A 57671-nucleotide genomic window follows, 5' to 3' on the forward strand; every position below is an offset into this window, starting at 1 on the left:
TTTCTTTATCATTGAATATTTTCAATTATCTTCAAAGATATTCAATGAGGGAATAAAAATATATTTATAAAAATATTGTTGACTTTATTTATTTTTTTATTTATAATTAGAATTAAGAAAGGAGATGATAATAAAAAGTGGTTAGGAAAGCAGTTACAACAAGTATTGATGAAGAATTGCAAAAGAAATTTAAACAGAAGTGCAGCGAACAAGGATTGAAGCAAAATGATGTTTTAGAAGCTTTAATTCGCACGTATTTGGAAGAAGAGTTTGAAGTGGAGAAGGAAGTCATTTTTCGGCTTAAGAAAAAGTAAAAGGGAACCCGTGTCACTCTACCAAAGTTGACGGATTCCCAACACCACAAACCTATATAGAGGCTTGTTATTACATATTATAACATACTTCATTTCCTCCATATAGGTAAATCCAAGGAGGAAATAAAATGAACATTGTAAAAGCAATCGAGACAAAAAAAGGTAAGCTAGAGGCACACTTAGAGGTTAAATTAACTGTATCTATTGAAGATACAACTATGGTTGAGTTATTACAACAAGCCGATAAAATTAACAATGCGTTACCAGGTGCAGAGATTAAACTACTGGTGGATGTTAACGGAAAGATGAAGCCTTTGTATATTCATGACTCTAGCGCAACTGTCGAGCGTGTTTATAATAAAAATGATGAGTGTATATACAATGGATAGCGTTAAACTCAAATTGTCACATGGTGAGCTGAGAGAAGTAATTCATGCTATAGATAGCAGAGTTGATCAACTTTCCAATCGACTAGAAAGTTTTCTGAATCGTGATGATACTGACGAAAAAGACAATAAACGTGTTAAAGAAGTCATTGAGCGCTTGAGAAATGCAGTTACATTATCTAATGATTTTCTTATGGATTATAAAAGCAGGGTAGAGTATATAGATTCAAATGATGTTTGAGAGAGTATTTGAAGGATAAATAAATAGTATATGCTACATCTTCAAAATTAATACTTGTAAATTTGGATAACCATATGGTATATTTTTACTAACATACACTAGTGACCAACAAAGTATGGTTATCCAAGCCAACGAATAGAAGCGATTGTTAAAAATGAGAAAACCCATAAACCCTTGGTATTGCTGAAGTTATACTGTAAGTGTAACAAAGGCAAAACCTACTAATTCGGAATTTATTGCGATGGTTGCTGATAAACTGCGCATTGAACATAAAGTAAGTTAATGAATATTCATGTTTAAAAATCCTTCACTTGGTTAAAGTGTTCTGCATTAAGGACGTTTTAATTAGAGTGAGGGATTTTTTATTGTTGCTTCTTTTACCATTTTCCTCATTGTTTTTCCGTTTATTGTTCATACTAGCAAAGAAGTAGTTCTTCAAAGGGGCAGATTAAAATGGAGAAAAAAAGATTAGCTGGGAAAGCGTATTTTGGGGAAATAACAAAAAACCTTATTCACAACATTCCTTCAGGAGCAATTGTTATCCTGAAGCATGAAGATATTGATATTGTTGCTGCTGAAGATTTAGTAAGGAAAAAGGTAAAGGCAGTAATAAATACAAAAACATCTGTGACAGGCAATTTACCGAGAACTGGAGTTCTTTACTTATTACAACATGGAATTCCAGTTTTTGACTTAATAAATAATGAAAAAACTTTTTTAAAACAAGAAATAGAGATTTTCGTTGGAAGTAAAGTGTTGTTAGAAAAAGAAACAGGTAAAGGGTGGAAGCTGATAGGAGAAGTGAAGGAATACACGGAAAGAGATCTTCAGGAAAAAATAAAGCAAGGGCAAGAAAAGTTCTCCAATCTTTATTCTCAATTTGCAATTAACAGCTTTAATTATGCTAAGGAAGAAATGAATATTTTCCTTCAGGCAATTGAAAATCTCCCTTCCTATTGGGAATTAACAGGCAAACAAGTATTTGTAATTGCAAGGGGGGAAGGTGTTGCGAGGGATATTCGCCTTATACGGCCAATTCTAACAAATCCTCAAGCGAAGGTAATAGCAGTAGACGGTGCAGCATCATTATTATTTCAGTCAAATGTGAAGCCAGATTATATTATTGGTGACATGGATTCTATTCCAGATAACATTGTAAAATACCGAAGTAGATTTATTTCCCACTCTTATATGGATGGGAGGAGCCCTGGTAGGGATAGGTTAAGAGCGTTATCTGTTGATTCTGAATCGATTCCTTTCCCAGGTTTAAGTGAGGATTTGGCAATTATGCTTGCTTTTCGGTCAAAAGCAGAACACATTTATACGATGGGGTGTCGAGCTTCTGTTACGGAATTGGTTGAAAAGGGGAGAAAGGGAATGGGATCAACGTTACTGACTCGGATGTATGTTGGTGATCGCTTGTCAGACCTCAAAGGTATAAACAGACTAATGACTATTGGAGAAACACCATTGTTTTATGGTGAAAAGAGTTACTTGGGGGAGTATAAAATTGATGAAAGTTGATGTCATCATACCTGCATACAATGAAGAGAAAAGAATAGGTAAAACTCTATCTACACTTAATGGAGAGGACTGGGTTAATAACATACTAGTTGTCGATGATGGATCAATAGACAGGACATTTCAAATTGCACAAGGTTTAACTGACCAAGTTTTAAAGCTACCCAAAAATAAAGGTAAGGGTGCTGCTGTGATGAGTGGATTATCCAGAGTGAGTGGAGAATGGATCATGCTGTTAGATGCGGATTTAGGTTCGTCTGTCAAAGAAGCTAAAAAATTGATGGAGCCAGTACAAAGTGGAAAGGCTGATCTAGCAATAGCGGCTTTACCGGAACAAAGTAAAAAGGGGTTTGGTCTAGTTAAAAAGAGAGCGCAAGATATTGTTCTTCGTGAGACTGGAGTAGTGTTGGAATCGCCACTCTCTGGTCAAAGAATGTTTCATAAAAAATGGATTCCTACTATTTTATCGCAACAAAGCTTTGGTTTTGGACTCGAATTACAATTAAACTTAACCTTTTTGAAAAATGGTGGAAAAATAGAGGAAGTAGAAACGGAGATGTATCATCGTGCTACTGGAAAAAATTTGAGAGGATTCTACCATAGAGCAAAACAATGGTTTGAATTGGAGCGGACACTATGGAACTTTTAATTATTGTAGTCATAGCATTTTGGTTGATTACAACTTTATTTGTTCGATTTAACTGGTGTGTCAAAAATTATAAGAGTAAATTTGTTCCTTATAGTTTAGGGGCAGTTATAACATTTATGCTAATCATTGATCATCTGTATTTTACTTATTTCATCAGGAACTTCTTAGATTTAATATATATTGTTCTCATTTGGTTCCTTGGATTTATAGATGATCTATACGGAAGGGCTTATCCAAAAGGGATCAAGGGACATTTTAGTTATTTCTTTAAAAGGAGAGAAGTTACAACAGGGTTTATAAAAGCAATTGGTGTCATTGTTGTTTCCTTTACTTATTTTTTAATTGAACTAAGTATACCCGTTTTTTACTTGTTATGTCTTCTTATATTACTACCACATTCCATGAATCTTCTTGATACAAAACCTTTAAGGGTATGGAAGCTTTCCATATTTTTTTTATACGTTCCTATAATTATACTGACACAAGAGGTACTGGCAGTTTTAATTATTTCTGCAGCTTTTATTTTATGGGCTATATTTGAATCAAAAATGAAAGGGATGCTTGGTGATAATGGGGCAATGATCATGGGAGCATGGATGGCAATTGCGTCTATCCAACTAAATATTGTTAGTTATCAATTTGTCCTCCTTATGTTTAGTATTATCGTAACGTTAATTGCTGAACGTGTATCAATACAAGAATGGATTGAAAGAACACCAGGTATTAAGCGTATTGATCAATTAGGGAGGCTTGAATGAGAAAGGCGCAAACACCTCTATGTACCCAGGCGTTTGCGCTTTTCTTATTTCTTTTGGAATTTTGGTGCCACTTTATTGTTCTTCCTATCCCGATGCAAAATAAACCCTCCAATGAACCATACTCCAAATACAAAGGCGATTACTCCTACGAAAAACTGAAGCCATAGCCATTCGAAAGGCCAAATTTTAATTTGGAATAATGTATCTCGCATTAATTTAATCCCATATCCAGCAATAAACCCTGGAATTAATAAAAGGCATAAAGCCATAAAACGTTTTATCGTCATTTCGTCTAATCTCCTCTACAACACGTGGTTGTGTATATTTAGCACAACAGATGAGTTCCATTCTATTTTATCGAAAGAGGTTTATATGGGCAAATGATATTACAGACCCTTCCCTCACTTTCACCAAAATCCTTCAGGGGGGGAAGTGAGGTCGAACAAGGTATGTCTTTAGACATATCAATTGTTCGAATTTGTATATTGCGAATGTATGTTCCTGTTTGGTAAAATATAGTCAACAGGAGGTGAGTATGTTGGCTAAAGCTAAAACACCAAGTTATGTTTTAACATTGAGATTAAAAACTGAACTATATCAAGAAGATATATTATTTAAACGATTCGAACTAGCTAGAAATATCCACAATGCTTGTTTAGGTGAATTGTCCAAAAGATATGGTGCTTTGAAACAATCAAGGCGATATAGAACGGTTTATAAAATGGAAAAAGGCAAGGAACGAAATAGACTTTTTTCAGAACTGAACAACGAGTTTGGCTTAGCTGAGTATTCACTTCATGAGTTCGTAAAACCCATGCAACATCAATTTAAAAAGAATATAGATGCATTCACCAGTCAAAAGATTGCCACGAGAGCCTTCAATGCATTTGAAAAGCTAATGTTTAAGCAGGGTAAGAAAGTACATTTCAAAAAGCACGGGGAAATGTATTCTGTCGAAGGAAAGTCTAATGCAACAGGGATTAGATACATGGACGGCAATGTTTTGTGGAACGGTCTTGTTCTTCCAACAATCATTAAAAAGAATGACGTGTATGCTAAATTAGCCCTTAAAGATAAAATTAAATTTGTTAGGATTAAAAGAGAATGGACGAAGAATAAATTTGTATACTACGCACAACTGGTACTCGAAGGCGTGCCCCCGAAGAAATACAATGATAAAGGAATGAAAGACAAAAGTCCTGACCAAAAAAGAGTTGGTATCGATATAGGTACTTCTACAGTAGCAGTTTGTTCTGAAACCAAAGTCATCTTGACGGAGTTGGCCCCTAACGTTGCCCAACTGGATAAAAAGATAAGAAATATACAAAGAAGTTTAGATAGAAGCAAGAGAGCAACTAATCCATTGAAATATAAAGAAGACGGTACCATTAATAAGAGCAATAAAGATAAATGGATCTATTCTAAACGATACATGAAAAAGAAAGCTCAACTAAAAGAGCTACAAAGATTAAATAGAGTGAAGAGAAAACAGGATCACGAAACACTTTCTAATACCATCTTATCGTTAGGTAACATCATTTTTGTAGAAACCATGAGTTTCAAAGGACTTCAAAGAAGAGCAATAGAAACAACGGTCAATGAGAAAGGCAAATTCAATAAAAAGAAAAGGTTTGGGAGGACAATTGGTAATCGAGCGCCCTCGATGCTTTTAGAGATATTAGAGCGTAAACTCAAATACATAGATAGAAGTTTAAACAAGGTAAACACTGCTTTGATTAAAGCGAGTCAATACAATCACTTCACTAATTCCTACGAAAAGAAACGTCTTCATGAAAGATGGATTGATTTTGGATTTTGCAAAATACAAAGAGATTTATACTCTGCATTCCTGTTAATGAACTGTAAAAATAACTTAACTGAAATAGATAGAGATAGGTGTAACCAGAGTTTCGAGCAATTTAGGTCCATGCATGATTTAGAGATAGAACGATTGAAATTGAAAGAAAAAACACCCGTTAGCATGGGCGTTTAAAGATGAATATCGGTTTAGGTACGAACCGAAACGAATGCTAATAGAAACAAAGGTTTCTTTGTTCGTAAAAGACTAGTTGAACATATATGAGTTCTGATGTGTTGTAACTTGAAGAGTTCATTCTCTTTTAGTGAGAGCATTGGAGAAGTATATAAGTAAAATAGAACCCCACTCCTTTAGGTGTGGGAGTATCAGATTCGTAACTACGCAATTCCTAATAATTCGTGTATAGTGATAGTAGGCATGGAAAATCTTGCACAACGTTAAAGAAGTCTATATTAAATCTCATTTCTAGGAGGTTACAATGAAGCGAGTCCTTTTAATTGGTGCAGGTGATGGTGGTGCGTCCCTTCTAGATGTACTTAAAGAAACGAAACAATTTGTCATTGTTGGTGTTGTGGACAAGCTTGAAGATACAGCTGGTATTAGAAAAGCAAAAGACTACAACATTCCTGTTTTTAAAGAATGGAAAGATGCGTTTCATCAATTAACGCCCATAGATATTGTTATTGAAGTAACAGGTAATCGTGATTTATATGAGGAGATTCGCCTCCTACTAAAAGATGAACCTGTCACCCTAATCCCGAGCTCTATTGCTTCTGTTATGTTTTACTTAATCGATGAGAAAAAAAGCTTAATTGAAGAAGTGACCCGCCATAATACACTAATGGATTCAATTTTGAATTCTACACATGATGGAATGATTGCGATCGATTTAGATCATCAAATTACACTTTTAAATAAGAGGGCGGAAGAAATATCTGGACTAAAAAGTATGGAAGTGATCGGGGAGAAAATTGAAAATGTTATGCAATCAAGCAAGCTCCCAAGAGTTTTGAAGACAGGGAAGGCAGAAACAAACCGACGTCAAATACTTGCTAATAAACGGAAAATATTAACTACAAGAGTTCCACTATATAAAAATTCCCAATTAACTGGGGCCCTTGGAGTGTTTAGAGATATAACTGAAATTGTTGATATGGCGGAAGAGGTCACCAATCTTAAGAGTATTCAGGAGATGCTTGAAGCCATTATTGAATCATCAGATGATGCTATCTCAGTGGTAGATGAAAAGGGAAAAGGCATATTAATTAATCCCGCTTACACCCGTTTAACTGGTCTTACGAAGGAAGATGTAATAGGCCATCCTGCCACTACGGATATTTCAGAAGGGGAGAGCATGCATATGCATGTCCTCAAAACTGGCAAACCTGTCCGCGGGGCAAAGATGAAAGTCGGACCAAATAGGAAAGATGTCATTGTAAATGTAGCCCCTGTCATAGTAGACGGAAACCTTAAGGGGAGCGTAGGGGTTATTCATGATATGTCGGAAATTGAAGCTTTAAATACAGAGCTTGAAAAAGCGAAACATATCATTCGTACCCTTGAGGCGAAATATAGTTTTGATGATATTATTGGGCGTTCAGAAGGAATTCAAGTTGCAATTCAACAAGCAAAACAAGCAGCAGTTACACCTGTGACGATTTTACTCCAAGGGGAATCAGGGACAGGAAAAGAGCTATTTGCTCATGCTATACATAATGCTAGTAAAAGAAAATTTAATAAATTTATAAGAGTTAATTGTGCCGCTATTTCTGAAACATTATTAGAAAGCGAGCTCTTTGGGTACGAAGAAGGGGCATTTTCTGGAGCCAAACGGGGCGGGAAAAAAGGAATATTTGAGGAAGCGGATAAGGGGAGCGTATTTTTAGATGAAATTGGAGAGATATCACCCCAAACGCAAGCAAAACTTTTACGCGTTCTTCAGGAAAAGGAAATTGTACGAGTAGGTGGTACAAAGGCTGTCCCTATTGATGTTCGAATTATTGCAGCCACAAATGTTGATATTGAACAAAAAATAGCAAGGAAAGAATTTCGAAGTGACTTATATCATCGGCTAAATCGAATGCCTATTTTTATACCACCGTTAAAAAAGAGAAAAGAGGACATTCCTATATTGTGTAAGTTTCTTTTAATAAAGCTAAACCAAGATTATGGCAGAAGTGTAGAAGATCTTCACGTGGAAGCGATGGAATGGTTAATGGAATATGATTGGCCTGGTAATGTGAGGGAATTAGAAAACATTCTAGGAAGAGCGATGATATATATGCATTACCGTGAGAAGAGAATTGACTCTTCCCACCTTCCTTCTCTGCGTAAAAATGAGATACAAAAACAAGAACCAAGTTGGGTGCACATGGACGGTGGACCTAAAAAGACATTGCAGGAAGTTTTAGATGATACTGAGAGGAATCTTATACTTGACGTATTAAAAGAGAATAATGGTAATAAGACAAAGACTGCTAAACAATTAGGTGTTTCAATTAGGAATTTTTATTATAAGTTGGAAAAGTATAAAATTATTCAATAGTGCAAAAAACTGCATGCAACTTTTTTCGAATCATGCAAAAAATTGCAAGGATTCTTAACGATTCACCCTGTTATGAAGTGGGTTAAACTTGGCATGGTTTTTGCATGTTATTATAACTGGGATGCAATAGCATTCGAAAGGTGGAAAATAGGAATGACCTTAGACGAGCTTTTGAATAAAGTAAAAAACTTAAAAGAAAACCGAAAAATAGTCATTGCTCATGCTATTGATGAATCATTGTTCCTTGCAGCAAAACAAGCAATTGAGGAAAAGCTAGCATCGTTTGTGTTTATTGGACCGCTAGAGCAAATGGAACGATTGAAGGAAGATGCTGGATTTACTCAAGAAGATGACAAACATATCACCTGGGTAGATGCAGAGTCAGATACTGAGTCAGCAAAAAAAGCTGTGCAACTCGTTTCTAATGGTGAAGGCGATGTCTTAATGAAAGGTATGCTCTCTACTTCTAAGCTCCTGAAAGCTGTTTTACATAAGGAGTATGGTTTGAGGAGTGGTAAAATACTTTCCCATATTGCAGGGTTTTCCATTCCGAATAGAGAAAAAATCTTGTTTTTGTCGGATGCTGCTATGAATATAAACCCGACGTTACAAGAAAAGGTACAAATTTTACAAAACGCTGTTGATGTTGTCAATCGAATGGGATTAAATGAACCAAAGGTTGCAGCTATTGCTGCGGTTGAAACTGTTAACCCCGCTATGGAGGCAACTACTGACGCCGCTTCGTTAACCATGATGAATAGGCGTGGTCAAATTACAAACTGTATTGTAGATGGGCCATTAGGATTGGATAATGCAATTTCAAAAGAAGCAGCAAAACAAAAAGGCATTACGTCCGAAGTAGGTGGTAGTGCAGATATATTAATAGTGCCAACCATCGAAGTAGGTAACACATTATACAAATCATTAACCTATTTTGGTGGAGCGACAGTTGGGGGAATGATTATAGGTGCAAAGGCACCGATTGTTCTAACATCAAGAGCGGATTCCGTTCAAAGTAAATTGTTTTCAATGGCAATGGCTGTTACTTCGTCATAGTCCATTAAATATATCCAAAAAGAGAAACCTTAAGAGGAGGAATTTATAATGGAATTATTTAAGTATATGGAGACGTATGATTATGAACAAGTTGTGGTTTGTCAAGACAAGGAGTCTGGCCTCAAGGCTATCATAGCAATCCATGATACAACACTCGGACCAGCTCTTGGCGGTACGAGAATGTGGACGTATGAAACAGAAGAAGCAGCATTTGAAGATGCATTAAGATTAGCAAAGGGAATGACATATAAAAATGCAGCAGCTGGCTTGAATCTTGGAGGAGGAAAAACGGTTATAATTGGAGATCCTCGAAAAGATAAAAATGAAGCCATGTTCCGCGCATTTGGACGATATATTCAAGGGTTAAATGGCCGTTATATTACGGCAGAAGATGTGGGTACAACAGTAGATGATATGGATCTTGTTTATCAAGAAACAGAATATGTAACTGGTATCTCACCTGCGTTTGGATCATCTGGTAATCCTTCTCCAGTAACTGCTTATGGTGTGTATGTGGGTATGAAGGCAGCTGCTAAAGAAGCTTTTGGAACAGATTCATTAGAAGGGAAAACTGTTGCTGTCCAAGGAGTAGGAAATGTAGCCTTTACTCTATGCCAACATCTTCATGAGGAAGGTGCTAAATTAATTGTAACAGATATAAATAAAGAAGCAGTTAATCGGGCAGTGGAAGAATTTGGAGCTAAAGCAGTAGACCCTAATGATATATACAGTGTAGATGCAGATATTTATGCTCCATGTGCACTAGGGGCAACTATAAATGATGAGACAATTCCTCAATTGAAAGCAAAAGTTATCGCGGGGGCTGCAAACAATCAGCTAAGAGAAACGAGACATGGGGATATTATTCAGGAAATGGGCATTGTATATGCTCCAGACTATGTTATTAACTCCGGTGGTGTTATTAACGTAGCAGATGAGTTGCTAGGATATAACCGAGATCGTGCTTTGAAAAAGGTTGAAACAATTTATGATAAAATATCTACTATTTTTGAAATATCAAAGCGAGATAATGTACCGACATATGTAGCTGCGGACAGAATGGCAGAGGAACGTATTGAAACGATGCGAAAATCTAGAAAACAATTTTTAACAAACGGAATGAACATCCTAAGTAGAGGAAGAAGATAATGAAGTAGTCTCGGTGACCCATGTCTCTTGATGATGTGGGTTCCCGTTAGATGGAGGGAAAGACGTGGAACAAAAAGAGTTCAGGATACTAACAATTAATCCAGGATCAACATCAACGAAGATTGGTGTCTTTGACAATGAACACATCATACTTGAAGAGACGATTAGACATGACCAAGATGTTTTAAATAAATATGAATCCATTATAGACCAATACCCTTTTCGGAAGAACATGATCCTTGAAACTCTTGATGAAAAAGGAATTAACTTATCAAAGTTATCAGCAGTTGTTGGTAGAGGTGGTCTTTTAAGACCAATAGAAGGTGGAACGTATTCTGTAAACGAAGTAATGCTGGAAGATCTCCGTAAAGGGTATGCAGGACAACATGCCTCAAACTTAGGTGGGATTATAGCTAATGAAATTGCATCGCAGTTAAATATAGATGCATATATCGTAGATCCTGTAGTGGTTGATGAGCTAGAACCAATTGCAAAAATATCAGGATTTGCAGACTTTGAGCGAAAAAGTATATTTCATGCATTAAATCAAAAAGCAGTTGCTCGCCGTGTTGCTGAAGACTTCCAAAAAAATTATGAGGATTTAAATCTTATTGTTGTACACATGGGTGGAGGAATCACTGTGGGTGTACATCGCTACGGTCGAGTTATTGATGTGAATAATGGTTTGCACGGGGAAGGACCTTTTTCTCCAGAACGGGCAGGGACTGTTCCGGCAGGGGACTTAGTAGCTATGTGCTTTTCTGGGGAATTCTTTGCAGACGAGATCATGAAAAAAATAGTAGGGCAAGGTGGCTTAGTAGGCTACTTAGGAACGAATGATGCTGTTGAAGTGGAAAACCGAATTGCAAAAGGTGATGAGACTGCTGAATTAGTTTATGATGCAATGGCATACCAAGTCGCGAAAGAAATTGGGGCAGCATCTGCAGTTTTAGCAGGAAAGATAGATGCCATCGTATTAACGGGTGGTCTAGCTTATGGTAAACAATTTGTTAAGAAAATAAGTGATCGGGTTGAATGGATGGCTGACGTTATCGTAAAACCAGGAGAAAATGAACTACAAGCGTTGGCTGAAGGTGCTCTCCGTGTTTTAAGAAATGAAGAAGAAGCAAAGGAATATGGGGTAAGTACGGAGAAACAATCAATAGTGTCAAAAACGCATTAGGAGGAAAAGTGATGGCAGTGGAATATGATTTAGTCATACTTGGAGCGGGTACTGGCGGCTATGTTGCTGCAATTCGTGCCTCTCAACTAGGCTTAAAGGTTGCAGTTGTTGAAAGGGAAAAGCTTGGTGGGACTTGTCTTCATAAAGGGTGTATACCAAGTAAAGCGTTACTTAGGAGTGCTGAAGTATTTAAAACCGTTCAAAAGAGTAATGATTTTGGCGTAGAGTCAGGTGAGGCTATCTTAAACTTCACGCGTGTCCAAGAACGTAAGCAAGGGATTGTCGATCAACTGCATAAGGGTGTTCAGCACTTGATGAAAAAGGGAAAGATTGATGTTTATAAAGGATTTGGCAGGATCTTAGGTCCTTCTATCTTTTCCCCTTCACCTGGAACTATATCCGTTGAGATGGAAGATGGCTCTGATAATGAAATGCTTATACCAAAATATGTATTGATTGCAACAGGTAGCCGACCGCGTTCACTCCCAGGATTGGAAATAGACCATGAGCATATTCTAACGTCAGACGATGCCTTGCAACTTGAGGAACTTCCAGAAACGATGACTATTATTGGTGGAGGCGTAATTGGTATTGAATGGGCTTCCATGTTAGCGGATTTTGGTGTGAAAGTTACTGTCATTGAATATATGCCGCGAATACTTCCAACAGAAGATGAGGATGTATCAAAAGAAATGCTTCGGGCTATGAAGAAAAAAGGTGTCAAAGTTTTCACCAACACTAAAGTTCTACCAGATCAAGTGAAGGTTGATAATGGCAGTGTGACCGTACATTACGAACACAAGGAAAATGAAAAAAGTATAATATCTGATAAATTGCTAGTCTCTGTTGGTAGAGCAGCAAATATAGATGATATAGGACTACAAAATACAAGTATTCAAGTGGATAACGGATTTATCGTTACAAATGAGTTTTATCAAACGAAAGATTCACATATTTACGCCATTGGTGATGTCATCGGGGGATTACAGCTTGCACACGTTGCATCTCATGAAGGGATTGCAGCAGTAGAACATATGACAGATGGGGATCCCCATTATGTAGATCCTGATATGGTTGCTAAATGTACGTATTCCTCTCCAGAGGTAGCTAGTGTTGGTTTAACAGAAGCTAGTGCAAAGGAGAAGGGATTTACCGTAAAAACAGGAACTTTCTCCTTTAAAGCAATTGGCAAAGCTTTAGTTTATGGAGATACGTCAGGCTTTGTAAAATTTGTTTCGAATGCTGAAAATGATGATTTATTAGGAGTACATATGGTTGGCCCCCATGTGACTGACATGATTTCTGAAGCGGCATTAGCGAAAGTGCTAGATGCCACTCATTGGGAAGTTGGGGATACCATCCACCCGCATCCAAGTTTATCTGAGGCAATTGGGGAAGCTGCCCTTGCGGTTGATGGAAAAGCCATCCACGGCGGATAAAAAAATTGCTAGCTATATTAGTTTTTATAAATTTAAGGAGGTAATGCAATGAGTGAACTTCGTCATCAGCAAATGGGGTTGTCTGATGCAGATGTCCTACAAATGTTTGAAACAATGCTCTTAGCTAGAATGATTGACGAACGCATGTGGTTATTGAATAGGGCAGGAAAGATTCCTTTCGTCATTTCCTGTCAAGGGCAAGAGGCTGCGCAGGTTGGGGCTGCGATGGCCTTAGACAATAAGAAAGACTATGTTTTGCCGTATTATCGAGATATGGGAGTTGTACTCCATTTTGGTATGACTGCTCAAGATCTTATGCTTTCTGGTTTCGCGAAAGCGGAAGATCCAAATTCTGGCGGAAGACAAATGCCAGGTCACTTTGGTCAAAAGAAAAACCGAATAGTAACAGGATCATCACCTGTAACGACGCAAGTACCTCACGCAGTTGGCTTTGGGCTTGCGGCAAAAATGAAAAATGAAGAATTTGTTGCATTTACGACATTCGGTGAGGGTTCTTCAAACCAAGGAGATTTCCATGAAGGTATAAACTTTGCTAGTGTACATGATCTTCCTGTTATTTTCATGTGCGAAAACAATAAATATGCTATATCTGTCCCACTTGAAAAGCAGCTAAACTGTGAAAATGTTTCTGACCGCGCTGTAGGGTATGGCATTCATGGGGAAACAGTAGATGGAAATGATCCATTAGCCGTTTATGAAGCAATTTCGAATGCGAGACAAAGGGCCCTAAATGGTGACGGTCCATCACTGATTGAAACTGTATCTTACCGTTTAACACCTCATTCTAGTGATGATGACGATAGCGTCTATCGAGCTAAGGAAGAAGTGGAAGCAGCTAAGAAAATTGATTCTATTATAACGTTCGGTTCTTATTTAAAGGATGCTGGACTCTTAACAGATGAAAAAGAAGAAGAGATGCGCAGTAAACTACGAAAAGTAGTTGATGACGCAACAGATTATGCAGAAAAGGCACCATATGCTGAGCCTGAATCTGCGTTGAAACACGTGTACGGGGAGGAGTGATGACAGTATGCCAATAATGTCTTATATAGAAGCAGTTACACTTGCCATAAAAGAGGAAATGGAACGAGATGAGAACGTGTTTGTGTTAGGTGAGGATGTAGGAAAGCGTGGGGGCGTTTTTCGTGCAACCAATGGTTTGTATGAGCAGTTTGGTGAGGAACGTGTCATTGACACTCCATTAGCTGAATCGGCAATTGCAGGTGTGGGTATTGGGGCTGCAATGTATGGAATGAGACCAATTGCTGAGATGCAATTTGCTGACTTTATCATGCCTGCAGTCAACCAGATTGTATCTGAAGCAGCAAAGATAAGATATAGAACAAATAATGATTGGAATTGTCCAATCACCATTCGTGCCCCTTATGGTGGTGGAGTTCATGGAGCCTTATATCATTCCCAATCCGTTGAAGCATTATTTGCAAATGTACCAGGATTGAAAATAGTCATGCCTTCTACACCTTATGATGTAAAAGGACTTCTTAAAGCTGCGATCCGTAGTAATGACCCTGTATTATTTTTTGAACATAAGCGGGCATATCGTTTAATTAAGGGTGAAGTACCAACGGACGACTACACGCTACCAATCGGTAAAGCGGATGTGAAGCGGGAAGGTGATGATATTACTGTCATCACATATGGCTTGTGTGTTCATTTTGCAATGCAGGCTGCTGATAATTTAGCTAAAGAGGGTTATAACGCCCATATTTTAGACTTACGAACAGTTTATCCCCTTGATAAGGAAGCGATCATTGAGGCTGCTAAGAAAACTGGGAAAGTACTTTTATTGACAGAAGACAATAAAGAAGGAAGCGTCATGAGTGAAGTATCGGCAATTATTTCAGAAAACTGCCTCTTTGATTTAGATGCACCTATAAAGCGCTTGGCAGGACCTGATGTACCAGCGATGCCTTATGCACCAACGATGGAGAAATATTTTATGGTCAATCCTGATAAAGTGGAAGAAGCGATGAAAGAATTAGCGGAGTTTTAATGAAAATAGAAGCTCTAGACCATCAAGGAGGTGCCATATAGATGGCTATGAAGATTACAATGCCTCAACTAGGAGAAAGTGTTACGGAAGGAACTATTACAAAATGGCTTGTTAAGCCAGGTGATAAAGTAAATAAATACGATCCTATTGCAGAGGTAATGACCGATAAAGTAAATGCAGAAGTTCCTTCGTCATATACAGGAACCATTGGTGAATTAATTGCAGAGGAAGATGAGACAATTGCAGTTGGGGAAGTCATTTGTACAATGGAAGTAGCAGGTCAAAGAACAGAAGGAGACGAAGCTACGAGTCAGGACACTGTTGCTTCTCCTGCAACGACTGCTGAAGAAACCTCAACTTCAAAAGTTAAAGATGAATCTAATAAGAAACGGTATTCACCAGCAGTACTTCGATTGTCTCAAGAACATAATATTGACTTAGAAAAGGTTGACGGCAGTGGTAAAGGTGGAAGAATTACAAGAAAAGATATTTTAGCACTCATTGAAAATGGAGAAACACCTAAACTTTCAGAAACAACAAGGAACGAAACAAAAGAGGGTGTCGTAAGAGAAGAAGCAATAGAGGCTCCATTCGATGATTCCGAAACTACATCGCCTCAACCTCCATTGGCTAAGTCAGATTCATTTCCGAAGGCATCAGGGCGAGTGGAAGAGATTCCTATCAGCGGTGTGCGTAGAGCCATTGCTAACAACATGGTTAAATCAAAGCATGAAGCCCCACATGCGTGGATGATGATTGAGGTGGATGTAACAAACCTTGTTCGTTACCGTAACAAGGTGAAGGACGAATTTTTCAATAAAGAAGATATAAAACTTACATTTTTACCGTTTTTCATAAAAGCAACAGTGGATGCACTTAAGGCTTATCCTGAAGTGAATTCAATGTGGGCTGGAGATAAGATTCTTCGCAATAAAGATATAAATATTTCACTGGCTGTTGCAACAGAGAAGGAATTATTTGTCCCAGTCATCAAACATGCTGATGAAAAAACAATTAAAGGATTAGCACGAGAGGTAAATAACCTTGCAACGAAGGTACGTACTAACACTTTGAAGCAGGAGGATATGCAAGGTGGAACATTTACCGTAAATAACACGGGTTCTTTTGGTTCTGTTCAGTCACAACCGATTATTAATTATCCTCAGGCTGCTATTCTTTCAGTGGAGTCTATCGTGAAGCGACCTGTTGTGATGGAAAATGACGCAATTGCAGTTAGGCATATGGTCAATCTTTGTATGTCACTAGATCACAGAATATTAGATGGTCTAATCTGTGGGAAGTTTATGGGGCATATCAAAAACAGTTTAGAGTCAATGAATGAAAAGACAATGAGCCTCTATTAAGTTGTAAGAAACCTGGTGGATCTTTCACCAGGTTTTTTTTTATAGGAAATATATTTAATTAATTAATATAATTAATCATACCCCATCTACCTTACTTTAGTACCTAAATCCTTGCTCTTTTCCTAAAGTATAGAGAATAACGGCTTGAATCATACTAAGGAAAAATGAAAGGGTGATTCTATGTCAAAAATGAGAGTTTTATTATTATTTATACTGCTTATTTCTAGTTTTTTAATTACCACGCAGGTTTTTGCAGAAGAACCTGAAGAGGATGTGGCAGAAGCAGAATGTGAAAATAAGGAAGATGTCATTCATCGTCATAAAGCTATTCAAACGCATATCCAATTTTATTATGAGTTGTTAATAGACAAGTATAAGCCTGAACTTAAAGAAGAGTGGAAAGAAGTTATTAGTGAAAGGGAAGTCATCCTTAAAAAAATGAAGGAGATGCAAAAAGAGGGATTAGATTTAGATTATTCAGCAATAAGTGAAGAGTGGAAGGAGAAACATCAGAAATACCATGAAGCGTTTTTAGAAGCGGTGAAAACAAGGGACGATGAGAAAATAAGAGAGTTACTTCCTAAGTTACTAGAACTTCAAAAGTCATGGAATGAGGATCATAAAAAGTTTTTAAGAGAGAACTAAAAAATCCTCTCAAATAAAGGGCGAGTTAATCGAGTCATACTTAATTTACAGATCGTAATATTTACGATATAATTCATTTCGGAATCGTAATTATTACGAAAACGGTAAGCTTTTTATGAAACGATTATCGTCCTTTTTTTGCGAAATAGTTCGTGATGAGGTTGAATATTGTGGCATGATAATGGGTGCTAGAATAGAAGTGGATCAAATATATGGAAAACCACTTTATTAAAGTGTAAAATATAGATAATGGTTCAGAAGAAAGGGTGTAAATATATATGGATTTTCAAATGTTTATGAATGATGTCGTACAAACGGCTAGACAAGAAATGGTTGAGGGTGGTTATCAAGAGCTAAAAACACCTGAAGAAGTAGATAACGTGTTAAGTAAGCCAGGTACAACTTTTGTAATGATTAATTCCGTTTGTGGTTGTGCTGGTGGGATTGCACGACCTTCTGCATTGTATATGAAAAACTATGAAGTGCAGGCTGATAACTATGTGACTGTTTTTGCAGGCCAGGATCGAGAAGCGACTGAGCGTGCAAGGTCATATTTTACTGGTTATGAACCATCTTCTCCTTCATTTGCAGTAATAAAGGATGGAAAGATCCAACAGATGATTGAGCGACATGAGATTGAAGGTCATGAGCCAATTGAAGTGGTACAAAAACTAGAAAAATCATTTGATACGTACTTTAAATAAAACGTCATTTTAGGGGGCTACCATATAAAGTGGAAGCCCCCTCTTATTTGTGCTATAATTTTTTTCTGTAATGTGTAGTATTAGTGTAGATAAGGAGTGTTCGCAAATGGATGAATTATATAAACAGTTACATATTTACTTAAACATGAATGAAGAAATATCTTTACCCGAGTTTGATAGTTACTACAAAAAGGTTATTGATTATTTTAATGAAGAAGCAGATAACTTTGACGAGGAAAAACTCTGGAAAGCTTTGTTCATCTCTGAAAATGTCATGTCCAATGCTGATGCAAGATCAAAGGAATCGAAAAAGTCAGACGCAAAGAAGTTTAAGAAAATTGCACAAAGATTATCACTATGGGCGCAAAACTTTACGGCAAGGTTAGCTGAATTGGGTTATAGTCAAGATGAAATGAATGAGCGCTTTGAAAAAATGTTTGATGATAAACCAGAATAATTGTTAGAATTATTAAAAGTAAATAAGAAGGCTTGATTTTTTTATAGCAGATTGTTATACTCCTATAGTACGAATGATAAACGTCTGTTCGTACTATTATGCGCCTATGGTGAAATGGATATCATACGAGATTTCGGCTCTCGCGTTCTGGGTTCGAATCCTAGTAGGCGCGCCATTATACATACTATTAACTCCAGGTGAACTGGAGTTTTTTTGTTTATTATCCACTTGTAGGTCAATATTAAAGGAGAGTGGAGGAGGCACACCATCCTCCCACGGAAAGCGAATGGACTGTAACGAAGACCAACACAGCAATTGTATCTTCAAGGTTCCATTGAATAAAAACGGAGAGGGAGAAGAGGATTGTTTAGAATAGGATATCGTACAATGAAAACAGCACTAGGCGCCGCACTTGCCATTATGATTGCACAAGCTTTTCAACTCGAATTCTTTGCATCTGCTGGTATAATCGCAATCCTTTGCATACAAAAAACTCGAAGGAAATCATTACAATTATCTTGGACAAGGTTTTTAGCTTGTATGATAGGTTTACTTTATGCTGCTTTGCTATTTGAATTTATCGCGTATCACCCCTTAACAGTAGGGTTACTCCTATTGCTATTTATTCCAACGACACTTTTATTAAAAATTCAGGAAGGGATTGTCACCAGCTCAGTCATCATATTACATGTCTATACTGTTGGATATGTTTCAGTGGAGCTTATTTTTAATGAAGTGCTGCTATTAACCATAGGTATTGGCTGTGCCTTATTAATGAATGTTTATATGCCGAGTGTGGAAACAACATTAAGGAAGTTACAACTGGAAATAGAAAGAAATTATAGGATTATCTTTCATGAATTTGCTGAATACATAAAAAATGGAGAAAGCAACTGGAGCGGAAAGGAAATAACGGATACGGCGTCCCTGCTTCAAAAAGCGCAAACTATTGCATTACAGAATATTGAAAACCATATTATGCGCTATGATGACCAATATTATCATTATTTTAAAATGCGAGAAAAACAATTAGAAATTATTGAAAGAATGATGCCGTTGCTCACAACGATTGAAATCCAACTAAAACAAGGAGAGATGATCGGAAGTTTTATGGAGGAATTGAGTCAAGGTGTAAATACAGGAAATACCTCTTCAAAATATTTGGAAAAACTTGAGGAACTCAAAGAAGCGTTCAGAAGTATGGCGTTACCAAAAAGTCGCGAGGAATTTGAAGCACGTTCAGCTCTAATGCACTTAGTTTATGAAATGCATGAATACTTACTGATTAAGCAACAGTTTAAACCAATTAGAAATTATTCCGTGTTCAGGTGAATAAAAAATATTAGAACTGCAACAACTAATACAAAGGACTCCAATAAAATGAAGGTAGTGATCCATACATGACATCACTGTTACTTTCTATCTTACTGATCGTTTCCCCAATTTGGCCCATCGGAGAAAACCCGTTGGTTGGGGATCCTTATCTTATCGTCAATAAAAAGACGAATGAGTTGGCCTATATTGTGGAGGGGGATGTAAAACAGGTTTTTGATGTTGCTACTGGAAAAATTAACTCCTTAACTCCTGAAGGGGAGTACAATATAGTGGTCAAGGCAGTAGAGCCTTACTATCGTAAAAAGGACATTGAAGGTGGAAGTCCCGATAATCCCCTTGGTTCCAGATGGATAGGCTTTGATGCGGAAGATACGGACGGAAGGATATATGGGGTCCATGGTACGAATAACCCATCATCAGTTGGGGAGTATGTGACCTCAGGGTGTGTAAGAATGAAAAATGAGGACGTAGAAATATTATTTGAAGAAGTTCCATTAGGGACAAAAATCCTCGTGACGGAAAGTGACGAGTCATTTTATGAACTTGGAATAAAGCATGGAGCAATTGCTACTGAAGACAGTTAAAGGAATATAAAAGAGAGTGTGTCCATATCATTCAAGTGGACACACTCTTTTATTTTAGAATAATGCAACAGAACCTAAAATCGTTCCTAAAGCCATCGTTGCAATCATAATATAAATAATGGTTTTACGAAATTTACGGGGCATCGTCTTACCTCCTTGAATCATACTATAACTATTTTACTGTATTTTTGGGCGTTATGACAAGGGGAAAACTTATAACTAAATATGAAGATAGGTGTTTTTATGGATAAAGCAGGAAAAATAAATATATTATCGAAATAATAATTTAGTATGTTATAAATATTCTAATTTTTAAAAATTTAAGTTGATGTTTGTAGAGAAAGTATAAAGGGGGATTGTTACGATGAGTGAAAAATATTATGAAGATTGGCAGGAGCGGACGAATAAAGAAATTGAAAAACGCCCAGAAAGGAAAACTTCCTTTTCTACAAGTTCGTCCATTCCAATTAATCGATTATATGTACCTGACGATATGGGTGAGCAATACTTATCAGAGATTGGATTTCCTGGGGAGTATCCTTATACAAGAGGGATACGCAGGACGATGTACAGAGGGAGATTTTGGACCATGCGTCAATATGCAGGTTTTGGATCTGCAAAGGAAACGAATGAACGGTTCAAATATTTACTTGAGCAAGGGCAAACAGGGCTGTCTGTTGCCTTTGATTTACCAACGCAGATTGGTTATGATTCTGACGATCCAATGGCTCTTGGTGAAGTTGGAAAGGTTGGGGTTGCAATCGACACACTTCAAGACATGGAAATTTTATTTGATGGAATTTCCCTAGCAGAAGTAAGCACATCCATGACGATTAATGCACCAGCTGCTGTTTTGTTAGCAATGTATATTGCAGTTGCTGAAAAACAAGGCGTTGCAAAGGAAAAGATAAATGGGACGATCCAAAATGATATTTTAAAGGAATATATTGCACGTGGAACTTATATTTTTCCACCAAAACCGTCCATGCGACTCATTACGGATATATTTGAGTACTGTACGGAAAAAACGCCTAAATTTAATACGATCAGTATTAGTGGTTATCACATTAGAGAGGCGGGTTCGACTGCTGTTCAAGAGTTGGCCTTTACATTGGCAAATGCAATTGCTTATGTAGATGCTGCTTTGGAAGCGGGATTGGATGTGGACGAATTTGCTCCAAGACTGGCGTTCTTTTTCAACGGACATAATCAGTTTTTTGAAGAAGTCGCTAAGTTTCGAGCTGCAAGAAGAATGTGGGCTAAAATAATGAAAGAGAAGTATGGTGCGAAGAAGGAAAAAAGTATGCAACTTCGCTTTCATACACAGGTAGCAGGTTCTACACTAACGGCACAGCAGCCTGACAATAATATAGTCAGAGTAGCTATACAAGCGTTAGCTGCAGTTCTTGGTGGTACGCAAAGCCTACATACGAACTCTAGGGATGAAGCACTGGCCTTACCAACAGAAGATTCTGCAAGAATAGCGCTTAGGACACAACAGATCATAGCGAATGAGACTGGTGTGGCAGATACCATTGATCCATTGGGAGGATCTTATTATATTGAAGCACTAACAGATGAACTTGAAAATAAAGCGAATGAATATATGGAGGAAATTGCTTCCCGTGGAGGTGCAGTATCTGCTGTAGAACAGCAATATATGCAGCGGGAGATACAACGGGCAGCCTATGAAACTCAAAAAAAGCTTGAAAAAGAAGAAGAAATCGTAGTCGGCGTCAATCGATATCAGTTAGATGATGAACCGCAACCTGAATTATTACGTGTAGATGATAGATTAGTAGAAGATCAGTTACAGAGACTTCAGAATATACGTGAAACGAGAGACAATGAACAAGTACAAATTTCATTGCAAAAGCTTAAAGAAGTTGCTAAAGGGAAAGAAAACCTTATGCCGTCCATTATAGAAGCAGTGAAAGCTTATGCTTCCATAGGGGAAATCTGTCACGCACTAAGGGATGTATTTGGTGAGTACGAATAATGTGAACACATAATGGGAGTAACGTAGGAGGAATGAAGATGAAAATACGTGTTTTAATGGCTAAGCCTGGACTAGATGGTCATGATCGGGGAGCTCTTGTCATTTCACAAGCACTGAGAGATGCAGGAATGGAAGTAATATACACTGGGTTACGTCAGTCACCAAAGCAAATTGTTCGTGCAGCAATCCAAGAGGATGTGGATGCTATTGGACTCTCCAGTTTATCTGGGGCACATAATGTTTTATTTCCTGAAGTACTTAGATTGCTTAAAGAGAGTGATGCAGAGGATATATTAGTTTTCGGTGGAGGAGTCATTCCAATCGAAGATGCTGTAAAACTTGAAAAAGAAGGTATTAAGAAGATATTCACCCCTGGTACTTCTACTAAAGCGATTGCTGCATATATAGAACAGGCTGTTTTAGAAGAGAAAGGAAATGAATCTCCTTTATTGGAAAAACCATCTGGAATAGATCACATTGGTATTGCCGTCCGTTCTATTGAAGAAGCCTTGTCTTTTTATTTAAATCATCTACATTTAGAAGTTGAAAAAATCGTTGAAGTACCTGATCAAAAAGTAAAGGTTGCATTCTTACCTTTAGGTAATTGTAAATTAGAATTGTTGGAACCGCTTTCAAGCGAGAGTCCTATTGCAAAATTTATTGAAAAAAAGGGAGAAGGGCTTCACCATTTGGCTGTATCCATAACCAGCATTGATGCTAGACTCAGACAGCTGCAACGAGAGGGGATTCAGCTCATTGATGCCCAACCTAAAATAGGTGCTGGAGGTTATCCTATTGCTTTTTTACATCCGAAAAATGCAAATGGTGTATTAGTAGAATTATGTGAGCCAGGTACAGAGGGGACTGAACAGTAGAGATGGATATGTATGAAAAAATAAACGAACTTTATGATAAACGAAGAAGTGTGGAATTAGGTGGTGGAGATGAACGGATTGATAAGCAGCATGAGAAGGGGAAGCTAACTGCTAGGGAAAGGATCAATGTGTTTTTAGATGAAGGATCATTTGTTGAACTAGATCCTTTCATTGAGCATCGCACCCATGATTTCGGAATGCAACCTGGCTCTGCACCTGGTGAAGGTGTCGTAACAGGTTACGGGAAAGTAAATGGCAGGATGGTTTTCCTGTTTGCACAAGACTTTACAGTATATGGAGGGGCTCTCGGGGAAATGCATGCGAAGAAGATATCAAACGTCATGGATTTAGCAGTGAAAAATAAAGCGCCTTTTGTTGGGTTGAATGACTCTGGTGGAGCCAGAATACAAGAAGGTGTACTATCACTAGATGGATATGGGCATGTATTTTATCGCAACTCCATTTATTCCGGGGTGATTCCACAAATATCTGTGATCATGGGACCATGTGCAGGAGGAGCCGTTTATTCGCCTGCCATTACTGATTTTGTTTTTATGGTGGAAAAAACAAGTCAAATGTTTATAACAGGTCCAAAGGTAATTGAAACAGTGACAGGTGAAATCATTTCAGCGGAAGAATTGGGTGGAGCCAGTATCCATGGCAGTAAAAGTGGAAATGCCCACTTTTCTTGCGAATCTGAGGAAGAAGCACTACTGGAAGTAAGGAAACTTTTGAGTTACCTTCCACAACACAATGATGATTTACCTCCAACTGTAGAAGAGGAGAGTGGGGATGATTTTTTATATGATTTACTAGATGTCGTTCCAATAGACCCATCTCGCCCGTATGATGTACGAAAAGTCATTGATCAAATTGTGGATAAAGAAAGCTTTCTGGAAGTGCATAAAGGTTTTGCAAAAAATGCAGTGGTCGGCTTTGCAAGAATTGGCGGGGAATCCATTGGGATTATTGCAAACCAGCCGAAGGTTATGGCTGGAGGATTAGACATTGATTCTTCAGATAAAATATCAAGATTTATTCGTTTCTGTGATTGCTTCCATATTCCGTTGATAACATTCGAAGATGTTACTGGATTTTTTCCAGGAGTTAAGCAGGAGCATGGGGGAATTATTCGTCATGGAGCCAAAATATTGTATGCTTATTCCGAAGCGACAGTACCCAAAATAACAGTTATTACAAGAAAAGCGTATGGTGGTGCATATGTTGCATTAAACAGTAAGGCAATAGGTGCAGATATCGTCTATGCCTGGCCTAATGCTGAAATCGCTGTAATGGGCCCTCATGGGGCAGCCAATATTATCTTCGCGAAGGATATTCGAGAGAGTCAAAACCCTGAAAAAACGAGAGCAGAGAAAATAGAAGAATACCGCGAAAAGTTTGCCAATCCTTATATAGCTGCAGCTAATGGCATGGTAGATGATGTGATAGATCCTAGGGATACAAGAATAAAACTAAAGCAAAGCTTAGAAATGCTGAAGAGGAAAGAAGAAATGAGGCCGAAAAAAAAGCATGGAAACATTCCTCTATAAATTGGGTTAGTCCCAATTAGTATGTTAAAGTAATGGAGGATATTTGAGGATATCCGATTACGGCATGATTAAGGATACGGAGGATTAAGTAAATGGTAAACAAAGAACGTTTAGTAAATGAATTTATTGAGTTAGTTCAAATTGATTCTGAGACAAAATATGAACGTGAAATTGCTGATGTTTTAATACAGAAATTCACAGATCTTGGATTAGATGTAAAAGAAGATGATTCAATACAAGTTACTGGCCACGGTGCTGGAAATTTAATCTGTACATTAAGGGGAACCGGCGCAGGGGAGATCATATATTTTACATCACATATGGACACTGTCGTTCCAGGGACATCAGTAACGCCTATCCAAGAAGGTGGATACATAAAATCAGATGGTACCACCATTTTAGGAGCGGATGATAAAGCTGGTTTGGCGGCAATGCTGGAGGCTATCCGTATTTTACAAGAGACTGGAGAGTCCCACAATACAGTGCAATTCATTATCACTGTTGGGGAAGAGTCTGGTTTAGTCGGAGCTAGAGCTTTAAATGCAAAAGATATTATTGCAAGCTATGGATATGCCCTTGATAGTGACGGGGAGGTTGGGAAGGTCATTGTTGCGGCTCCAACACAATCAAAAGTAAGGGCAACCGTTTATGGCAAAACTGCTCATGCAGGAGTAGCACCTGAAAAGGGTGTTTCTGCCATTACTATTGCCTCGAAGGCGATAGCACAAATGCCCTTAGGTAGAATCGATGAAGAAACAACAGCAAATATAGGTAGATTCGAAGGTGGATCACAAACGAATATTGTATGTGATAGGGTGGATATATTGGCCGAAGCTAGATCCCTTGACCCTGAAAAAATGAAAAAACAAACAGCGGCTATGAAAAAGGCATTTGAAGATGCAGCGATGGAGATGGGTGGAAAGGTTGATGTTCAAATCGATGTTGTATACCCTGGGTTTAAGCATAAAGATGGTGAACCTGTAGTGGATCGAGTGAAGAGTGCTATAGAATCCATTGGAAGAAAACCTGAACTAAAGACAAGTGGCGGTGGAAGTGATGCAAATATTATTGCAGGACTAGGGATTCCGTCAATTAATTTAGGGATTGGGTATGAAGATATTCATACTACGAATGAAAAAATGCCAATAGAAGAACTGGTAAAAACAACAGAGCTTGTATTAGAACTAATAAAAATGAGTTAAACTCCCAAAAAAATTATTTTTAACTAATATATTTTAAGAGAGCAGAGGCTAAGTATTTATCCTAATTAAGACTGCTCTCTTATTTATGTTGGGGAAATAGTGAGGGACATAATAATGGATTTATATATATTTACTATGTTAGGATAAAGGATACGAATAAAGAATAAGGGTGTGAAGTGATGGCAGTTGATGATCAATCTGTTTTATTAATAAATTATATGCGAGGTTTAGGGAAAGTATTGGAGGACGAATGGCAAAGCAATGCACAAAATATTGGCCTAACTCTTGCAGAGCAGCATGTTCTCTGGATTGTATACACAAAAGAAAAAGTATCTGTAACCGATGTGGCAAAAATTGGTCTTTGGGACCGTTCCACTGTTATGCAAATAATGAAACGACTTCAACAAAAGCAACTTGTTGAGATTGTTAAGGATGTAAGTGACCTAAGGGTAACATACATTACATTAACTGAAGAAGGTAAGAAGAAACGTGAAGAATCAGAGCATAAAGATTATAAGCTATTTGATTTTATAAACAAGTATAAGCAAGAGAACCCTGAAGGTTTAGAAGAAGTTGTTCAATTTCATCGGCGTGTAAATGAACACTTTCATGGAAGTGAATTTGTAGATTGGGTGGAAGAAACTAAGCAAAAATTTGAAAAATGAACCACGAGCACTTTTCCATAATGGGGAAGGTGCTTTTTCATTTTAGGAGCAATCTGCTTCTAACAATTCACAAAAAAGAACCTGCAGCTACTTATTGAAGTAAACTGACAGGTTCTAATCTTCCTAGCTCAATAGATTCAAGGATGGTTTCTTCTGGATAACCAATCTTTAAGGAAAGATCTCTAATCGTTGGGGACGGCCACGCGTTTCTTTCATATTGGGCTAATATTTCAACAATGAGTAATAATACTAGATTGTGGATAGACTCTTGTTGGATAGATTGATCCAATATTATCAACCGCCTTTCCACTAATTGTTTACATAATCGTATCATAATTTCAGAAAATATTATAGAGTCAGACGACTCAAGAAAGCTATAAAATTATGAAAAACTAACTAGATTTCTCCTATGTTTTTTATTTGATTTTTCACTTGAAAAAAGGGAAGATAGTTTTAATGATGGTGAGGTGATACCGGTGACTGAGGGGAAAGGCGCAAGAAGTAAAGTTATCTTTCATGTTGATATGAATAGTTTTTATGCTTCGGTCGAGACAGCCTATGACCCGGAGCTAAGAGGAAAGCCCTTGGCCATTGCAGGAAATGCCGAAGCAAGACGTGGAATTGTTGTAACTGCCAATTATGAAGCGCGAGCAAAAGGAGTCCACGCTCCGATGCCATTGTGGGAAGCGCTGAAGCTATGCCCTGGACTCCTTGTGAGAGAACCAAATTTTGACCGTTATAGGGAAGCATCAACTAGAATGTTTCAAGTTTTATATGAGTATACCCCTTTAGTAGAGCCTGTTTCCATTGATGAAGGATACATGGACGTGACTCATGTAAACATAGGAATGAACCCAATACAATTAGCCATTCATATACAGAAACGTCTGAAACATGAATTAAATTTACCTTGCAGTATTGGAATTGCACCTAATAAATTTTTGGCGAAAACAGCAAGTGACATGAAAAAACCTATGGGTATAACCATTCTTCGGAAACGGGAAGTACAGGAAAAGCTATGGCATCTACCAACCGTCGAAATGCACGGAATTGGAAAAAAGACAGCAGAAAAGCTAACTCGCATGGGTATTATTACGATCGGTGATATTGCCAAAACAGATCCCATGAAGCTCCAATCAAAATTAGGGGTGCACGGTTTAAGAATTCATGAGAGGGCACACGGAATAGATCTAAGTCTAGTTGATCCCCATGCTGTAGAAGAATTTAAAAGTATAGGTAATTCTACTACCTTACCAAAAGATGAGAAAAATATTGCTGTGATTCGAAAGACATTCATGAATTTGTCAGATTCAGTAGGTAGACGGATTCGTAAAAAAGGAGTCTACGCTGGGAATATTCAAATTACAATTAGATATCATAATTGGAATACGATAACTAGAAGTAGTAAGCTTCCCCACCCTATTAGTTCTCATCAAGACATACTTGAGGCATCGTGGCAGCTATGGAATAAATATTGGAATGGGGAAGCAGTCCGACTTCTTGGTGTTACAGCAATGGACTTAGTAGAAAAAGGGAACGCATATAAGCAGCTCGATTTATTTTCTTATGAGAGGGACGAAAAAGAAGAAAAATTGAGTGGTGTAGTCGATAAGTTGAGAAACAAATATGGAGAAAGTGCTTTATTAAAAGGAACGCAATTAGGGAAAGACAAAAGTGACCAATTGAGGGATAAAAAAAAGCGGGGAACTAGCTTAGAAAAGGATTTCTTAAGGGACGGGTTGTATAAGAAAAAAGATTAAGGTGGAAGCATTTACCGACAGTTATCAAACTGTCGTTTTTTCATTTCTCTTAACTTTTTTAGTTTTGTACCGATATATAAGTATAGATAAATTCACTTTAACAGGAAGTGTATGAGCAATGGAAATTAACACAGTTAAAATAAATATGTCAACAAATGATCGTTCCTCTCTAATCAAGGAAGGGGAACACTATCACGCAAAAATAGAATCGCGAATGAATGAGCGGGAAGCTGTTATTTCCATTAGGGGTCAGGAAGTAAAAGCTACCTTTTCAGGAAAGGTGCCAGACGGTGACAGGGTGTTCGTAAAAGTGGAAGAACGGACAGGAGATGGCATAAAAGTTAGCGTCTCTGAAAATAGCAGGAAGGGTGGAGAGAAACCTAACGCTTCAGCTCAGGAAAAGGGAGCAAAGGATCCTCATATCCAAATAAACAATAGGGAGTTTTCCCCCGAGCTTCGTTCTGCACTTCAGAGGTTTTCAGATAATAATATTCCCCTTACTAGGGAATCGGTGCAAGACCTTAAACAATATTTTTCCCAGAAGGGTGATGCTGCAAGTCGGGCAGAAACAGTTGATCACCTCATTAATAAGGGATTGCCACCGACAAGTGATCATTTACGAGCAGTACATGAGGCACTACACGGAAGAAGTGTTCATGAACATATTCAATCCATAAAGGATACTAATAGTTCAACTAGTCAGTATCAAACAACTGTAACTTCAAGTACAGTCGAGGGGACAGGTCATCAAGCCCAAAGGAAGAATGATTTTCATGTCCTTTTAGCACAATGGGCAAAAAATATTAGCAACGAGCCAAATATTCTTCTTGCTCTAGAGAATGTACGATCAGATTTGTGGCAATCTTCATTTTCCACAGAAGCAGTGCAGCTTATTAATGAGGCACTGAACAAAGCTGTAGACAGTGTGGAGAACGGTAGAGAGTTAAAAGGGCGACAATTAGCTATGAATGCCATCCAACAAGTGGAGCAAATGATTTCTGCGCAAGCAGAGGCATCAAACCCATCAAGGGAAGAGGCGTTGCGATATATCTCAAATGAAATACAACAGAAGGTTACAGGGGCATCTAAGGATATATTAATTACTCAGGTGACGGAGAGGTTAGCAAGTGCAACAGATGAGTTTAAGGCTTTTCAAAGGGATACATCCCGCCAATTAGCAAGGATATCTATATTAATGAATCAATTTAAAGCTCAATCTGTTCAACAAGTGAAGCCAATGCTAGAGACGGTCATTAGACAGTTGGACCAAACACTGTTGAAGCAAGATTGGCTTTTATATGCTGATATGAAAACAGAAAAAAGTGTTCTAGAAGCAAGTAGCCGCTTAGCTGAAGCCAAGAACCTTCTAAATAGAGGTGACCATCACCAAGCTAACCAAATTGTGCGGGAGGTTCAGCAACAGTTAGATAAAATTTTATTTAAACCTTCATCACAAAAAGTGATGCACTATATGAAAAACGAGCAGGAATGGCATACGCCAAGACCTGATACTCATCGACTAAACCAATTAATGGATACTACAACACGGTCCCTTACGTATAATGATGGATCTCCTAGAAATGTCTTTGAAGGGATTCGAACAATGGGGTTAACAAGGGAATCTGAAATAGCACAAATGCTGTCATCAGGCCGTGAGCAAATGTCAGAGGGACATCAAAGGAACTTAAAATCAATATTATTGCAGATGCAAAATGATTCTGATGGTAATAAACAGTCAACCGCTCAACAAGCGTTGCAGAACATTACAGGACAGCAACTGTTAAGTCGTTCCGAACATCAACAGAATATGCAGATGCTTATGCTACAGTTGCCAATTTTATTAAAAGGGCAGTCAGAGAATCTCCAAGTATATGTAAATTCAAAGAAAAATGGAGAAAAGGTTGACTGGGAAAATTGTAGTCTTTACTTCTTAATCGAAACAAAGAAAATGGGAGAAGTGGGGATATCGTTAAATGTAACGGAACGGGCATTACAAGTAACGTTGAAAAACGACCAAGTATCATTCAAAGAAAAAGTAGAGCCGATTGCTTTGAAGTATATTGAGCGTTTAAAAGAAGTAGGCTTTTATGTCCAAGGACTTCAATTTTCCAAACTGAATGAGGAAGAAGCCCCTGTTGTCAAGGAGAAGGAGCAGAGTAAGGAACGGTTTTCACCTACCCTTACGAAGAAAGGATTTGATTTTAAAGTATGATGGTAACTAAGCATTTTAATCATATTAAGCGTCGTGAGGTCAATGGTCCATCTGCTGCAGTCATCAAATATGATGATAAGGCCGATGATCAACCAAAGATAGTTGCTCAAGGAAAAGGCCATGTAGCTCAAAAAATAATTGAATTAGCGAAAGAACATGAGATTCCAATGGAAGAGAATTTAGGACTATTAGAAAACTTGATTGATATGGATTTAGGGGACAATATTCCTCCACAACTGTATGCGGTCATGGCTGAAATACTATTATTATTAGAAGAAATGGAACAAAACTATTAAATTATCAGAATTAATGTCGATAAAGAGTGTAGAGCATTATAGAAGTATTGGGGGATAAAGCATTGATTTCAAAAGAAGCGTTACATAAGAAAACAGCGCAGGAAATAACAGCTTTGTTGTATGAAGCCGGTTTAGATAACCTAGAAGAAGCAAAATTAGCTATCAATAAAAATAACTATGCCAATGCCAATGTTCATTTGCAAAAAGTGAGTGATATATTAGAACGGTTAGGCGCTGGGTTAAATTACGAGGCAGGAATTATTGCAGACCAACTGGACGCCTTATATAACTATATGGCTGACAAGGTTATTGAAGCAAATTTTAGTAAAAATACAGATTTAATAGATGAAGTACATGGACATTTATCCACTCTTGCAACAGCTTGGCATAAAGCGCAAAAGAAAAATGTTGATGTTCAACCAAAGCATCTAAAACAAAAGACAAACGTATATGAACAAAATAGTATGTTTATAGATTGATTAGGGGGCTATCATAATGAAAATTAACAATAATATCCAGGCTCTAAATGCTTACAGAAACTTATATCAAAATCAAAATAATACTTCTAAAAACTTAGAGAAATTATCTTCTGGTCTACGTATTAATCGCGCTTCAGATGACGCGGCAGGACTTGCAATTTCAGAGAAAATGCGATCACAAATTCGTGGCTTAAAACAGGCGGAAAGAAATGCGTTAGATGGTATTTCCCTTATTCAAACTGCGGAAGGTGCCATGCAGGAAATGCACTCTATGCTACAACGTATGCGAGAGCTTTCCGTTCAGGGAGCTAATGGAACATACAGCGATGAAGACCTAGGTCATATAATGAAAGAAATGGAACAATTAATTGAAGAAATTAATGGTATCTCTGAAAAAACTCAGTTTAACAATAAGAATCTATTGTCTCCAAGTAGAGTATCTGAAAACCCAATTGTTCCTGTTGATCCTGAAGTTGGTGAGGTAGAAGATATTGAAAATGGTGCAGGAGAAGATCTAGTAATTCCAGGAGAAGGTCCAACAGAACCTACAGAGGATCCAGAAGTTCCAGGAGAAGGTCCAACAGAACCTACAGAGGATCCAGAAGTTCCAGGAGAAGATCCAACAGAACCTATAGAGGATCCAGAAGTTCCAGGAGAAGATCCAACAGAACCTATAGAGGATCCAGAAGTACCGGGAGAAGATCCAACAGAACCTATAGAGGATCCAGAAGTACCGGGAGAAGATCCAACAGAACCTGTAGAAGATCCAGAAGTTCCAGGAGAAGATCTAACAGAACCTGTAGAGGATCCAGTTGTTCCGGGAGAAGATCCAGTGGTTAATCCAGTTGACACCGATGACTTTAGTTTTGTATTCCAAATTGGCCCAAACCAAGGCCAAAGTGTTAAAATTAACATGGTTAAGCTTAACTCAACAGAATTAGGTTTAAATGATCTGATTGTAGATGGCAAAATATCTGAGATGGCTATTAGTAAACTTGATAGTGCCATAAATACAGTTTCAAATGCACGTGCGACACTTGGAGCAGCTCAGAACAGATTAGATCATACGATCAATAATTTACAAGTTACTCATGAAAACTTATCTTCCTCTGAGTCACGTATTCGTGATGCGGATATGGCTCTTGAAATGACAGAGTTTACGAGAAATAATATTCTAAACCAGTCGGCTACTGCAATGCTAGCACAGGCAAATCAACTGCCACAAGGAGTACTACAGTTATTACAATAAAAACTACGTGGGAGGGCACAGTAAAGCCTTCCCTTTTTCTATTATTTACTTGTATTAACTATAAAACTCCCTTGGTAATTAAATTGTTTTCTCTTATAATAAAAAGATAACTTGTAAAAGGAGCAATCCATATGGATATACAAAGAGTGGGACGAGCTACGGTAAACTCCGTGGATAATAAGAAATCAAAGACAGAAGCTTCCATATCTTTTAAAGAGATTATGCAGAAGGGCCGCGACAACCAGGCATATGAAAAATTAGGACAACTTCTTGAAAAAATTGATGATCAAGGGAAGACTTTAGCAGAATCTAGAACAGTAGAAGAATTGAGAAAATATAAGCAGCTTGTGAAGGAATTTATGGACGATGCAGTAAAACTTGGCTTAAGCTTGGAAGAAAGAAAGGGATTTAATCGTAGGGGAAGAACGAAAGTTTATAAAATAGTAAAGGAAGTAGATTCCAAGCTAATAGATTTGACGAATGCCGTTTTAAAGGAACAAAGAAAAGGGATAGATATATTAGATATGGTTGGCGAAATAAAAGGCCTACTCGTAAATGTTTATGCTTAAATCATTTCCCTTTATATTAGTTATGAGTTGACAGTAGATTTGATATATGGTAAATAAAGAGGTAGAGATTAGCACTCGATTGATGAGAGTGCTAATTTTTTACGATAAAATATAGTTTTAATCAGTGAAAGGAGCGGTTTTAATGGCAACAAAAATGGAATTTAAAGCAGAATCGAAACGACTGCTGGAGATGATGATTAACTCGATCTATACGCATCGAGAGATTTTTCTAAGGGAGCTCATTTCTAACGCTAGTGATGCGATTGATAAGATTTACTATAAAGCGTTGACAGATGACTCCATATCCTTTGATAAAGATAGCTACTACATAAAGATAACTGCAAATAAGGATACAAGGACACTACAGATAAGTGATACTGGTATCGGAATGACAAAAGAAGAATTAGAGAATAACCTTGGGGTCATTGCTAAAAGTGGTTCTTTAGCATTTAAAAATGAAACAGAGCTAAAGGATGGACATGATATTATTGGACAATTCGGAGTAGGCTTTTATTCTGCTTTTATGGTCGCTGATAGTGTGACAGTCATCAGTAGGGCCCTTGGGAGCGACACTGCTTACAAATGGGAGTCTGAAGGTACTGATGGTTACACGATTGAACCTTGCGAAAAAGATGCTGTAGGAACAGATATTTACTTAAAGATTAAAGAAAACACAGAAGATGAAAAGTTTGAGGAGTATTTAGAGGAGTATCGATTAAAAAGTATCGTGAAAAAGTACTCTGATTTTATCCGGTACCCAATTAAGATGGAGGTTACTACTCAAAAACCAAATGATGATAATGATGAAGATCTTGTTGAAGTGAAAGAAGAACAGACCATTAACAGTATGGTGCCAATTTGGCGAAAAAATAAGAATGAGCTTACTGACGATGACTATAATAATTTTTATCAGGAAAAACATTATGGTTTTGACAAGCCATTAAAGCATATTCACTTAAGTGTAGATGGCATGCTGCGATACAATGCTATTCTTTATATTCCAGAAAATGCTCCTTACGATTATTATACGAAGGAGTTTGAGAAGGGATTGGAGTTGTATTCTAGTGGTGTCCTAATCATGGAGAAGTGTTCAGATTTATTGCCTGACTACTTTAGTTTTGTAAAGGGAATGGTAGATTCTGAAGACCTATCATTAAACATATCACGTGAGATGCTGCAGCAGGATCGTCAACTAAAGATGATTGCGAAAAATATAAAGAATAAGATCAAGAGCGAGCTCCAAAGTTTATTAAAGGACGAGCGTGAGAAATACGAGAAATTTTATAATGCTTTTGGAAGTCAACTTAAATATGGCGTGTATAGTGACTTTGGTGCAAACAAAGACGATTTAAAAGATTTACTCATGTTCTATTCATCCAAAGAGAAGAAACTTGTTACATTGAAAGAATATGTAGAGAGAATGCCTGAGGAACAGAAATTTATTTACTACGCAACTGGTGATTCCTATGACCGTATTGAGAAGCTTCCGCAAACGGAGGTTGTTGCAGAGAAGGGATATGAAATCTTGTATTTCACAGATGATGTGGACGAGTTTGCGATCCGCATGTTGATGGCCTATGAGGAGAAGGAATTTAAGTCTGTGTCTAGCGGTGACTTAGGAATTGAGATGGACGAGAAAGAAGAGAAGGCAGAGACAGAAGAGAAGGATAATAAAGAGCTCTTTGACCACATGAAAAACTTACTCTCTGGAAAAGTAAAAGAGGTTCGTCCTTCTAAAAGGCTGAAAAATCATCCTGTTTGTCTCGCGGCCGACGGAGAAATCTCGATTGAAATGGAAAAAGTGCTTAAGGCAATGCCAGATAACCAAAACATCCAAGCTGATAAAGTACTAGAAATAAATCCAAATCATGAGGTATTTTCTTCCCTTAAAAACGCATTTGAAAACGACAAAGAAAAACTTGATCTATATACGAACCTCCTATATAATCAAGCCCTGTTAATTGAGGGTTTACCTGTGGAAGACCCGGTGGACTTTACGAATGGGATTTGTAAGATTATGAAGTAAATAAAACGTGCTAGGTTTCCCTATTGGAATCGCCTAGCACGTTTTTGATGTTTTAATGAACGATTGATTTGTGATTTACACGGAGTAATTATTTGTATTCGAAGGAGGCTCAGTTTTATTCTTACGAATAATGATACTTCCTTTTCTCAGGAAATAAAAGGCAATGAAGAAACTCAATGCAGCACCGTAGAAAAGGGAAGGATGTGATATTATATCCATGAACAACCCTAACAGTCCTGGTGCAACGATGGAAGAAGCCATCGAGAACAAATAATATAAGCCTGTAAAATACCCTATTTTATTTTTACCACCTAGATCCGCAACAAGGGGATAAGCCTGGACATTAATAAAGGACCAAGCAATACCTCCTGTAAAAAGAACAATTTGTAATAATAGAATTTGGTTAATGCCAGGGAAAAGATTACTCAGTAAAGGTAGTGAAGGAATACTAATAAAAATAAGCGGCAACAAAATTAACCCAGTTAGCATCATAGGTGCTTTCCCCATTTTACTTCCTAACAATCCTGCTGGAATAGCAAATATAACAAATGCAAGGCTAAAAAAACCGAGAGTAAATCCTGCAGCGCTTTCGTCCATTCTTAAGTGTTCTACAGCGTATACTGTAAACTGCGCTTCTACGCCTGCGTATCCTATAAAGTATAGAAAAATTGCTATCAGGATGAACAAATGCCCCCTAAATTGTTGGTGCTTAAGCTTCCCAATGCCTTTGATAAAGGAAGTTGCTGCTTTTGCTTCTTCTGTATCTTCTTTCAAACTCTCTACATACGGAGGTTTTCTATCAACCGTAAAGTAGAGAAGGATAAATGAAAAGAATAGTAGAAGACCTGCGATTAGAAAGGGGTATGATCGATCAATACCATAAAGGTGGGACAAACCAAAAAGAGCGATGATGGCTCCGATTCCACCCATAAGATTGATGACCCCGTTTGCTGTAGAACGTTTCTCTGGAGGTGTATGATCTGGCATTAATGCAATGACAGGCGCACGGTAAATAGTCATTGCCAGTAGGAAAATAATGTCTATAACAAGGAGAATCCAAAGTGCAGTAGTAGCCCCATATGGTATGAGTATAAAAAATAGGGCAGCGACAGGCATTCCGATTACAATAAAAGGGAGCCTATTACCAATTTTCGTATCAATTTTATCCGACCAGGCCCCAATGACAGGTATTAATAATACTGCCAGCAGGTTATCTAAACCCATTATAGCTCCCCTGATTGCCCTGCTTTCAATATAGTCGCCAAGAATTAACGGCATATAAGCATTGTAAAACGTCCAAATTAGCATTAGTGCAAAGAAACCACTACCGATGACGAGTATTTTCCCATATGAAAAGGATTTGTCTTTAATCACTTGAACACCTCCATATATTAAATTTATTTTTTAATTAATGATTACCAATAAATAGGCCTGTTGGAACAAATTATGTTTTACTCCCTTTTCCGTTGGTGACTCACAAGCTTCACAGGCTTCTCGTACCTGTTTACAATGTTAGAGGCTGTCCCGTACTTTTAATGCTTTTTCGGGCCAGTCTGTAATAATTGCACTAGATCCACCTTTCATTAATGAAAGCATATGTTTTTCTTCGTTAACTGGAAATGGTCGGACGGGCATTTCCGCCTTAGCTGCACCTTGAAATAATTCTGGAACAGCTACTGGTAAATAGCAGTGTAACCCTTTTGCATTGACCGTTTTTGCATATTTCCATGGTTCATATAGACCCTCCATAAACAGAATGGCTGTTTCGACGGCTGGGTCTAATCTATTAACCTCGACTAAGCTGTAATGATTAAAGGAAGAGATGATAACACGATCCTTTAGCTTGAAGGAAGAGATAGCATCCAGTACTATTTTTTCAATACTGGGGTACCGCACAACTCCACTTTTTAATTCAATGTTTATAAGGAGTGGTGTATTAGTAATCCATTCTAGCACTTCTTCAAGGGAAGGGATGGTAGCATCTGTAAACTTAGGATCGAACCAGCTTCCTGCATCTAATTTCTTCAGTTCATTTAGGGTAAAGTCCTTTACCCACCCCTCACCGTTCGTTGTACGGTTAACAGTTTCGTCATGTATGATAACTGGAATGCCGTCCTGCGTCAGTTGTACATCTAATTCAATACCATCAGCACCTGCTAATAAAGCAGCTTCAAATGCGTCCATTGTATTTTCCGGGTGTGTCCCAGCAGAACCTCTGTGTGCAAAAATTTGTGTGTTATTCAAAGCATAGTCACCTCATATTTTTTCAGAATGTTAATACTATTCGTTTGAAATTGCTAAAATCCTTTAATAATGAAGACATTAACAAAAGATTTACAAGAAAAGTTATGGAGAAGAAGATGGGATCGCCAACAAGGAATGTGTATTTTAATGTTAGTTAAATTTATTTAAATTATTTCTTACATATGATATAGTATTATTAATACAATACCCCATAAAGGTATATATAAATGATGAGAGAAAACACTATATTTAATATAGGGTGAATTGAATTGGTTTTATCATACCCTAGACCAATGGAGGTTTTTGAAATGGCTAATACGAAAGAGACCTTTTCAATAAAAGGGATGACTTGTGCATCCTGTGTGATGAGAGTGGAAAAGGTTGTTCAGAAGCTTGATGGTGTTGAGTCAGTTAGTGTAAACTTAGCGACTAATCAGGCACAAGTAGAATTTGACCCTGAAGCAGTTAATGAACAGGATATCGAGAGTAGGATTAATAAAATTGGTTTTGAAGCAAAAGTGAAAAAAGCTTCAACCCAAAAGAAGTATTTATTCTCTGTAAAGGGAATGACTTGTGCTTCGTGTGTAAACAGGGTAGAAAAAGTTATTAAAAAAGTAGAAGGTGTAGAGAATGCTACAGTCAACTTAGCATCTAATCAGGCGCAGGTTGAAGTGAATGATCCAGTGTTTGATACACAAAAAATTGTTGATAAAGTAACAAAGCTAGGGTATGAAACGACCCTCTTAGAGGCATCAAATCAAGAAGCTGATGAAGATGAACAGGAAAAGGAAATAACTAAGTTAAAGCGCGATTTTACTTTTGCTACAATTGTTACAACAATCGTTTTAATTGGAAGTATTCCACATATGATGCCCGGGTGGGGTACCTGGGTACCAGGGTTTTTATCCAATGCTTTTTTCTTATTACTTCTTACGACCTATGTTCAGTTAGTTCCGGGGTGGCGTTTTTATAGTAATAGCTATAAAGTGTTGCGAAACAAATCTGCAGATATGAACGTATTAGTAGCTATGGGGACGACTTCAGCCTGGCTATACAGTGGAGCGATGACACTTTTTCCAGATACGTTAACGTCCATGGGTTTTCCTTATCAGTTGTATTATGATGTGACTACAGTGATAACAACACTCATTCTTTTGGGGCGTTATTTTGAAGCAAAAGCAAAAGGAAAAAGCTCTACTGCAATAAAAAAGCTGATGAGTTTACAGGCAAAAACAGCTCGTGTATTGAGAGAAGGGGAAGAATTAGATATACCAATTGATCAAGTTGCCTTAGGAGATGAAATTATTGTCAGGCCAGGTGAACGGATACCTGTGGATGGTATTATTTTAAAAGGTAGTTCAACTGTTGATGAATCAATGTTGACTGGTGAATCTATCCCTGTCGAAAAAAACGTGGATGATCAAGTGATAGGGGCAACGATTAATAAATCAGGTAGCTTTCGATTCAAGGCTACTAAAGTAGGAAAAGAAACGGCCCTTGCCCAAATCATTCGTCTTGTTAATGAAGCACAAGGCTCTAAAGCACCGATTCAACGAATAGTAGACGTTATTTCCGCTTATTTTGTACCTGCAGTAGTAATCATTGCAACATTATCTGCGGTAATATGGTATTTTATAGGTCCAGAACCACCCTTTATTTTTGCCTTAACTACATTTATTGCTGTTTTAATTATCGCATGCCCATGTGCCCTTGGTCTTGCAACTCCAACAGCAATTATGGTTGGAACTGAAAAAGGTGCAGAAAACGGCGTGTTAATTAAAGATGCATCAAGCCTCGAAAAAGCACATAAAACGACGACTGTCGTCCTAGACAAAACAGGTACGATAACGGAAGGAAAGCCAAAACTAACAAACATCGTTAATCTAGGATCCCATTCAGAGGACGAATTGTTGTCGATGGCTGCATCAGTAGAAACAGCCTCCGAGCACCCACTTGGGGAAGCAATAGTGCAGGCTGCAAAAGGGAAGGGTTTAAAGCTGGCGGAGCCAGATTCCTTTAACTCAATTACTGGTCATGGAATTGAGGCAGTTTTAGAGGGGAGAAGTGTCTTAATTGGGAATTTAAAGTTAATGAGTGAAAGAAATATTAAGCTCGAAGGTGTAAATGTGGAAGCTGAGAAACTAGCAAATGATGGCAAGACACCAATGTATATTTCAGTGGAAGGTGTTATAGAAGGTATATTAGCTGTAGCAGATACGGTGAAAAAGGATTCTATTAAAGCCGTAGAAGAAATGAAAAAGCTCGGGATAGAAGTCGTAATGATTACAGGGGACCACTATAAGACTGCAGAGGCAATTGCCCGTCAAACTGGTGTAGACCGTTTTATTGCAGAGGTTTTACCAGAAGACAAAGCCAAGGAAGTAAAGCAACTACAGAATGAAGGGAAAGTGGTCGCTATGGTAGGGGACGGTATCAATGATGCCCCGGCCCTTGCACAAGCTGATGTAGGTGTGGCTATAGGCACAGGGACCGATGTGGCGATGGAAACAGCGAATATCACTCTGATGCGTGGTGATATTATGAGCGTTGTTACAGCATTGCGTTTATCAAAAGCTACGATGAGAATGATTTGGCAAAACCTTGGTTGGGCCTTTGGGTACAATATTATTTTGATTCCAGTTGCTGCAGGTATGCTTTATCCTTTCTTTGGTATCTTATTAAACCCAATGCTTGCAGGAGCTGCGATGGCATTTAGCTCAGTATCAGTGGTACTCAATACGTTGAGACTAAGAAAATTCAAGACAATATAAGAAATGCACAAGCGTCTTGGAAAGGGTCCGCCTATAGCAGTTCGAGTATTCAAATAAAAATTACTAGAAAAAAGAGAAAGGCTGCCCGAAAATATAATTTTAGGCAGTCTCTTGTTTTGTATCGAGCTAATAAACGTGTTTTTAATCTATTGCTTTAGGTTTATACGGTTCAATTTCTTTGAAGATATATGTCTTTGTAGCATTTAACCTTGGTTCAAAATGATCAAAAGCTTTAATGGGGTGAACTTTTTCCATATTCAAATGATAAAGTGTATCCCTGTCCACCTTGAGACTATAGATATATTGATCCTTTTCGTGTCCAGTAGAATCATCAAGAATCTGATTATAACCTGATATCGTTGTTTTATTTACTGTAGGGAGGTATGCGAGGAAGAAGCTGGCTAAATATAATGCAGTCCCTCCAACTAGTAAAGCATAATGTTCACGGTGATCTCTTTGTGTTTTTTGTTCTACTTTTAATTTACCACTTTTCAAAACACGAGCTTTTTCATCTGGCACTTCATCTATTGTTGGGAGGTCTATATCAATATACACTTCCTCACTAGACATAACTTTAAAATCTATGTCTGTCTCAAGTGGGAAATCAAGTTCTTCTAGGTAGAGACTCACCCAATCTTCCATTGCGTTGGTATCACCAAATTCAGCCTTTCTAGCTAAGTCATAACGTAATTTCTTTTCTTCTTGAAAGGCGCGTTGTTTTTCTTCATATGCACTCATACTTTCTTTATATAGAGCTTGTGTTTCTGTTTCAACGGTATTTAAAAATTCCTTTTTATTTTTTGGAAATAATACTTTTATCTTTTCAACAAAAGAAAGTTTACTTTTTTTCCTTTCAAGTAAATCAGACTTCATTGTATCTTTAGAGGGTGGAGTTAAATCAAAGTTGAATGTTTTATCCACCAAAGCTGTGAGTGAATTTACTGGCTGAAATAATTGCTTATGAAGAACAAGAAGTCGGTTTGTTTCTTCATTTATCAACTTGGCATCATCTTCTGCTAGTGCTAATAATTCTTCTCTTTGTTCTATTTTTAGTTGTCTTTCTTCTTCTTTCCGTTGAGATGAATAAGAGGGTGTCATTTGGGAGGTTCTACCGTATTTTTTGTCTTTTGTATCAATTCTTGTACGATATGAAAGGCCACTACCTGGAACTCCTACATTTCCATGTAATCCTCTTTTACCAGCAGTAAAGGAAGCGCCACGACGTCCTATAGAAGTACTTACACCACTTTTACTTAAATTGAGACGGATTCCGGGAGCTACGCGAACCCGCTTTTGGAATCGAAAACTCATTTAATATTCCTCCTTAAGTCCATATAAAATGTGCCGCTTCCAAACGGAGGCAGCACACGGTTGTTTAGTTCCTTTGTTTTTTCTTTAACTCATGGAAGTGTCCATTTAAATAGGCTAATAGTTTACTACGTGTAATGATGCCCAAAAATGCCTCTTCCATGTCCTCAACACAAATAAATGGGTGATTAATAGAATAAGATAATACACGTTCTAGCTTTTCATTGTTTTTTACACGTGCGATGGAAGTAGTCATGACATCAGATACTAATGTGTTCTGTAGCCGTTCAGGTTCCATACGCTCTAAACCAATAATAGAATCCAAAATTTGTGCCTTACTAATTAATCCTTGAAGTTTAAATTGTGTATCTAAAACTGGAATTGAAGTATAGCCAGATTTTACTAGAATTAATAATGCATGTTCTAAAGAATTATCAGGCTGGACGTGAGCTACCTCATCGATGGAAATCATAAAAGTCGTGATGGGTACTTCTAAGATGCTCGATTCATCAATTTTTTGCATTTGCATGCACACTTTCTTTTTGAGATTTGTTTTTTAAAAAACAATAAAATGTTTCCCATTACTATGTTAGTCGGTAACAGGGAAATTGTCAACGATTCTTGAAAACGCTTACAAATATTTCTGTAAAATATATTTTTATAGTTTGTCCATCGTTTATGATGACTTGTGTCCACCCATACTAATGATGAGGTGAAAAATATGCACAGTAAACAAACTGTAAAATATATTTGTGAGCGCTATCCCTCTGGCAATTGTTATTATTTTAAAATGGAAATGATTACTCATGATTCGTGGGAGGATATAAACTCACTTCAATGGGGAAGGAAACGTCCTATTACTAAGGCAACGTTTGAAAAGAGGAAGAAAGAGGGGTATCGTATTGTTGAAGAATACATTGAAAAATATCCGGCCAAAATTATTCCCTTTAAAAAGCCAGTAAGCTAATGGGTGAGGGCGTCAGTATTGACACCCTCTGATTTCATTCTTGCCAAAATGTATCAGGCTTTTTTTCAATTTCTGTTTCTAATAAGTGGGATACAGGTACAATAGATATATTTTTCTTTTCTAAATAAGGGAGTGCATCGTTTATACCATTAAAGGTGTTTTTACCCTTAATTCCAACATGACCAATTGCTATTGCTTCTCCGTAATTCTCTGCCATATTACAGAGCATGAGCATTTGTTTATATACATGTTCACGAGAGGAAAAGGAGTCATCTAAGAAGGAATCTCTTACTGCATATGGTACATTTAATTCAGTCGCTAACTCTGGTATCACTGATTTTCCACTAGTACCACTGTCAATAATGTAGAAGTCGTGCTCTTTCGCTACTTCAAGTATTGCCCTCATTATACGTTCATCTTCTACTATTTTTGATCCCATATGATTGTTAATTCCCTTTGCATGTGGAACATTTTCTATTGCTTTTTCCACACGTTTTTTCACTTCTTCCGTATCTAAATCTGATGTAATGGGAAGTGGTCCTAACCAAGATTTTTTACCTCGCTTTGGTTCTAAGGGGAGATGAATCATTACTTCTAACCCTTGTTCGTAGGCGAGTTCGGCTTGCTCCGTTGAACTTTCTAAAAAGGGCATTATTGCAAGGGTAATGGGAATGTCAGACTCGAAAAACTGCCTTACACCCCCAGTCTTTCCGCCAAAGTCATCAATGATGATTGCAACTTTTCCATTATTGTCTAGAATCTCTTCGGCTTCTGCGTTTACTAGGACATTCTGTGCGGTCATCATGATTATCATTAGACATATTATTTTTGCTGAAACTCTCACTATGTGTCACCTCTGTGAAAATGATGTTATAAAAAACCGTTATAGAGTAGTATGTCTCAAGTTTTAGTTCACATGAGGATAAAATAAAAAAGCCTTAACAATAGTAGTTAAAGGCTTTATTTACGCATTTTGAACGCTGCATTTAACTGACCACGAAGCATCTTGTCACGAACGTCAGCTTTCTTAAGTTTGCGCATTTCTTCTTTTCTGATCTCAAAGGTTTGCATACCATCTTCTATTTTGTTTGCAATATCAACAAGTCTTTCCACATCACCAAAGGAGTATTTTCGTGTCCCGCCCTTGCTTCGATCAGGAAAGATGAGTTTTCGTTCTTCATAATATCTTATTTTTCTTTCTGAAAGTCCAGTTAATTCACTAACAATCCCTATACCTATAACTTTTTTATCTTTATATGACGTCAAGAGGAATCCCTACCTTCAGTTGTTCGTTTGTAGTTACTATATCATGTCATGTTACATTTGTTTTCAGATTTGTCAGATAATCTAACAAACTTATGAAAGGGATTCTAACTAGAGGTAATCAAAGGATTAACTTTTTTGATTTATTTGCTTTTCAAGTAAACTCTTAAGCTCTTTCATTTCCTCACGAAGGGCTAAAACTTCTTGGTGCGTATGTTCAGCTGTTTTTTCTTCTTCCTCTGCCTCTGTTTTTTCCACATTATTAACAATAACCCCAATAAACAAGTTGAAGACTACAAAAGTACCTACTAGTACGAATGCAACGAAATAAACCCATGACCAAGGAAGGATTGCTAAAATTGGCCGCATTACATCACTTGCCCAGGATTCTAAAGTGACTACTTGAAAGAGCGTCAGTAATGACAATTGAAGGGACCCAAAATACTCTGGTGCCACTTCTCGAAAAAGGACGGTACCTGTAACTGCAAAGATGTAAAAAATAATACTCATCAACAACATAATATTTCCAAGGGCTGGAATAGTCATCAGTAAAGCATCTACTAAGCGGCGAAGGGAAGGGATGACAGATACTGCTCGGAAAACACGTAATACACGTAATATTCTTAAAACAGTAATAAAGTGGGCTCCTGCAAAAAGGTGACCTGCTGAAACAATCAGAAAATCAAACCAATTCCAAGGATTATTAAAGAAGTCCCTAATCCGATTTAATGCAAGTAAACGTAATAAAATTTCAATTGTAAAAATCCAAAGTAAAATAATATCAATACGAAAAAAAAGTGTTTTGTAGTTATCGTAAATCGTAGGATATGTTTCAAGTCCAACAATAACGGCATTAAACATAATGAGTGTAATGATTGTTCTAGTAAAATAAGGGTGGTCCACAAGTACTTGTATTTTTTTCTTCCATGTTGGTATATTTTGAGTGTGTGTTGTCATGACTAAGCCTCCAAACCTTCTGTTCACCTATATTATTCTACTAAAAACTTTTAAAACAAGAAACAAATAAACCTCCGTATTTACGGAGGTTTACTTTACGAATTTTGCTGCCGATGACCAAGGCGCTTCCGCTTTTCAATTAAGCGCCTCTTCTTGCTGCTTCTTCTTCTAATATCCGCTGGCAAACTTTGTATGAACTTGAGAAAGAGAGCTCAGATAATTGACCTTCTCCTTGGCACCAGTCACCAGCGAAATGTACGTTGGGTAGTTGTGGGAAGGATGTCGGTAATCCACGCTGATGCATCGTCCATTTAATTGCCTGCACGACAGCGACCTTTGAAACTCTAGGGATAACAAGGTGTTTACGCCAGCCTGGATAATGCTTATCGTAAAAATCTTCAATTCTTTCCTTTAAACGTTCGTGTTCTTTAGGATCATTTATCTCATTTGATTTTAAATATGCGATCGCTTGTAATAATTGTCCTCCAGGTGGGGCTGCTTCCATATCATAATATGAAATATCAGAAATGAAAATTTGTCGATCCTTATCAAAAATATACGTATAAGGAGACTCAATCCGCTTTTTCAAACCAATATCATAAAACATCACATAGGTTGGCTCGTAATCTGTGTAACCTTCTAGCTCTGAATTAATAGCAGACTCTTGGAAAAGTCTTTTTAATTCTTCTGGAGGAATTGCAAAGATGAATTGCTTCGCCATAAAAGTAGTCTTTTTAGTATGCACGGCTGTCACTTTATCGTCCACTATTGTAACAGACTCTACGCTATTCTTTGTGTAGATTTCTCCTTTGTTACTTTCTATCACATGTACAAATTGTTCCACGAGCTTTTTCCAACCACCTTGGATGTAACTCACTGGAATGTTTGTCTTAAAAAGGCGTCGGTAATATCCAAAAAAGACATCTGAAGGAATTTTTTCAGGCTCGCCTGTAAAAAAGTTTGACGATGCTAAATTTAACATCATTTCTTTTACTGCAGGACTCACTTTTTTTCGATCTAACCACTGCTTAATGGAGACATTTGGGTCTCCCTTTTCAAAGCCTATCATTGTAAATAAAATGTGGTATGCGAATCGGAATTTATCCATACCTTTTAGTAGTTTTGTTTGTAATAAGCCACCAATATTAGATGGAACAACAGAAACCTCTTCGCCTAAATCATATTTCGCTTTCATTTGCGTAAAGTCAGACCAATACAGTTTTAAACCGAGATCTTGTTCCATTCTTGTGAGATAGGACTGATCTCGGCCGTATATGGCATGGGCACCAAAGTTAAATTGAAAACCTTTCATATTTATTGTCATGGCACGTCCGCCTAGTTTGCCCCGCTCTATAAGAGCTACTTTTTTTCCTTGATCAGAAAGCATAGCAGCTGCTGATATACCGGCTAAGCCACCCCCGACGATAACAACGTCGTATTGGCTTTTTTTCATATTCATACCTCCTGGGCAGAATGCAGATTATAGATTAAGTAATATAGTAATAATGTAATTATTATAGCTTATTATATAGGCAATTAAAAGGTAAGAAGTGTTTTACTCTATATATGCATTTTGATTTCCTAGCTCTTTTGAACGTTCCCATGCCCGTAAAACACATGAAACGAGGGATTCCTGCACTTTGTTGTCTGTTAAGACTTTAAATCCAGCCTCCGTAGTTCCACCAGGGCTCATGATTTGATCATATAGATCACGGGGACTAGCGTCACTTTGCTGCACACGTTGACTCGCTCCGAGTAGTGTCTGTGAAACTAAGGTAGTTGCTAGTTTTGGGTCAATTCCCATTTGTATTGCTGCCATTTCCATCGATTCCATTAAGTAATAAATATAGGCGGGACCAGTTCCTACTAAAGCTGTCATGGCATCCATTTGATCTTCTGGTACTTCAGCAGTTTCTCCCACAGCTTGAAATAAATTAATGATCATATCTCTATATTGATAAGGAACGCTTTTCCCATAACTAATAGGTGTCATGGATTCTCCCACAGTAGCTGATGTATTCGGCATGATACGTATGACTGGAACATCTTCATGTTCAAGTTCCTCTTCTATTACCGCAGTAGACACCCCAGCCATTACTGAAACTATTGGAGTCTTATGGTTAAATAAATGCTTAAAAGGCTCAATAGCACTTCTCCAGTCTTTAGGTTTACAGGCAAGCAGGATGATGGAACCTGAAGATACGATGTCAGAGCTAACCCTTGTTGTATTTATATTGTAAACCCTTTGAAGGTCTTCAAGGCGCTCGTTGTTTGAACGATTCGTTATTGTGATCTGAGAATTTTCTAAATACCCTTTTTTTAACCAACCAACAATTAAGGCTTCTGCCATATTACCCGCACCAATTATACTAATTTTCATCACATTGTCCTTCCTTTCTCCAACTCTCATAAATTGTTCCTAATTATGAAGGTCCTTCACTCAATTGTCAATATTTTCTGAGAAAAACTATCGTTTTCGACAGAAAAGGGGAGTTAAGATATAATATGTACTTAATGATGCCGCAAAGAAAGGTAGATTATGATGGGAAATTTGGAAAGTAAATATATTGCAATCACGGGGGCATCTAGTGGAATAGGACGGGATATGGCCATTGAAGTAGCCAAACGGCGGGGAACTCCTATTTTGCTTGCTCGTTCCTATGAAAAGCTGGAGAAACTAGCCGAAGAGATTGAACAAAGCACGAATCAACGACCTCATTTTTATACACTGGATGTAACAAATGAAGACGAGGTTAGGGAAGTATTCGAGAAAATATATAAATCTGTAGGGACAATCGATGTTTTAATTAATAACGCAGGCTTTGCGATTTTTGACTATGTTCATGAAGCGACAGTCGACGAGGTTAAATCCATGTTTGATGTGAATGTATTTGGTGCTATTGCCTGTACGAAGCTAGTACTACCACATATGATTAAGAATGGAAAAGGGCATGTTATATTCGTTGCATCTCAGGCTGGTAAACTAGCGACACCAAAGTCAAGTGGCTATTCGGCAACAAAGCATGCTGTATTGGGATTTGCCAATAGTCTTCGAATGGAACTTGCAGATAGGGATATTAAAGTAAGTACAGTGAACCCAGGTCCAATAAAAACGCCATTCTTTGATTTAGCAGACAAATCAGGAGAATATCAAAAGAACGTGGCCCGTTATATGCTGCAGTCCGACTTCGTGGCAAAAAAAACGGTGGACCTTATAGAAAGACCAAAGCGGGAGTTAAATCTACCAACTTGGATGAATGTTGGAACAAAATTATATCAACTTTTTCCTGGTCTAATAGAAGCTGTCGCGGGAAAGCAGTTTCGAAAGAAATGAGTTTTCCAGTAGATTGGAAAAAACAAAAGAAGACCTGGTAGCTTATTTTCTAACTACCAGGTTTTTTCTGAGATTAATTATTTAATATAGCTTAGCGCTTGGTCCAAATCTTCGATCAAATCCTCTACATTTTCAATTCCGACTGAGTAACGGACTAATCCTTCAGGTATTCCTAAAGCAGCGCGTTCTTCTGGTGTGTTTTCAATATGGCTAGTTGTTCTTGCTGGGCCAACAGTGGTTTCCACAGCACCAAGGTTAGCTGCTTTGTTCGCATATTTTAGCTTTGGTAAAAAACTTCGAACTGAATCCAGCTCTCCTTTTACTGAAAAGCTTAACATACCGCCATAATCTCGCATCTGCTTTTTGGCTATATCATGGTTAGGGTGATCCTCTAAGCCTGGATAAAAGACAGCTTCAACCTTCTCATGATTCTTTAAATAATTTGCAATTTTTAGGGCGCTTTCGCATTGCTGTTTTACCCGCAATTGAAGTGTCTTCATTCCCCGCAATAATAAATAGGCTGCCATTGGATCGAGGCTTGCTCCATTGATTTCACGGTAATGATAGATTTGTTCAATAAATTCCTTGTTATTGCTTACGGCAACTCCTCCTAATGCGTCTGCATGGCCCCCAAGGAATTTAGTCGCACTGTGAATGACTAAATCTACGCCATATTCAAGAGGGTTCTGGAGTATAGGTGTAGCAAATGTATTATCCACGTAGACAAGGGCTCCAACCTCTCGTGCCACTTTTACCATCCGTTCAATATCAGTGATTTTAACCGTAGGATTTGTTGGTGTTTCGAGATAGAGGATTTTACATCCTTTCCGGACTTCCTTTTCCATTTCCTCATGATTGCCCGTTTCACATAAGGTCACATCGATGTTCAGTTTCGGTAAAAACTCTGAAAATATTTTATTTGTTCCGCCATAAGTATCTTTTATGGATACAACTCTGTCCCCTGGGGTGAGCGCGGTTGCTAGTGAATTACTTATAGCTGCCATACCTGTAGAAAAACTAGTTACTGCTTCTGCACCTTCTAACTCCTTTACTTTATCTTCAAAGGCTTGCACAGTTGGGTTTGTATTTCGTCCATATATATGACCTGGTTTATTACCAATGGCTACTTCGAACCAATCATCAATATCGTTATAACCAAAAGAAACACTGTGAACGACAGGAACTTGAGTAGCACCGTGAACTAAATAATCCTTTTCTCCAGCCCAAACAGATTGTGTCCCTTTCTTCACTACTTTTTTCCCTTTGTTATCCATGTAGATCACTCCTTTTGATTATTCCAGTCCCTTTACCTATAGACTACTATTTTTCTAGTGAGAATCCATTCGTCAAACTGTATGAAATCTTAAAAGCTTCGTTATACAAATTTTTTTCGGATTGGAGGTTAGGTTTGTTTAAATTTTGATATAGAGGGGGCAGATAGGATAAAAAGCCGGTCATTGCGAAAACTACAGTACTGATAGAATATTGAGAAATGGGGTTTTTTAATTGGATATGGAAAAAGATAACAACATGCATTATGGCAAAGATTATAAATATATTCCTACCACCTCTGTTGGAAGCGGCGTAGGGATTAAAGTTTTACCTGATTTGTATAGTCATACGATCCAAATTGTTAATATATGCTACGTTGGTACAGAGAGCGGGTATGTTTTAGTGGACGCAGGTATGCCTGACTCTGCAGAGAAAATTATTCAAGTTGCTGAGGAGCAGTTCGGAAAAGGTAGTAAGCCAAATGCAATTATTTTGACGCACGGACATTTTGATCATGTAGGTGCCATTATTGAGCTTGTGAATCATTGGAATATTCCAGTGTATGCACATGAGCTTGAAATTCCATTTTTAACTGGAAAGCAAAATTATCCAGAACCGGACTCAACTGTAGAAGGTGGTATTGTTGCGAAAATGTCACCGCTATTTCCTAATGAGGCTATTGACTTAGGAAATCGTGTGGAACTGTTGCCAGCAGATGAGAGTGTACCAGGAATGCCAGGGTGGAAATGGGTACATACTCCAGGACATACCCCTGGCCATATCTCGTTATTTCGTGAAGAAGACCGCTCTTTAATCGCAGGGGACGCATTTGTAACGGTCAAGCAAGAGTCCTTATACAAAGTTTTAACCCAGGAACAGGAAATCAGTGGTCCCCCGAGGTATTTAACCCCTGACTGGGATGCGGCTTTTCAATCTGTAAAGACTTTAGCTAATTTAAAACCTTCTGTAGCTGTTACAGGTCATGGATTACCAATGACGGGTGATCTACTTTCTTCAAGTCTCGAAAAGCTTGTTAATGAATTTGCGGAAATAGCCATACCTGATTATGGAAAATATGTGAACAAGCCAAAACACTAGAGTGAAGCAACTACCACCTTCATAGGAGAACTTTTATTTTTGGCGATCAAAAATGGGAAAAAATCTCGGTTGCTCAAATGAGTATTTTTACATATAATTAAAAATACAACTACGAACGTTTGTTCTAAAACAGGTGGTGGCAAAATGGATGTCATGTATGAATCCTTACCAAAACGAACAATTTTTTGTATCGATATGAAAAGTTTTTATGCGAGCTGTGCTGCAGTTGCCCTTGGATTGGATCCGTTAACCTGCCACCTCGCTGTTGTAGGGGATACCAATAGGGATGGTAGTGTTATTTTAGCGGCAACCCCAGCACTGAAAAGGGACTTTGGTTTGAAGACGGGCAATCGCCTTTTTGAAGTGCCGAAGGACTCACGAATCCGTTTAGTAAATGCAACGATGGCGACGTATCTGAATGTTTCTGTACAAGTCACCGACCTTTTTCACAAATATGTTCCGATGGAGGCAATTCATACATACAGTGTGGACGAAAGCTTTGTGGATATCCGAGGAACAGAACGATTGTGGGGAAATGAGTGGGAGCTCGCAAGAAGAATTCAAAAAGATTTATTAAAGCAATTTGGCTTAACCTGTGCTATTGGAATTGGGTCAAATATGCTTTTAGCAAAAGTTTGCCTCGATCTTGAAGCGAAAAATCAGCCCGGAGGTATTGCGAAGTGGACATATGATGATGTGGAAGAAAAATTATGGCCAATTACTCCGCTTCAGAAAATGTGGGGCATTGGTTCTCGAATTGAAAAGCGCCTTCATCAGATGGGGATTTTTACAGTAGGACAACTGGCGAAATTCCCTTTAAATAAGCTGGAAAAGAAATTCGGTATCATGGGTAATCAATTATATTATCATGCTAGGGGAGTCGACCTTTCCGAGCTGGGCGCGCCTATTTTAAGCGGACAAATTAGCTATGGGAAAAGTCAGATCTTAATGCGTGACTATGATGATCCGGTTCAAGTGAAGCGGGTTATTTTAGAAATGTGTGAAGAAGTAGCGGCAAGGGCTAGGAAGGAAGAAAGGGCAGGACAGACCATCAGTCTTGGAATTGGTTACAGTAAGGAGGTAGGGCACTCTGGGTTTCACCGTCAAATTACAGTAGCAGAACCTACAAATATTACAATGGAGCTCTATAATGCTTGTCTGCGACTTTTTGATAGAAATTATGATGGGAGTATTGTCCGCAGAGTTTCTGTAGCATTGGCTAATATTTGTGAAGATACTTCGATGCAACTAAATCTTTTTGACACGACTCGTCCAAAGCAAAGGGCCCTTGGCTATGTAATGGATGAAATCCGAAGGAAGCATGGAGCGAATGCACTGCTTCGGGGAATTTCCTATACAGAAGGTGGGACAGCCAGACACCGAAATACTCTTGTTGGTGGACATAAATCTTAAGTTTTTCTTGAAAAAACTGTAGTTCCACCATCTACAATCGTGACTATACTACTTGTTTTTTCCTTATTGAAAATAGGGAATTTTCAGTTATATTTTTTATGAAAAATGTTTATAAAATCTTCATAAATTTGGTAAGGGAAAAGTGTAGAAAGGTGTATAGTATAGGTGTGTAGTGAGTAGTTTCACAATACCTTATAGGGGAGAGGTTGTTTGCTATGATCGTTAAAGATTTGGTCGAAGCAAGGGAACTTATGATCGATGAAGTAAAGGAAAATGTAGTAGTAGTCTACGAATTGTTTGACAATGCTGATTGCCACTGTGAAGGGGTAGAGATTGAAGAATTTGAGTGTGATCCGGAAGAAATTATTCAAATTCTATCAGGATGTTCAGAAGATTCTCTAACGTGCATAAAAGAGTACCACGTTGGTGAAGAGTTTGCCACTGTGGACGACGTTTTGCAGGATATCAGAATAAACTACAGCAGCCTTTTAAAGGCATAAATGCTGCAGAGCTGATAGGGTTATATGACTATAAAGCCATTAGGCGAAAGAGGCTGCCCCAAAAGTAAAAGTATTAATTGAAAAGACGAACAAAAATCACTAAAGCGAAGTATATTTGTGAAGCGATTTATAAGTAATAGTGATCTTTTTGCTTGTTTGGCTTTTCTAAAATTAATACAACTTTTGGGGCAGCCTCTTTCCTTATGATGCCGACCTAACATATAAAGAAGTGATGAATTTGATATGTGACTAGTTTATAATATACAAAGAAGCAATGTGATTTAAATTTAGCCGCCCTGAAGTAAAAACATATTTTCACGGTAGCCGTTAGATTAGTAAAGGGGAGAAATTTAGTGATAAAAGTTTTGTTTGTATGTTTGGGCAATATTTGTCGTTCTCCTATGGCGGAAGCAATTTTTCGTCAAAAGGTGAAAGGTGCTAGCTTAGAAGAAAAGATACTAGTAGATTCTGCAGGGACTGGGAGCTGGCACGTTGGGAACCGGCCTCATGAAGGGACGCTAGAAATTTTAGAGAAAAACGATGTGGACCATGAAGGGATTACTGCCCGTCAAGTAACGGAGAAAGATATAACGGAGTATGACTACATTATTGGAATGGACTCGTCTAATGTGGGAAATCTTCACCGATTAAAAGTTCCAGGAGACAGTGTAAATAAGGTTGGTGAGATTTCACGGTTATTAGACTTTGCCCCATCAAGATCTATTGTAGATGTCCCTGACCCATATTTTACTGGAAATTTCATTGAGGTTTATGACCTTGTTGAGGATGGGTGTGAACGCCTCCTTGATCATATTTTGAAAAACAACCCTATATTAAATGAAGAAGGGAACTAATTTAGTTAATTGTTCTTCTAAATAACAAATAATCAACTTATTTTTTGATTAAATCCCATTGATGATGACCTCCTTATAGGAGAAAAGATTGCATTTACTTGTAATCAACTATACCATCGTCAATGGGCTTTTTTTGTGTCCAAAATCTCCGTGAAAGTGACAAAAAAACTCCCTTAAATGACTGCGGTGTAAGCGTTTACCATGTAATTCTTTAAGAAAAAAAGGTACATTGGACAGAAGTTTAGAATAGCATGGTAAAAGAATAAATTGAAATGAGGGATACTTCATGTGTGGAATCACTGGTTGGATTGATTTTCGTAGACCGTTGACTGATGAGAGGAAAACGGTTGAAAAAATGACAAAACCGTTACACCAAAGAGGACCTGATGCAACGAATACATGGCTTGAAAAACATGTAGCATTTGGACATAAAAGACTAATCGTCATTGATCCAGACGGTGGAAAACAGCCCATGGTTAGAAACCATCGTGGAAAGACTTTTACCCTCTGCTACAATGGAGAACTTTACAACACTGAAGAGATTAGGCAGGAATTACTCTCACAAGGATATTCTTTTCAATCTCATTCAGACACAGAAGTTTTATTAATAGCTTATATTCATTGGAGAGAACAATGTGTTGAAAAGTTAAATGGGATATTTGCTTTTGCAGTATGGGACGGGGAAAGGAAGCAAGTATTTTTAGCAAGAGATCGATTAGGTGTAAAGCCTCTGTTTTTTTATAAACTCGGTGAAGGAATATTGTTTGGCTCAGAAATGAAGGCAATTTTGAATCACCCTGATGTGGAACCTGTTATTGGTGAGGAGGGACTACAGGAAGTGTTAGGATTAAGTCCTTCTAGAACACCGGGACACGGAGTTTATAAAAGAATGAAGGAGTTGCGTCCTGCACATTGGATGCGAGTATCGAAAGATGATATTGAAGTGAGACGATATTGGCAAGTGAAGAGTGAAAGGCACAATGATAGTGTAGAAGATACAGCCGAAAAGGTAAGAACAATATTTAAAGATACAGTTGAAAGACAGCTTGTATCGGATGTACCAGTCTGTACGTTCTTATCTGGGGGGGTTGATTCTAGTGCAATCACTGCCATTGCATCTAATTATTTTGAGAAACAAGACAGGGAGCAACTGAAAACATATTCTATTGACTACGAAGAAAACGATAAATTTTTTAAGGAAAGCAAATTCCAGCCGAATTCTGATGCTCCTTGGGTAGAGAGAATGCACCAAGCATTTGAAACAGAGCATCATAATTGTATCTTATCAAATGAGCTCTTGTTTGATTATCTGAAAGATGCTGTGAGGGCAAGGGATCTTCCAGGCATGGCAGATATTGATTCTTCATTGTTATGGTTTTGTAATCAAATAAAACAAGATGTAACAGTCGGCTTGTCTGGTGAATGTGCGGATGAGATTTTTGGTGGATATCCTTGGTTTCACGATGAAAAGATGATGAATTCTCCAACGTTCCCATGGATGAGGTCTGTTTCAGAGCGGGAAGGAATGCTAAGACCTGAGTGGCGTGATCGACTAAAATTAACCAACTATGTCCAGGAGCGATACGAGGAAACGTTGGCTGAAGTCCCTTTACTGGATGGGGAGCAAGGTATTGATAAAAAGCGGAGAGAGCTATTCTACGTAAATATGATCTGGTTTATGACGACCCTTTTAGATCGAAAAGACAGAATGAGTATGGCAGCAAGCTTAGAAGTGAGGGTACCATTTGCAGATCATCGGTTAGTGGAATATGTTTGGAACATTCCTTGGGATATGAAAATGCTTTATGGGAGAGAAAAGGGGATTCTGAGAAAAGCTCTTGAAGGTATTCTTCCAGATGAGATATTATACCGTAAGAAAAGTCCATACCCTAAGACGCATCATCCAACGTATACAAAATTAGTGACAAATGGTTTAGGGGAGATAATCAAAAAAGGTGATTCACCTCTATTTGACTTATTTGACAGAAACGTGTTAAAACAGCTGGTAGAGACTGAAGGGAAATCCTTTAAGGAACCTTATTTTGGGCAACTGATGTCAGGGCCACAGTTAATTGCACATCTTATACAGATTGATACATGGTTAAGAGAATATGATGTAAAAATTGAAAAATAATATATAGTGATCAAATATATGGGGCCGTTACGTTTCAGACGTGACGGCTTTTTGCTTGAAAAATAAATATGTCTTTTCTCCTTTCTAATCATTTCTCGAAATTTACCACAAATAGTTTTACTCTGAAAGCAAAAAATAATTAGTGTAAAAAATTAATTATATAAGGGAGATAGTGCGATGAAACAAAATACTTTATATATATTCCTGCTAGTATTTGCAATTTCATTAATGGCCTGTAATACAGGAGAAAATGCATTCGACACAAGAGAAGGTAATGGATTAAGTGGTTACGGAGCTAATCCTGAATCACACCCGTACGGCAGTCAATATTACGGCGATGGATTAAATGGCTCAATGAATAATGACGACAATATATCAAGTGATAAGACCACAATACCAAGTGACAAATATCCTGAGACAAAAGCGATTCAGATTCAAGAAGCTAAATACAAGTTTGTTGTAGAAGGGAAACACGGAGGTAGTGGTAAAAAGCAGTGGAGACATGGGCAAAAAGGGGAAATCCCAAATAATCAGGCAGGGGAAGAAACGCCTCAGCAAGGACAACCAGAGCAACAAGAGCAACCGGAGCAACCAGAGCAACCAGAGCAACAAGAACAAAATGAATCACCCCATCAAGCTGATCCCGCACCTAACCAAGAGCCTGCACAAACGGAACAGCAGCCTCAAATGGAGTCGGAGGGAGAAGGAACAGGAGACAATGCAGCTGAAACAGATGGAATTAGTGGCCCTGAAGCGAGAGTAATCGAACTTACAAACGAGCAAAGAAGGAATAATGGTCTCCCAGAGCTTGAAGCTGATACAGAGCTTAGTGGTGTTGCACGAAGGAAATCTATAGATATGCAGGAAAACAATTATTTTTCCCACACAAGTCCAACATATGGATCACCATTTGATATGATCAGGGATGCTGGTGTATCTTACAATGCAGCAGGAGAAAACATTGCCCAAGGACAGCAAACTCCAGAACAAGTAGTTGAGTCTTGGATGAATAGTGAAGGTCACCGTGCGAATATATTAAGTACAGATTTCACACATATAGGTGTTGGATATACAGAAGCGGGTCATCACTGGACGCAAATGTTTATAAGTAGATAAACTAAAAGAAGGAGTGCTTGTTGTAAAGCACCCTTCTTTCTTTGTGTGGTATCATATATGGAAAATGAGTGGAGGTACTGGGATGGAGAAAAAATGGCTTGAGAATGTTGTACTAGTTACTGGAGCTGCAAATGGTATTGGAAAAGCTATCGCGCGAGGGTATGCCAAGCAAGGCGCCAATGTATTTATGGTTGATATAGATAGGGATGGTGGGAAGGAGTTAGAAAAGGAACTGCAGGATGAGGGCTATCAAGCTCAATTTCTATATGGTGATGTCGGGAAGGAAGAGGATGTATTAAATGTCATACATGTCATTAAGGACAAGGTCGGACAACTTCATTTCATTATAAATAATGCAGGGGTTTCTAAATTTAAACCTATTGAAGAACTAAGCTTTAACGAATGGAGTAGTATTATACATACAAACTTAAGCAGCGTTTTCTTGTTTTCGAAATATGGTTCCACACTAATGTCGAATGGCGGAGCAATCGTTAATATATCGTCCACAAGAGCTTTGATGTCTGAGGAACATTCGGAAGCTTATGCAGCATCTAAAGGGGGCATCACAGCCTTAACTCATGCGTTAGCTGCAAGTTTATCGAAAAACAATATTCGTGTTAACTCAATTAGTCCTGGTTGGATTGAAACAGGAGATTATAGTCAACTTAGGAAAATCGATCATAAACAACATTTTTCAAAAAGGGTAGGGAGACCTGAGGATATTGTGAGGACATGCTTCTTTTTAACAAACTCAAAGAATGTTTTTATAAATGGAGAAAACATTGTCATTGACGGTGGAATGACAAGGAAAATGATTTACGAGCATTAAAGAGAAAGCAGTATCTCCTTGAATGATCAGGAAGATACTGCTTCTTTTCGAGTTCATGTTTAGCTTGATTGCTATATACTTGTTCCCATAGCCGCTTGCGATTTTCTAAATATTAAGCGGCATTTACTCTTTCCTTCTCTTTCTCATGTTGTGCTACTCGAACATCTTTTAAATAATATGCCCCGAAAAATGCACTAATTAACAAATAACCGAATGCAAACTCTGTTGCGGCACCAAACTGTAATGATGGTGCATGCATGAGTCCAATAAAGCTTAAGAAGGCTGCAATGAGTGAGAAAGTAGCTGCTTTATGAAACTCATGATCAATAATAAATACCGTAATTGCCCCTAAAAGAATTGCAGTAAACATAGCACCTTGACCTAGAGGGACAATACCTGGTGATAAATCTGCAATGATCTCCGGTGCGACATTATTAAATCTAGTCATTAAATAATTTGCGAAATACGGAAGCATAGCAATGGCAACAGCAGGATAGTATTTCTTTTCATTCGTAGCAAAGGCCGAGCCCACCATAGAAATACCT

56 protein-coding genes, 1 tRNA gene and 1 pseudogene (1 of these 58 only partly in view) are annotated in these 57671 nt (G+C 37.9%); 44 read left to right on the plus strand and 14 right to left on the minus strand.

Translation table 11 applies throughout. From position 1 onward, the window contains the following. Nucleotides 1-137: 137 nt before the first annotated feature. The 7 genes and pseudogenes from BW724_RS23235 to BW724_RS09230 all read left to right on the plus strand — a co-directional run bounded on the left by BW724_RS23235 (nucleotide 138) and on the right by BW724_RS09230 (nucleotide 3869). On the plus strand, nucleotides 138-314 hold the full coding sequence (locus tag BW724_RS23235; protein WP_140354946.1) for a plasmid partition protein ParG: 177 nt from the start codon (nucleotides 138-140) through the stop codon (nucleotides 312-314). 128 nt (nucleotides 315-442) lie between these two features. Continuing rightward, complete coding sequence (locus tag BW724_RS09210) at nucleotides 443-703, plus strand: hypothetical protein (protein WP_088074948.1); 261 nt, start codon at nucleotides 443-445, stop codon at nucleotides 701-703. Next, entirely contained in the window at nucleotides 696-941 is a 246-nt protein-coding gene (locus tag BW724_RS09215) for a hypothetical protein (RefSeq protein ID WP_088074949.1), read from the plus strand. The genes BW724_RS09210 and BW724_RS09215 overlap by 8 nt, the downstream gene beginning before the upstream one ends. 190 nt (nucleotides 942-1131) lie before the next feature. Further along, nucleotides 1132-1224, plus strand: a pseudogene (locus BW724_RS23240) (sporulation transcription factor Spo0A); the annotation flags it as partial. A 170-nt stretch (nucleotides 1225-1394) separates the two neighbouring features. Then, on the plus strand, nucleotides 1395-2465 hold the full coding sequence (gene steA / locus BW724_RS09220) for a putative cytokinetic ring protein SteA (RefSeq protein ID WP_088074950.1): 1071 nt from the start codon (nucleotides 1395-1397) through the stop codon (nucleotides 2463-2465). Continuing rightward, a complete protein-coding gene (locus tag BW724_RS09225; protein WP_235849069.1) occupies nucleotides 2455-3111 on the plus strand; it encodes a glycosyltransferase family 2 protein in 657 nt (218 codons plus the stop codon). Before steA ends, BW724_RS09225 begins: the two co-directional genes overlap by 11 nt. Continuing rightward, a complete protein-coding gene (locus BW724_RS09230) occupies nucleotides 3099-3869 on the plus strand; it encodes a hypothetical protein (RefSeq protein WP_088074952.1) in 771 nt (256 codons plus the stop codon). The genes BW724_RS09225 and BW724_RS09230 overlap by 13 nt, the downstream gene beginning before the upstream one ends. A 44-nt stretch (nucleotides 3870-3913) precedes the next feature. Here BW724_RS09230 and BW724_RS09235 read toward each other — a convergent pair whose 3' ends face one another. Beyond that, nucleotides 3914-4156, minus strand: a complete 243-nt coding sequence (locus BW724_RS09235) for a DUF2627 domain-containing protein (RefSeq protein ID WP_088074953.1) — start codon at nucleotides 4154-4156, stop codon at nucleotides 3914-3916. Nucleotides 4157-4404: 248 nt separating this feature from the next. Between BW724_RS09235 and BW724_RS09240 the strand changes: the two genes are divergently transcribed. The 15 genes from BW724_RS09240 to BW724_RS09310 all read left to right on the plus strand — a co-directional run bounded on the left by BW724_RS09240 (nucleotide 4405) and on the right by BW724_RS09310 (nucleotide 20184). Next, complete coding sequence (locus BW724_RS09240; RefSeq protein WP_088074954.1) at nucleotides 4405-5862, plus strand: transposase; 1458 nt, start codon at nucleotides 4405-4407, stop codon at nucleotides 5860-5862. Between the two features lie 304 nt (nucleotides 5863-6166). After that, nucleotides 6167-8233, plus strand: a complete 2067-nt coding sequence (locus BW724_RS09245; protein WP_088074955.1) for a sigma 54-interacting transcriptional regulator — start codon at nucleotides 6167-6169, stop codon at nucleotides 8231-8233. Nucleotides 8234-8386: 153 nt separating this feature from the next. After that, nucleotides 8387-9289 carry a bifunctional enoyl-CoA hydratase/phosphate acetyltransferase gene (locus BW724_RS09250; RefSeq protein WP_088074956.1) on the plus strand — a complete coding sequence of 301 codons (903 nt, stop codon included), beginning with the start codon at nucleotides 8387-8389 and terminating at the stop codon, nucleotides 9287-9289. 48 nt (nucleotides 9290-9337) lie between these two features. Next, on the plus strand, nucleotides 9338-10438 hold the full coding sequence (gene bcd, locus BW724_RS09255) for a branched-chain amino acid dehydrogenase (protein WP_088074957.1): 1101 nt from the start codon (nucleotides 9338-9340) through the stop codon (nucleotides 10436-10438). 64 nt (nucleotides 10439-10502) lie between these two features. After that, nucleotides 10503-11621: a butyrate kinase gene (gene buk, locus BW724_RS09260; protein ID WP_088074958.1), complete on the plus strand. Its 1119-nt coding sequence runs from the start codon at nucleotides 10503-10505 to the stop codon at nucleotides 11619-11621. Nucleotides 11622-11632: 11 nt separating this feature from the next. Continuing rightward, nucleotides 11633-13060, plus strand: coding sequence for a dihydrolipoyl dehydrogenase (gene lpdA / locus BW724_RS09265; protein ID WP_088074959.1), 1428 nt, complete (start codon nucleotides 11633-11635; stop codon nucleotides 13058-13060). A gap of 48 nt (nucleotides 13061-13108) precedes the next feature. Further along, nucleotides 13109-14104, plus strand: coding sequence for a thiamine pyrophosphate-dependent dehydrogenase E1 component subunit alpha (locus tag BW724_RS09270; protein WP_088074960.1), 996 nt, complete (start codon nucleotides 13109-13111; stop codon nucleotides 14102-14104). Nucleotides 14105-14111: 7 nt separating this feature from the next. Further along, a complete protein-coding gene (locus BW724_RS09275) occupies nucleotides 14112-15095 on the plus strand; it encodes an alpha-ketoacid dehydrogenase subunit beta (RefSeq protein ID WP_088074961.1) in 984 nt (327 codons plus the stop codon). 41 nt (nucleotides 15096-15136) lie between these two features. Continuing rightward, nucleotides 15137-16459: a dihydrolipoamide acetyltransferase family protein gene (locus BW724_RS09280; RefSeq protein ID WP_088074962.1), complete on the plus strand. Its 1323-nt coding sequence runs from the start codon at nucleotides 15137-15139 to the stop codon at nucleotides 16457-16459. 180 nt (nucleotides 16460-16639) lie between these two features. Further along, nucleotides 16640-17104: a hypothetical protein gene (locus BW724_RS09285; protein ID WP_088074963.1), complete on the plus strand. Its 465-nt coding sequence runs from the start codon at nucleotides 16640-16642 to the stop codon at nucleotides 17102-17104. 278 nt (nucleotides 17105-17382) lie between these two features. After that, the gene (locus BW724_RS09290) at nucleotides 17383-17808 is read left to right on the plus strand and encodes a BrxA/BrxB family bacilliredoxin (RefSeq protein WP_246596323.1); all 426 of its coding nucleotides are present in this window, start codon (nucleotides 17383-17385) and stop codon (nucleotides 17806-17808) included. A gap of 106 nt (nucleotides 17809-17914) precedes the next feature. After that, complete coding sequence (locus tag BW724_RS09295; protein ID WP_088074965.1) at nucleotides 17915-18265, plus strand: hypothetical protein; 351 nt, start codon at nucleotides 17915-17917, stop codon at nucleotides 18263-18265. A gap of 100 nt (nucleotides 18266-18365) precedes the next feature. Further along, a tRNA-Arg gene (locus BW724_RS09300) sits at nucleotides 18366-18440 on the plus strand. A 188-nt stretch (nucleotides 18441-18628) separates the two neighbouring features. After that, on the plus strand, nucleotides 18629-19597 hold the full coding sequence (locus tag BW724_RS09305) for an aromatic acid exporter family protein (RefSeq protein WP_088074966.1): 969 nt from the start codon (nucleotides 18629-18631) through the stop codon (nucleotides 19595-19597). Nucleotides 19598-19665: 68 nt separating this feature from the next. Next, nucleotides 19666-20184, plus strand: coding sequence for a L,D-transpeptidase (locus BW724_RS09310; protein ID WP_088074967.1), 519 nt, complete (start codon nucleotides 19666-19668; stop codon nucleotides 20182-20184). A gap of 54 nt (nucleotides 20185-20238) precedes the next feature. On the opposite strand, the gene prli42 is transcribed toward BW724_RS09310, so the two are convergent. Continuing rightward, a complete protein-coding gene (prli42, locus tag BW724_RS23575; RefSeq protein WP_176371358.1) occupies nucleotides 20239-20328 on the minus strand; it encodes a stressosome-associated protein Prli42 in 90 nt (29 codons plus the stop codon). A 220-nt stretch (nucleotides 20329-20548) separates the two neighbouring features. Here prli42 and BW724_RS09315 point away from each other — a divergent pair, with 220 nt between their 5' ends. The 5 genes from BW724_RS09315 (at nucleotide 20549) to BW724_RS09335 (ending at nucleotide 26475) form a co-directional block, all read left to right on the plus strand. After that, nucleotides 20549-22183, plus strand: a complete 1635-nt coding sequence (locus tag BW724_RS09315) for an acyl-CoA mutase large subunit family protein (protein ID WP_088074968.1) — start codon at nucleotides 20549-20551, stop codon at nucleotides 22181-22183. Between the two features lie 32 nt (nucleotides 22184-22215). Further along, a complete protein-coding gene (mce, locus tag BW724_RS09320) occupies nucleotides 22216-23058 on the plus strand; it encodes a methylmalonyl-CoA epimerase (RefSeq protein ID WP_088074969.1) in 843 nt (280 codons plus the stop codon). Between the two features lie 2 nt (nucleotides 23059-23060). Continuing rightward, entirely contained in the window at nucleotides 23061-24608 is a 1548-nt protein-coding gene (locus BW724_RS09325; RefSeq protein ID WP_088074970.1) for an acyl-CoA carboxylase subunit beta, read from the plus strand. Between the two features lie 92 nt (nucleotides 24609-24700). Beyond that, nucleotides 24701-25810, plus strand: coding sequence for a M20/M25/M40 family metallo-hydrolase (locus tag BW724_RS09330; RefSeq protein ID WP_088074971.1), 1110 nt, complete (start codon nucleotides 24701-24703; stop codon nucleotides 25808-25810). Between the two features lie 179 nt (nucleotides 25811-25989). Next, nucleotides 25990-26475 carry a transcriptional regulator, SarA/Rot family gene (locus BW724_RS09335; protein ID WP_088074972.1) on the plus strand — a complete coding sequence of 162 codons (486 nt, stop codon included), beginning with the start codon at nucleotides 25990-25992 and terminating at the stop codon, nucleotides 26473-26475. Nucleotides 26476-26566: 91 nt separating this feature from the next. On the opposite strand, the gene BW724_RS09340 is transcribed toward BW724_RS09335, so the two are convergent. Beyond that, complete coding sequence (locus BW724_RS09340) at nucleotides 26567-26764, minus strand: hypothetical protein (protein ID WP_088074973.1); 198 nt, start codon at nucleotides 26762-26764, stop codon at nucleotides 26567-26569. A gap of 187 nt (nucleotides 26765-26951) precedes the next feature. Between BW724_RS09340 and BW724_RS09345 the strand changes: the two genes are divergently transcribed. The 7 genes from BW724_RS09345 (at nucleotide 26952) to htpG (ending at nucleotide 35066) form a co-directional block, all read left to right on the plus strand. Continuing rightward, nucleotides 26952-28235, plus strand: coding sequence for a DNA polymerase IV (locus BW724_RS09345; RefSeq protein WP_268876145.1), 1284 nt, complete (start codon nucleotides 26952-26954; stop codon nucleotides 28233-28235). A gap of 118 nt (nucleotides 28236-28353) precedes the next feature. Further along, entirely contained in the window at nucleotides 28354-30447 is a 2094-nt protein-coding gene (locus BW724_RS09350; protein WP_088074974.1) for a hypothetical protein, read from the plus strand. Further along, nucleotides 30444-30743, plus strand: a complete 300-nt coding sequence (locus BW724_RS09355; RefSeq protein WP_176371359.1) for an EscU/YscU/HrcU family type III secretion system export apparatus switch protein — start codon at nucleotides 30444-30446, stop codon at nucleotides 30741-30743. The genes BW724_RS09350 and BW724_RS09355 overlap by 4 nt, the downstream gene beginning before the upstream one ends. A gap of 62 nt (nucleotides 30744-30805) precedes the next feature. Next, nucleotides 30806-31222, plus strand: a complete 417-nt coding sequence (gene fliS, locus BW724_RS09360) for a flagellar export chaperone FliS (RefSeq protein WP_088074975.1) — start codon at nucleotides 30806-30808, stop codon at nucleotides 31220-31222. 16 nt (nucleotides 31223-31238) lie between these two features. Next, nucleotides 31239-32471, plus strand: a complete 1233-nt coding sequence (locus tag BW724_RS23945; RefSeq protein ID WP_235848932.1) for a flagellin N-terminal helical domain-containing protein — start codon at nucleotides 31239-31241, stop codon at nucleotides 32469-32471. Between the two features lie 131 nt (nucleotides 32472-32602). Then, on the plus strand, nucleotides 32603-33040 hold the full coding sequence (locus BW724_RS09375; protein ID WP_088074976.1) for a YaaR family protein: 438 nt from the start codon (nucleotides 32603-32605) through the stop codon (nucleotides 33038-33040). 142 nt (nucleotides 33041-33182) lie between these two features. Further along, on the plus strand, nucleotides 33183-35066 hold the full coding sequence (gene htpG / locus BW724_RS09380) for a molecular chaperone HtpG (protein ID WP_417891466.1): 1884 nt from the start codon (nucleotides 33183-33185) through the stop codon (nucleotides 35064-35066). Between the two features lie 75 nt (nucleotides 35067-35141). On the opposite strand, the gene BW724_RS09385 is transcribed toward htpG, so the two are convergent. Both BW724_RS09385 and BW724_RS09390 read right to left on the minus strand, forming a co-directional pair. After that, nucleotides 35142-36440: an MFS transporter gene (locus BW724_RS09385; protein WP_235848933.1), complete on the minus strand. Its 1299-nt coding sequence runs from the start codon at nucleotides 36438-36440 to the stop codon at nucleotides 35142-35144. Nucleotides 36441-36578: 138 nt separating this feature from the next. Continuing rightward, nucleotides 36579-37310 (minus strand): glycerophosphodiester phosphodiesterase, encoded by a 732-nt coding sequence (locus BW724_RS09390; protein ID WP_088074977.1) that lies wholly within the window; start codon nucleotides 37308-37310, stop codon nucleotides 36579-36581. Nucleotides 37311-37618: 308 nt separating this feature from the next. On the opposite strand from BW724_RS09390, the gene BW724_RS09395 reads away from it, so the two are divergent. Next, entirely contained in the window at nucleotides 37619-40081 is a 2463-nt protein-coding gene (locus BW724_RS09395) for a heavy metal translocating P-type ATPase (protein WP_088074978.1), read from the plus strand. 141 nt (nucleotides 40082-40222) lie between these two features. Here the strand turns inward: BW724_RS09395 and BW724_RS09400 are convergent, their stop codons facing one another. Together BW724_RS09400 and cbpB are read right to left on the minus strand one after the other, a co-directional pair. Next, nucleotides 40223-41392 carry a DUF4236 domain-containing protein gene (locus BW724_RS09400; protein ID WP_088074979.1) on the minus strand — a complete coding sequence of 390 codons (1170 nt, stop codon included), beginning with the start codon at nucleotides 41390-41392 and terminating at the stop codon, nucleotides 40223-40225. Nucleotides 41393-41456: 64 nt separating this feature from the next. Beyond that, a complete protein-coding gene (cbpB, locus tag BW724_RS09405; RefSeq protein ID WP_088074980.1) occupies nucleotides 41457-41912 on the minus strand; it encodes a cyclic-di-AMP-binding protein CbpB in 456 nt (151 codons plus the stop codon). 198 nt (nucleotides 41913-42110) lie between these two features. On the opposite strand from cbpB, the gene BW724_RS09410 reads away from it, so the two are divergent. Then, nucleotides 42111-42356 carry a hypothetical protein gene (locus tag BW724_RS09410; RefSeq protein WP_088074981.1) on the plus strand — a complete coding sequence of 82 codons (246 nt, stop codon included), beginning with the start codon at nucleotides 42111-42113 and terminating at the stop codon, nucleotides 42354-42356. Nucleotides 42357-42390: 34 nt separating this feature from the next. Here BW724_RS09410 and BW724_RS09415 read toward each other — a convergent pair whose 3' ends face one another. From BW724_RS09415 to proC, 5 genes are all read right to left on the minus strand, one after another. Beyond that, nucleotides 42391-43200, minus strand: a complete 810-nt coding sequence (locus tag BW724_RS09415) for a divergent polysaccharide deacetylase family protein (protein WP_235848934.1) — start codon at nucleotides 43198-43200, stop codon at nucleotides 42391-42393. 116 nt (nucleotides 43201-43316) lie between these two features. Then, entirely contained in the window at nucleotides 43317-43622 is a 306-nt protein-coding gene (locus BW724_RS09420) for a MerR family DNA-binding transcriptional regulator (protein WP_088074982.1), read from the minus strand. 126 nt (nucleotides 43623-43748) lie between these two features. After that, on the minus strand, nucleotides 43749-44576 hold the full coding sequence (locus BW724_RS09425) for an ion transporter (RefSeq protein ID WP_088074983.1): 828 nt from the start codon (nucleotides 44574-44576) through the stop codon (nucleotides 43749-43751). Between the two features lie 139 nt (nucleotides 44577-44715). Beyond that, nucleotides 44716-46029 carry a phytoene desaturase family protein gene (locus BW724_RS09430; RefSeq protein ID WP_088074984.1) on the minus strand — a complete coding sequence of 438 codons (1314 nt, stop codon included), beginning with the start codon at nucleotides 46027-46029 and terminating at the stop codon, nucleotides 44716-44718. A gap of 102 nt (nucleotides 46030-46131) precedes the next feature. Next, nucleotides 46132-46956 (minus strand): pyrroline-5-carboxylate reductase, encoded by an 825-nt coding sequence (gene proC, locus BW724_RS09435; RefSeq protein WP_176371360.1) that lies wholly within the window; start codon nucleotides 46954-46956, stop codon nucleotides 46132-46134. A gap of 159 nt (nucleotides 46957-47115) precedes the next feature. Between proC and BW724_RS09440 the strand changes: the two genes are divergently transcribed. Further along, nucleotides 47116-47910 carry an SDR family NAD(P)-dependent oxidoreductase gene (locus tag BW724_RS09440; RefSeq protein WP_088074986.1) on the plus strand — a complete coding sequence of 265 codons (795 nt, stop codon included), beginning with the start codon at nucleotides 47116-47118 and terminating at the stop codon, nucleotides 47908-47910. Between the two features lie 77 nt (nucleotides 47911-47987). Here BW724_RS09440 and BW724_RS09445 read toward each other — a convergent pair whose 3' ends face one another. Continuing rightward, nucleotides 47988-49184, minus strand: coding sequence for a cystathionine gamma-synthase family protein (locus tag BW724_RS09445; protein WP_088074987.1), 1197 nt, complete (start codon nucleotides 49182-49184; stop codon nucleotides 47988-47990). A gap of 238 nt (nucleotides 49185-49422) precedes the next feature. Here BW724_RS09445 and BW724_RS09450 point away from each other — a divergent pair, with 238 nt between their 5' ends. The 7 genes from BW724_RS09450 to BW724_RS09480 all read left to right on the plus strand — a co-directional run bounded on the left by BW724_RS09450 (nucleotide 49423) and on the right by BW724_RS09480 (nucleotide 57126). Continuing rightward, nucleotides 49423-50280: an MBL fold metallo-hydrolase gene (locus BW724_RS09450; RefSeq protein WP_088077806.1), complete on the plus strand. Its 858-nt coding sequence runs from the start codon at nucleotides 49423-49425 to the stop codon at nucleotides 50278-50280. Nucleotides 50281-50424: 144 nt separating this feature from the next. Continuing rightward, the gene (locus BW724_RS09455) at nucleotides 50425-51693 is read left to right on the plus strand and encodes a Y-family DNA polymerase (protein WP_088074988.1); all 1269 of its coding nucleotides are present in this window, start codon (nucleotides 50425-50427) and stop codon (nucleotides 51691-51693) included. A 215-nt stretch (nucleotides 51694-51908) separates the two neighbouring features. After that, nucleotides 51909-52193 carry a hypothetical protein gene (locus BW724_RS09460; protein ID WP_140354947.1) on the plus strand — a complete coding sequence of 95 codons (285 nt, stop codon included), beginning with the start codon at nucleotides 51909-51911 and terminating at the stop codon, nucleotides 52191-52193. Between the two features lie 353 nt (nucleotides 52194-52546). Beyond that, nucleotides 52547-53047 (plus strand): low molecular weight protein-tyrosine-phosphatase, encoded by a 501-nt coding sequence (locus BW724_RS09465; protein WP_088074990.1) that lies wholly within the window; start codon nucleotides 52547-52549, stop codon nucleotides 53045-53047. Between the two features lie 286 nt (nucleotides 53048-53333). Then, nucleotides 53334-55181: an asparagine synthase (glutamine-hydrolyzing) gene (asnB, locus tag BW724_RS09470; protein WP_088074991.1), complete on the plus strand. Its 1848-nt coding sequence runs from the start codon at nucleotides 53334-53336 to the stop codon at nucleotides 55179-55181. A gap of 177 nt (nucleotides 55182-55358) precedes the next feature. After that, nucleotides 55359-56297 (plus strand): CAP domain-containing protein, encoded by a 939-nt coding sequence (locus BW724_RS09475; RefSeq protein WP_235848935.1) that lies wholly within the window; start codon nucleotides 55359-55361, stop codon nucleotides 56295-56297. A gap of 82 nt (nucleotides 56298-56379) precedes the next feature. Beyond that, nucleotides 56380-57126 (plus strand): SDR family oxidoreductase, encoded by a 747-nt coding sequence (locus tag BW724_RS09480; protein WP_088074992.1) that lies wholly within the window; start codon nucleotides 56380-56382, stop codon nucleotides 57124-57126. 112 nt (nucleotides 57127-57238) lie between these two features. Here the strand turns inward: BW724_RS09480 and BW724_RS09485 are convergent, their stop codons facing one another. Beyond that, nucleotides 57239-57671: the 3' portion of an NCS2 family permease gene (locus BW724_RS09485; RefSeq protein ID WP_205160365.1), read on the minus strand. The gene runs 1082 nt beyond the window's last position; the window shows 433 of its 1515 coding nt (coding positions 1083-1515); the start codon falls outside the window, past its right edge — the gene reads right to left on this strand; its stop codon occupies nucleotides 57239-57241.

Origin of the sequence: Litchfieldia alkalitelluris, assembly GCF_002153425.1 — a bacterium.
GTDB lineage: Bacteria > Bacillota > Bacilli > Bacillales > Salisediminibacteriaceae > Evansella > Evansella alkalicola.

Coding starts and splice junctions, on each gene's coding strand:
- bcd (WP_088074957.1), top strand. CDS start 9,338: ATGGAATTATTTAAGTATATGGAGACGTATGATTATGAACAAGTTGTG.
- BW724_RS09235 (WP_088074953.1), bottom strand. CDS start 4,156: ATGACGATAAAACGTTTTATGGCTTTATGCCTTTTATTAATTCCAGGG.
- BW724_RS09375 (WP_088074976.1), top strand. CDS start 32,603: ATGGATATACAAAGAGTGGGACGAGCTACGGTAAACTCCGTGGATAAT.
- BW724_RS09250 (WP_088074956.1), top strand. CDS start 8,387: ATGACCTTAGACGAGCTTTTGAATAAAGTAAAAAACTTAAAAGAAAAC.
- BW724_RS09410 (WP_088074981.1), top strand. CDS start 42,111: ATGCACAGTAAACAAACTGTAAAATATATTTGTGAGCGCTATCCCTCT.
- BW724_RS09270 (WP_088074960.1), top strand. CDS start 13,109: ATGAGTGAACTTCGTCATCAGCAAATGGGGTTGTCTGATGCAGATGTC.
- steA (WP_088074950.1), top strand. CDS start 1,395: ATGGAGAAAAAAAGATTAGCTGGGAAAGCGTATTTTGGGGAAATAACA.
- proC (WP_176371360.1), bottom strand. CDS start 46,956: ATGAAAATTAGTATAATTGGTGCGGGTAATATGGCAGAAGCCTTAATT.
- BW724_RS09285 (WP_088074963.1), top strand. CDS start 16,640: ATGTCAAAAATGAGAGTTTTATTATTATTTATACTGCTTATTTCTAGT.
- BW724_RS09225 (WP_235849069.1), top strand. CDS start 2,455: ATGAAAGTTGATGTCATCATACCTGCATACAATGAAGAGAAAAGAATA.
- asnB (WP_088074991.1), top strand. CDS start 53,334: ATGTGTGGAATCACTGGTTGGATTGATTTTCGTAGACCGTTGACTGAT.
- BW724_RS09290 (WP_246596323.1), top strand. CDS start 17,383: ATGGATTTTCAAATGTTTATGAATGATGTCGTACAAACGGCTAGACAA.
- BW724_RS09395 (WP_088074978.1), top strand. CDS start 37,619: ATGGCTAATACGAAAGAGACCTTTTCAATAAAAGGGATGACTTGTGCA.
- BW724_RS09315 (WP_088074968.1), top strand. CDS start 20,549: ATGAGTGAAAAATATTATGAAGATTGGCAGGAGCGGACGAATAAAGAA.
- BW724_RS09450 (WP_088077806.1), top strand. CDS start 49,423: ATGGAAAAAGATAACAACATGCATTATGGCAAAGATTATAAATATATT.
- htpG (WP_417891466.1), top strand. CDS start 33,183: ATGGCAACAAAAATGGAATTTAAAGCAGAATCGAAACGACTGCTGGAG.
- BW724_RS09245 (WP_088074955.1), top strand. CDS start 6,167: ATGAAGCGAGTCCTTTTAATTGGTGCAGGTGATGGTGGTGCGTCCCTT.
- BW724_RS09460 (WP_140354947.1), top strand. CDS start 51,909: ATGATCGTTAAAGATTTGGTCGAAGCAAGGGAACTTATGATCGATGAA.
- BW724_RS09330 (WP_088074971.1), top strand. CDS start 24,701: ATGGTAAACAAAGAACGTTTAGTAAATGAATTTATTGAGTTAGTTCAA.
- BW724_RS09480 (WP_088074992.1), top strand. CDS start 56,380: ATGGAGAAAAAATGGCTTGAGAATGTTGTACTAGTTACTGGAGCTGCA.
- BW724_RS09355 (WP_176371359.1), top strand. CDS start 30,444: ATGATGGTAACTAAGCATTTTAATCATATTAAGCGTCGTGAGGTCAAT.
- cbpB (WP_088074980.1), bottom strand. CDS start 41,912: ATGCAAAAAATTGATGAATCGAGCATCTTAGAAGTACCCATCACGACT.
- BW724_RS09475 (WP_235848935.1), top strand. CDS start 55,359: ATGAAACAAAATACTTTATATATATTCCTGCTAGTATTTGCAATTTCA.
- BW724_RS09335 (WP_088074972.1), top strand. CDS start 25,990: ATGGCAGTTGATGATCAATCTGTTTTATTAATAAATTATATGCGAGGT.
- prli42 (WP_176371358.1), bottom strand. CDS start 20,328: ATGCCCCGTAAATTTCGTAAAACCATTATTTATATTATGATTGCAACG.
- mce (WP_088074969.1), top strand. CDS start 22,216: ATGAAGATGAAAATACGTGTTTTAATGGCTAAGCCTGGACTAGATGGT.
- BW724_RS09280 (WP_088074962.1), top strand. CDS start 15,137: ATGGCTATGAAGATTACAATGCCTCAACTAGGAGAAAGTGTTACGGAA.
- BW724_RS09230 (WP_088074952.1), top strand. CDS start 3,099: ATGGAACTTTTAATTATTGTAGTCATAGCATTTTGGTTGATTACAACT.
- BW724_RS09400 (WP_088074979.1), bottom strand. CDS start 41,392: ATGAGTTTTCGATTCCAAAAGCGGGTTCGCGTAGCTCCCGGAATCCGT.
- BW724_RS09215 (WP_088074949.1), top strand. CDS start 696: ATGGATAGCGTTAAACTCAAATTGTCACATGGTGAGCTGAGAGAAGTA.
- BW724_RS09455 (WP_088074988.1), top strand. CDS start 50,425: ATGGATGTCATGTATGAATCCTTACCAAAACGAACAATTTTTTGTATC.
- BW724_RS09325 (WP_088074970.1), top strand. CDS start 23,061: ATGGATATGTATGAAAAAATAAACGAACTTTATGATAAACGAAGAAGT.
- BW724_RS09440 (WP_088074986.1), top strand. CDS start 47,116: ATGATGGGAAATTTGGAAAGTAAATATATTGCAATCACGGGGGCATCT.
- BW724_RS09240 (WP_088074954.1), top strand. CDS start 4,405: ATGTTGGCTAAAGCTAAAACACCAAGTTATGTTTTAACATTGAGATTA.
- BW724_RS09425 (WP_088074983.1), bottom strand. CDS start 44,576: ATGACAACACACACTCAAAATATACCAACATGGAAGAAAAAAATACAA.
- lpdA (WP_088074959.1), top strand. CDS start 11,633: ATGGCAGTGGAATATGATTTAGTCATACTTGGAGCGGGTACTGGCGGC.
- BW724_RS09295 (WP_088074965.1), top strand. CDS start 17,915: ATGGATGAATTATATAAACAGTTACATATTTACTTAAACATGAATGAA.
- BW724_RS09430 (WP_088074984.1), bottom strand. CDS start 46,029: ATGAAAAAAAGCCAATACGACGTTGTTATCGTCGGGGGTGGCTTAGCC.
- BW724_RS09445 (WP_088074987.1), bottom strand. CDS start 49,184: ATGGATAACAAAGGGAAAAAAGTAGTGAAGAAAGGGACACAATCTGTT.
- BW724_RS23945 (WP_235848932.1), top strand. CDS start 31,239: ATGAAAATTAACAATAATATCCAGGCTCTAAATGCTTACAGAAACTTA.
- BW724_RS09210 (WP_088074948.1), top strand. CDS start 443: ATGAACATTGTAAAAGCAATCGAGACAAAAAAAGGTAAGCTAGAGGCA.
- BW724_RS09350 (WP_088074974.1), top strand. CDS start 28,354: ATGGAAATTAACACAGTTAAAATAAATATGTCAACAAATGATCGTTCC.
- BW724_RS09275 (WP_088074961.1), top strand. CDS start 14,112: ATGCCAATAATGTCTTATATAGAAGCAGTTACACTTGCCATAAAAGAG.
- BW724_RS09310 (WP_088074967.1), top strand. CDS start 19,666: ATGACATCACTGTTACTTTCTATCTTACTGATCGTTTCCCCAATTTGG.